Raw genomic sequence first — 53,193 nt, forward strand, 5'->3', positions numbered from 1 at the left:
CGCGCACCCGGTCGAGGAAGGCGTCGTCGTTGCGAACGTCGGGGCCCGGCAGGACCTCCGCGGGGTCGAACCGATAGAGTTCGGTGAACGCCCGGGCGGTCGCGTCCTCCGGGTCGGACCCCGACGCGTCGGTCACGAGGAACCGGCCAGTGGTCACGTCGGCGAACGCGAGGCCGTAGCGGTCGTCGGCGACCCGGACCACCGCCGCGATGTACCGCGCGTCGGCGTCGGCGGTCTCCAGCAGGGTGCCCGGCGTCACGACCCGGGTTATCTCGCGGGCGTGGCCGTCTGCGGTCTCGTGCTGGTCGGCGACCGCGACCCGGTAGCCCCGCTCGACCAGCCCCTTGAGGTGGGGGGTGAGCTTGTCGACCGGGACGCCCGCCATCGGGTAGTTCGAGCCGTGGCTCGACTTCTGGGAGACCTTCAGGTCGAGGAGGGCGGCCACTTCCTCGGCGTCGTCGCCGAAGAACTCGTAGAAGTCCCCGACCTGCATCACGAGGAAGTCGGCGTCGGTCTCTGCCTTGAGCGAGAGGAACTCGCCGACGATGCCGGTCGCCTCGGTGTCAGTCTCGGACACGGCGACCACCTCCCCGGAGGGGCGAGCGCGCGAGTAGAGTCATGGTGGAATCGAAGGAGCGAGCGCGACTAAAACGGTGCGGGTTCGGCGCGAGGGGCATTCGAGAGATTGGATTTCGGCGTCGTCGCGAACTCCGACGGTGTTACCACGAAGTCGTAGAAAGCCCCCGGGCGCTCGCGGCCGGCCCCTTTCGGTCCCACCCACGGCGGTTGGTCGGACAGTCGCTTCCCGGCGGCTGGTCGGATAGCAATCGCTCGTGGGAAAGTCCCTCCGGCGCGAAAATCGAAATCCGCCTCGCCTCAGGCCTTCGCCTGATAGCCAGCGTCCTCGACGGCGGCGACGAGGTCATCGTCGGGCGCGTCGCCCTCGACGGTCACGGAGTCGGTCTCGTTGTCGGCGTCGGCGTCCTCCACGCCGGGCACGTCGCGGAGCGCGTTCTCGACCGTTTCCTCACAGCCGCCACAGCTCATGCCTTCGACGGTGATCTGTTTTGCCATGATCGAACGTAGGCGCTCGTCCCTTTTCCGGGTTTCCCCTTTGGACGTTCGAGTTCGGAGCGCGTTCGGTTCGGAAAGTGAGGCCTCGCGGGCAGGTATCTTTGAATCCAAAGCCGTCTTCGCGGGGTCGGGAGCCGTCCCGAGTTCCGCGACGCCGGGACCGCAGGCGGTCGCCGGAATGTCGGTGCGACGGCGACGGCCCGAGCGCGCCGAACTCGGCGCGCTCGGGCGGCTTGAACCCTTAGCCTCAACGAATAAACGTCGGTCCGTCGTAGTCCTGTTCCGCGATGGCACTACAACAGCTCGACGTGAGCGACGAGATGGACGAGTGTATCGACAACTGCTTCGAGGCGACCCAGGCGTGCGAGTGGTGCGCCGACGAATGCATCGACGAGGACGAGGACATGGCCCGGTGCATCCGACTCTGCCGGGACGTGGCCGACATCGCCAGCATGCACGCCCGGTTCATGGTCCGAAGCTCCGAGTTCCACGAGGACCTCGCGGCGACCTGCGCCGACGCCTGCGAGGAGTGCGCCGACGAGTGCGAGCAACACGACCACGAACACTGTCAGGTCTGTGCCGACGTGCTCAGGGAGTGCGCCGAGTCCTGCCGCCAGATGGCGTCCTAGAGCCGCGAGCCGATTTCTTCGGCCAGTTTCCGGGCCGCCGCGACGTGGTCGTCGGCCTCTTCGTTGCCGGTCTTCTCGACGTTAGACAGGAGCATCTCGACCTGTCCGACGCGCTTCTCGACGACGGCTTCCGGCACGTCCGGCCCGACAGCGTCCTCGCAGACCGCCTCGGCCTCGCCGAGCCACCTGCTCGCCGACGCCTCGACGGGCAGGCTGGCGGTCGCTTCGAGGTGGGCGTGCAGGTCGGCGACGAGTTCGGGGAGGTCGTCGTTTTCGGAATCAGTCAAAGTTCTACGAGTGAGGCGGAACGTTTGCCCCGATACCGAACGAGGGGCTACCGTGTCAGTCTCGGTCGTCCTTCGGGCCACCGCTCTTGCTCAGTCGTTCGCGGGTCGGTCGAACTTCACCATCTTCGACGTAGTACGCGTCTCCGAGTAGGTCGCGGATTCGTTCTTCAGAGGGCGCGAGCGTACCGTCACCCCCTGTCGTCAGTTGGTCGGCCATGACGCTACTCCTCGCCCCCGGATTCTTCTTCCGTAGTTAAATACGCTTCGTCGCGTATATAAAGGCAAAGCGTGCCGACGAACACCGACCCGAAAAATAGCGTCAGTAGTTCGACGGAATCGGGCAACCGAATCAGATAGTAGCCGACGGAGAACATCAGCGAAAAGAGCGCACCGACGAGCGCAGCGAGTGCGTATCGAAATCGCCGCGCGTTCCGGGCGATGATGGGTTTGTTCTCCCGAATCGAATCTGCGTACGCTCGGAGGACCACGGTTCGATACGTCCGTCGCTGAACGTGGTCTTCCTTCGCTAACGCGTCTGCGATGTCAGCACTCAGTCCGTAGTCGAACTGCGTGCTCAGGTACGTTATCGTCGCGTAGACGAGGGAGACGAGCAGACCGACCACACCGACCAGAAGTGCGAACGCCCCGGAAAAAGAGCCGTCGTCGATGAAATCACCGTTATTCGTAACCGACGGGACGATGCGAGCGACAGTCGCGATTACGCCGAGGAGAACCCCGACGAAACTGAGGAGTCGAGCCGATTTGGTATCGATTCCGTCTAACGTCGAAACCTGAATATCGAGCATTCGCTCGAATCGGTCGATAGCGTCTCGCCGTGGGTCACTATCTTCGAGCGACGAATCCGACGAATCGGTCGAACCCCGGTGTGTACGTTCGTATCTGCGTCTCTTTCCTCCTCGTCTCCTCACCATGCCCTACGTTCGGTGCATTCCGGTATTTACACGTTAGCACGAATATCGAGTTTCCCGTCGCTACCACACATACTCAGTCAAAACAGTAATGCGGTCGAAGTCCGGGCGTGAGGACATGAACGATCAGGGCGAAGACCGGAACGAGGACACCGAGGAGGCCGGGAACGACCGCGACGAGACCGGAGACGCCGACGACCACGCCCTCCCGCCCGAGGACCTCCGGTACCCCGAGTACGTCTTCGAGAAGGGCGACATCGCCGACGACGGGAGCTTCGACCTCTCGGCCGACCTCGACCGCGGGCAACTCCGCGAGTGGGTCGAGGACCTCGCCGGAGGGCTGGCGAGCCACGACGTTGCGGTCGAGTCGCCCGACGGCTACGTCACGCTCGGGGTGGCTCCCGAGGGCGTCTCGCTGTCGTTCGACCCCGAGGAAGGCGGCGTCGGCGACTTCGAGTTCACGGTCGAGATGCGCGCGAAGGCGATGTTCGTCGCAGACGACCCCGACGGCGAGAAGGTCGGCGCGCGGGGCGGGAAGGGGTTCGTCCCGATAGAGATGCTGACCGGCGAGGCCGAAGCCGACGAGTTCCGGTGTTACAACTGGGTCGACGACCCGACAGAGCCCTGACCGACGATGACGCGCTCGCGGCCCTCCGTCGACCGGATGCTCTCGGCGTCGGTTCACGGAACCGTACTCGTGGTCGCTGGCGGTGCGGTTGTGGCGGTCGGACTCCTGTACGGTCTCGCGGTCGGCGCGACCGTCGCGACGCTCGGTGCGCAGTTGGTCGGCTACGCTCGGTAGGCCGATGGATACCGGGCCGCCGACTCGTTACGAGACCGCGTCCAACAGCGCCAGCACGCGCTCGGCCAACTCCTCCGCGTCCCCCGCGACCACCTTCGTCATCGCCTCCTTGCCGACCTCGCCCCGGTCGACCACCGCGACGGGCGTCCCCGCGACCGACTCGAACGCCCGCCGCGCACCCCACTGCATCGTGGACCCCTCCTGCGCTTTCACCGCGTCGGGTTCCGCACCCCTGTCGTACTCCGCGACCGGCCAGTCGAGCGACTCCAGCGCGGACTCCACGTCCGAATCGAACCGGCAGTTCGCGGCGAACCGCAACGCGGGGTCGAACTCCCGGCAGGCGAGCAGGAAGCGCGCGACGTGGCTCGACGCGCCGAACCGCACGCCCCGGTTGGGCTTCACGCCCGCGAACGTCCGGGTGATGCGACCTTCCACGGCCGCGGTCTCGTCGGGGTCCTCGGCGTAGGGGGTCGCGCCGACGACGTTCATCCCTACTTCGGGAACCAGCGTGGAGGCGTCGGCGTCCGCGAGGTCGGCGACGACCTCGCGGACCGCCTCCGCGGTGGAATCGCGGGCGGCGCGGTTCCGGAGTCCGACCGCGTGGTGGACCGCGCCCGCCCCCTCGCCCGCGTCGAGGGGGTAGCGGACCGCGCGGGCGAGGAAGTCGGTGGCCGCGTCGACCGCGTCGGCGAGGTCGTCGCCGTGGGCGAGTCGCGCCGCGATTGCGGCCGAGAGCGCACAGCCAGAGCCGTGGGTCGCGTCGGTCGCGACGCGGGGGTGTTCGAACGTCCGGGTTCGCTCGGGTGTGACCAGCACGTCCCGGACCGTCTCGCCGGGGACGTGCCCGCCCTTCACCAACGCGGCCGCCGCGCCCATCTCCAGCAGTCGCGCCCCGGCCTCCTCGGCCGACGCGGAACCGACGACATCCACGCCGGTCAGCGCCTCAGCCTCGTCGGCGTTCGGGGTCACGAGGGCGGCCTCCGCGACGAGGCCCTCGTAGGCGGTCTCGGCCTCGGGGTCGAGCAGGCGGTCGCCCGACGCCGCGACCATCACGGGGTCGACGACGAGCGGGAACGCGGCGTCGGCCGCGCGGTCGGCGACCGTCCGGACGACCTCGGCGGTGGCGAGCATCCCGGTCTTCCCCGCCCGCACGTCGAAGTCCCCGCGAACGGCGTCGATCTGGGCCGCGACCTCCTCTGCGGGCAGGACGTGCGTCGACTCGACCCCGCGGGTGTGCTGGGCGGTGACCGCGGTGACCGCGTTCGTCCCGAAGGCGTCGTGGGCCTCGATGGTCTTGAGGTCGGCCTGTATCCCCGCGCCGCCGCCGGAGTCGCTCCCCGCGACGGTGAGAACCGTCGGCTTCGAGACCGGTGCCGGTCGTCGAGTGACTCGGGTGGATTCGCCGTTCATTATCCGGTGGTATGACCAAGTAGTACTTAGTGGTTGATGGTCGGCGGTGGCGGCGAAGCTGAAAAGAGAACGACGGCGTCACCCGACGACGCGTCAACTCGGCAGTCGTCCCGCGCGTTCGAGGACCGCGAGGACGACGATGGAGGCTCCCAGACAGAGGGCGGCGGTGGCGAACACCGAGTCGTAGGTGTAGCCGAGCTCTACGACCTCCCCGAGCGCCGACGACCCGAGCGCCTGACCCAGCATCCAGACCGAACTGAACGCGGCGTAGGCGCTCCCTCGCGTCGAGTCCGGCAACGTATCGAGCATGTAGGTATCCACGGCCGGGAACAGCGAGTGGATGACGAAGCCGACGACGGCGGTGAGCCCGACCAGCGCAGGCAGGCTCTCGGCCCTCGTCAGCAGGAACAGGCTGGCGGCGAACGTCCCGACGATGCCGAGCAGGTACGGAACGTACGGGAGCCGGTCGGCGAGGTCGCCGCCGAAGTAGAACGCCGGGATGCCCGCGGCGAAGATTATCGTGAGCATCGTCCCTGCCATCCCGTCGGAGAGCCCCTTCGACCGCATGTACAGCTCGTAGAAGTTGAACAAGCCCTGCCAGACGAACACCGCCGCGCCGACGATAGCGAGCGCCGTCACGATGATGCGCCACTCCGAGAGCGCCGCCGCGAGGAAGTCGCGGTCGTCGGCACCCGCGTCCGGGAGGTCGGCCCGCGCCGCGGCGACCCACGTATAGGCCGTTATCGCCGCCGCGCCGACCGCGATGGCCCACAGCGAGAGCCGCCAGTCGACCAAGAGCGTGAGCGCGACGAACGGCGCGGCGACCACGGCGGCGACCTGACTCGCGCCCCCGTGGATACCCATGACGCGACCCACGCGAGTCGGGTAGAGTTCGCTCAACAGCGGGTGGGCCGACACGAAGTAAACGCCCGAAGCGAGGCCCATCAGGAAGGCCCCGACCATGAGGTGTCGGACCGTGGTCGCGGTCGCGGCGAGCCCGGACGAGACCGCGAGAATCGCCCCGGAGGCGACCACGACCCGGTGTCTCGGGACCTTGGTGAGGACCCACCCGGTCGGGAGCCGGAGCGAGGCGCTACCGACCCATGTGAGCGTCACGATGAGTCCGGCCGTCGCCTCGCCGATTCCGAACTCGGAGATGAACACGTCCAGCAGGGGCGCAAAGACGATTCTGGCGAGATTGACGAGGAAGACGAGTCCGCAGAGGGAAGCGAAGAGTCGAGCGCGGGCCATGGACGGTATTCCGAGCAGGCGGCCTCAAGGGTTGCGAAACCGGAAGAGATGGCGGTTTCGGGCGACCGCCCGGAATCGGGTGCGGTCGGCGGCTCGAACTCGGGCGCGGTCGGCGGCTCGAACTCGGGCGCGGTCGGCGACCCGAAACCGGGCGCGGTCGGCGCGGCGCGCCGACCGCGCCGGTATGGACGCGCTTTTAAGCCCGCGAGAGCTACGTACGTCCATGATTTTCGAATCCCTGCCGACGACGCCCACGTCGGAGGAACTCATCGACAAGGCGTTCTCGCGGGCGTCGCGGGCCGGGCGGGCCAAGAGCGGCACACAGGCCCAGCAGTCGATGCTCCAGACGGCATCGAACATCCTGAGCGACAATCTGGGCAACGTCGCGACCGAGTGGCCCGACTTCCGCGAGGTCGACCCCTTCTACTACGAACTCGCCGACGCCATCGTGGACGTTGACGAACTCCGACAGAGCCTCTCGGAAATCCAGTGGGCCAGCAGGAAGACCCACGAGATCGGCCGCGAGTACCAGGGGAAGCTGACGGGCGACATCGACGTGGACAGGAAAATACGCAAGCAGGGGTTCGCCCGGCTCGCCGACGTGGTCGAGGAGGTCGCCGAGGACCTCGAACGGGTGGGCGCGGCCCGCAACGACCTCCGGACGCTCCCGGACATCGACCCCGACGAGCCGACCATCGTGGTCGCGGGCTACCCCAACGTCGGCAAGTCGTCGTTCGTCAACGCGGTCACCAACGCGCGCAACGAGATCGCGGAGTACCCCTTCACGACCAAGGGCGTCAGGGTCGGCCACTTCGAGCGCGACCGCATCCGCTACCAGATCGTCGACACGCCGGGACTGCTCGACCGCCCGGCCGACGAGCGAAACGACATCGAGAACCAGGCCGTCTCGGCGCTGACCCACCTCGCCGACGCCATCCTCTTCGTCGTCGACGCCAGCGGCTACTGCGGCTACCCCCTCGACGCCCAGCTCGACCTCCGGGACGCGCTTGCCGAGCGGTTCGGAGACGTTCCGGTCCTCACGGTCTGCAACAAGGCCGACCTCTCGACCGACGTGGACGCCGACGCCTACATGAGCGTCGAACGGGGCGACAGCGTGGAGGAGGTCCTCGACGCCGCGGTCGACGCGACCGGCTACGAACCCGAACTCCCCTTCGACGACGAGTAGCCTGCTGGCCGACCGGCCACCCCGCCGCCCGGTCCCGACTCGACCGGCGGCGGGTCCGACAGTTGGCCCGCGGCCTGTACGTCGGTGAACTGGACCTGTACCGCGGGCCGGTGGGCCGTCCGGTTCGCTATCTCCCGGCGGAGCGTCGCCGCGAGGTCGGGATACTCCGCGCCGGAGGGGCGGAACACGGTCACCACGACCGTCGGTCGAGCGTCGAACAGCGCGGCTCCGGGACCGTAATCGGTCCGGACGGTCGAGACGTTGAGGGCGTCGTACGCCGACCGGGACAGCACGTCGTCGACCGCTCGGTTGGTCCCGTACTCGTACTCGAAGTGCTGGTAGGTCCCGTACACGACGGCGACGCTCCCGACGACGAGGAGCAGGGCGACGACCGAAATCGCGGCTATCCTCGCGGGGGCCTCGAACGACGGAACGAGCGACCGTGGCGAGGAGTCGTACCCGAGCAGTTCGAGCGTGGCGAACACCGCGACGTTGATGCCGATGACCGTCACCGCCAGCACCGTCGACGCGCCGAGCGCGACGAGGTACTCGCCCCAGACGAGTGCGATTCCCGTCGCGGAAGCGCCGGGAATCAGCGCGGCGGCGATCATCACGCCGATGAGCGAGGTCGGTCCCTTGGTCGTCAGTCCGAACGCCGCGGCGGCCCCGGCGATGACGCCGACGGCGACCGTCAGGAACGTCGGCGCGGCCCGGTCGGCGATGACCACTATCGAGGTGATGTCGAGCACCGGCGGTACGAACGACAGCGTCTGGGCGACGAACGCGAAGAGCCCGGCACCGACGATTCCCGCGAGGAGTCCCACGACCTGCAACCGGACGCTGTCGGCGAACATGGCCCGGTCGCCCGCGATGGCGCCGACGCTGGCGGTGAGCATCGGACCGACCAGCGGCGCGATGACCATCGCGCCGACGATGATGGCGGGCGAGCCCACCAGCAGTCCCCCCGCGGCTATCATGGCGCTCAACACCACGAGCCCCACGAACGAGAGGGGGTCGCGGCTGAGGTCCTGGGACTTCGACTTGAGTTCCGGGACCGAGAGCGGGTCGTAGCGCGCGGCGTACCGGGTCATCAGCTCGTCGATAGTCCCGGTCGTCGCGGTCTCGCCGGTCGAGACCACCCGGTAGGCGTCGTCGGGAACGCCCGCCTCGTGGAGCGCGCCGAACACCTCGCCGGTCGCGTCGGTCGGAATCGGGAATTCGAGGAGGACCGACTCGTCGTCGTCCTCCAGCACGACGTACTCCACCCGTCGCTCGTCGAGTGCCTCCATCGCGGATTCGCGGTGTTCGTCGGGAACGAGAACGTGGACGACGCGCACGACGGTACCACGCGATACCGAGCGAAAAGCGTTCAGGCCGGAGGACGCCCGGGCGACAGCGAGTTCGGCTTCGACGTCAGTTGCGCTCGGAAAGTCGGATGTCGCCGCGCTCTCGGGCGCTCGACTCGCGGTGCGAGTCGAGCGCCGCTTCGACGCCGAGGATGTCGTCGAGACGGCGCTCGAACTCGGACTCGGAGACCTCGCCCGCGGCGTATCGCCGCTTGAGGACCGACACGGCGTCGTCGGCGTCGAGGGTCCGGGCGGGCGGCCGGACGACACCGCCCTCGGGGTACTCGCTCGCCGACTCGACGTTGCCGATGAGCGAGAGGTACACCGGCCAGAGGACGACCAGCGCGAGGCCGACGCCAGCGAGACCGACGCTCAGCGAGAGGAGCGCGAGTATCGGCCAGAAGGCGAAGGCCTCGACGACGGTCGTGATGGCGAACAACAGTCCCGTGGTGCCGACCGACCCGGCCACGGTCGCGAGCAGGAACCGGCCGAGCGGGCCGTCGGGCGTGTAGTGCTCGATTCGTGCGTGCCACGGGCGGAGGTCTGATGTCGAGGCTCGGGGACCGCGCATACGGCGACCTTCCGGACCCCGCGTAAAATCAGTTCCGTTGAATGTGTTCCTCGCTGACAGTCGGGGCGGGTCACCCGGTCGCGTTGTACGTCACCTGCACCTGCGCGGTCACCGTCACCGGGCCCGACTCGATGTCGGTCGAACTCCCCCCGGCGTCCTCGGCTTCGAGCGCCTGCGCGCGGAACGGTTCGAAGGTCACGTCGCCGGTCGAGACGCTGTGGACGCCCGTGATTTCGAGGTCGGCGCTCTCGGCGAGTACGTCGGCGTTCCCGCGGGCGTTGTCCATCGCGTCCCGGAGCGCCGCGGCGCGGACCGCCCGCCTGCGTTCCTCCGAGAGCGCGAGTTCGACGCTATCGACCCGGTCGGCCCCGTTCGAGACCGCGGCGTCGATGACCGGCCCGGCGCGGGTGACGTTCGAGACGGTCACCTCGAAGGCGTGAAAGCCCTCGAACCTCCGCTCGCGGTCGGCGGTCGTCTCGGTGTCGCGTCGCTGGTCGATGCTGTACGCGACCGTCCGGATGCGGTCGTCCGGAATCCCAACCTCGGCCAGCGCGGCCCGCATCCGGGAGGCGTTCTCCGCGAGGTCGGCCCGGACCGCGTCGCCGTCGTCGCCGCTGGCGACGACGGCGACGCGGACGATGGCCTGGTCGGGTTCGCCCTGAGCCTGCCCGGACGCCGCGACGCTGATTGTCTGGCCGCCGTCGGTCCGGTTCGTGTCCTGTGCCGAATTCGCGCTCACGTTCGCGGCGGCCGGGCCGACGACCCCGGCGACGCCCGCCGCCACGAGAAGCAGTGTCATCCCCACGACTGCGAGTGTTCCCCTGAACATCCCACCGCGGGTACGACGTACCCCCTCAAAAAGCTCCGGACGGGAACGGTCAGGCGCGTCGCAGGGCCGCGAGGACCAGCGCGACCACCGCGACCAGACCGGCGACCGGTCCGAACCCCGGGACTCGCTCGACGCCCGGCGACGCCGAAGTCGAGGTCGCGTCTGGCGACGCCGAGGTGGCGGTCTCGTCCGGCGAGTGCGAGGTCGAGGTCGCGTCCGGCGACACCGAGGTCGTGGTCGCCGTCGGGTCGGGGGTCGCCGACACCGTCGGCGTCGGGGTCCGGACCTCGCGGTCGCCGAACTCGACGGTCGCCTCGGACTCGGGACCGTCGTAGTACTCCGCACTGGCGTGTTCCTCGCGCGCGGCCCGAACCCGGAGTTCCCCGGTCGCCTCGCCACGGAGTCGGACGGTGAGGTCGGTCTTGGTGTCGGGGTCGACGGGAGCGCTCCCGAGTTCCGTCCCCTCCTCGTCGAGCACTCGCACCGCTCCGCCGTGGGAGAGTTCGGCGGTCGCGTTCACGGCGGTGTACCCCTCGACCTCGGTCACCTCGGCGTCGCGGACGGTCGCGTCCGGTTCGCGGACGGTCCCGTTGTAGCGGTCGACCACCTCGCCGTCGTGGACGAGTTCGAGCGCGTACCCCGTCCCGGGTTCGACCCCGCGGAGGTCGAGCGAGACGCCCGGCCACCCCGACCAGTCGACCGGTCCGGCCGCGTCGGTGAGCGTCCGACCGCCGTCGAGGGTCATCCGCGCGACGACGGCGTCCTCGGGGTCGACGTTGACCTTCACGCTCCGGTTCACCACCTCGGGCGCGAGCGGGTCGTAGGAATCGAACTGGCTGAACTCGGCTTCGGTCGTGTAGAGGTCGAACTCCGGTCCCGCGATTTCGTGGTCGTCGAGGTCGTACCCGAACGTCACCGCGAACCGGTCGCCGTCGCGGAGGTCGGCCGGGTCGTTCTCGCCGGGCCGGTAGCGCCGGTACTCGACCGCCTCGGTATCGACGAGGACGTACGTCGTCGTACCGTTTCGGTAGGCGGTCGCGTTCTCGCGGCCGAGCCTGACGACCTTCCGGGTCCGTTGCGGGCCCGGGTTCGTCTGGTCGATTCGGAGGTCGGCGTCGCCAGCCACCGCGTCGAGGAACCGGTCGGTCGTCGTTCCGTTTCGCGAATCGAGGTCGGACGCGAGTCGCTCGGAGTCGATGGCGACGACGAGGGTCTCGCCCGCGACCACTTCGTCGGCGGGGTCGGCGGTCCCGTTCGCTATCGCCGATTCGACCGCGTCGGCGTCGTCGAGGCCGACCGTCGTGGCGTACAGCGCGACGTCCTCGGCGTTGGCGGTGGGGGTCGCTCCCGCGGCCCCGAGACCGAGACCGAGGACGGTGACGAACAGGAGGGCGCTCGCGAGGGGGAGGGCAGGGCGCATCGTCCCCGAATTGCAGCAGAGTCATGTTATATCTTTGGAAGGTGGGGCGGGCCGACTCCGCGCTCGCGGTGCCCGGGGACGGACGGGACCGCTCAGGCCGGAACCGTCTCGGTGTCGACGAACCGGACCTGGACCGCGACCCGGTTGTCGGCGTGAGCGTTTATCCGCCTGCTCAACCGCTCGGCGAGGTCGGGGTACTCCTCGCCGGAGGGGCGGCCGACCGTGACCACGACCCTGCTCGACCGGGAGAACGTGGGGTCGTCGGTGGTCTGGAACTCGACGCCCAGGAGTTGCGCGCCGGGCGTGTCCACGACGACCTGCTTGACCTCGTCGCGCGCGTCCTCCTGAAAGCTCGCCGACTGCATGCTCGTGAAGGTGACCCCGCCGAGGAACACCGAGAGTATCGCGAGGGCCGCGAGCAGGACGCCCGCGCGCTTGAGGAGGTTGGCCCGCGTCTCGTCGAGCTGGAACCACTCGTTCGGTCGGTAGCCGAGGTACCAGAGGACGACAAGCCCCGAGAGGTTGATCGAGAGGAGGTTGACGAGGACGAGGACGCCCGAGCTGATGGCCGCCATCGGGTGGCCCCACGCGATGGAGATGCCGACCGCCGCGGCGGGCGGGACGAGCGCCGCGGCGATCATCACGCCCACCAGCGCCACCGAGACGCCCGACGCGACGCTGAGGACGCCCGCCGCGCCCGCGCCCAGCGCGACCACCAGCGAGAGGAAGTCGGGCGTCAGTCTGCCGCTTATCTGGGGGATGGTCGTCACGTCGGTTCCCGGCGGGACGAGGAAGCCGAACCGGACCGCGACCGCGAACACCGTCGCGCTCGCGATGGTCAGGGTCCCGCCGAGCACCTGAAACCGCAGGCCATCGCGGAACAGTTCGCGGTCGCCCAGCACCGTTCCGACGCTCGCCCCCACCGCGGGACCGATGAGCGGCGCGATGACCATCGACCCCACCACGACCGCCGGGGAGTCGAGCAGGAGGCCCGCGGTCGCGACCACCGCGCTGATTATCGTCATCGCGACGAACGTGGGGAACTCGGGCGACAGTGCGCTGGCGGTCGAGCGAATCTCCTGTCGGGAGATGCGGTCGGGGTCGCCGTTCCCCTCGGCGTACTTCCGTTCGAGCTTCTCGAATCGACGCGAGGTGTCGGTCTTGGCGTCGATGATGACGGCGTGGACCTCGTCGCCGAGTCCCGCGTCCTGTAGCCTGTCGAGGATGGGCTGGACCGCGTTGTTCGGTAGCGGGAAGTAGGCGATGTCGGTGTACTCCCGGCCGCTGGTCTCGTCGGTCAGCATGTAGTCGATGCCCTCCTCGTCGAGGACCCCGATGACCGTGTCTCGCTTTCCGGCCGGAATCGAGACCTGTACGAGCCGCATACTCGCAGATGACGCGGGGGCGGTAAATACCCCGGGGCCGCGGAAGCGGCGCGGTCGTCGCGCCAGCGACCGCGGCGAGGCCCTCGCGCCAGCGAGCGAGGGAGGCGTCACGCCGACCGGTCCCGGGAGCGTTCCCGGAGGAACACGTAGACGAACAGGCCGGGGAGCGCGAGCAGGCCGACCCCGACGCCCCACGCCAGCGGGCGGTCCTTCCCGCGTCGTCTGGCGTCCCGATGGACGTAGACCCCGACCGGGACGGCGAAGACGACTTCCGTGAGAGCGAGTCGGACGAGGGCGGGCGGGAGGTCCATGTCGGTCGCACAGAGGCGAGGGTGAAACGTCTTTCCCGAAACGGCTCCTCTCGACCGAGCGACCGCGGTCGCGGTCGCTCGGTCGCTCGGTCGCCCGGTCGCTCGGTCGCGGTCGCTCGGTCGCAGTCGCGGTCGCTCGGTCGAACCGCGGCCATTTTACCCCGACGCCCCGAAGGGCGGGTATGTTCGAGAGTCGCCCGGACCGCGGCGCGGAGGTCGTCTTCGTCGGCCGGTCGAACGTCGGGAAATCCACCCTGATGCGCGAGCTCACGGGCCACCACTTCGACACCGGGGGCAAGCCCGGCGTGACCCGCTCGCCCAACCACTACGACTGGACCAGCGAGGACTTCGTGCTGACCGACCTGCCCGGATTCGGGTTCATGTCGGGCGTCTCCGAGGAGCGCCGCGAGCAGATAAAGACCGACATCGTCCGGTACATCGAGGACCACGCCGACCAGATTCTGGTCGGCGTGCTGGTGGTCGACGGCAAGAGCGTCGTCGACATCATCGACCGCCACTCCGGCGAGGACGAGGTGCCCTACGACGTGGAGATGTTCTACTTCCTCCGGGACGTGGGCATCCCGGTCGTGGTCGCGGTCAACAAGATGGACAAGGTCGACGACGAGGACGAGCGACTGAACGAACTCTGCGACCGACTGGGCCTGCATCCGCCGTGGAAGCAGTGGCGCGACACCGTCGCGCCCATCTCAGCGAAGCGCGGGAACATCGACGCGCTGAACGAGGCGGTGAAGGAGAAGCTTCACGAGCAGAAGCGCGACGACCTCCTGAAGTTCTTCTCCTAGGTCGAGTTGCGGTTAGAGACTCTCTCCGAACTGATATCGACGAGGTGAACGCTAGGTCATCCTCCTCCCCCGCCCGCTCGCTACGAACCCTCTGCGAACACTCGACGACGAACACCCAGAAAGCCCCCGCCCGCTCGCGGTCGCTCTGACGGATATCTGCGCTCTCAGCACCGCCCGCGCAGATAGGGCCGTCAGAGACGACCACGTAAACGCGAGCGGGCGGCCCCTTTCAGTCCCGCCCCCGGTGGATTGGTTCTCCCGCCGATTCCCGGCGGATGGTTCACCCGCGCGTCTCCGGTGGAAGGGTCACCGAGCGCAGGAGTGCGAGCGCGGCGATTCTCGACGGGCGATGCAAACCGTTACCCGACGCGAGAGCGAATCGTCGGGCATGACCGACACCGAGGCCGCGGAGGACGAGTTCGACCCCGAGGCGTGGCGCGAGCAGTTGGAGAGCCACCGCGAGGAGAAAGACGAGTTCTTCGCGGAACACCCCCAGTCGCCGATTCCGCCCGAGGACCGCGAGGGGTTCTCGGGGCTGGAGTACTTCGACCCCGACCCCGACTACCGCGTGGTCGCGAGCGTCGAGGTCCACGAGAATCCGGGGCCCGTGGAGATGGACGTGACCGCGGGCGCGCCACAGCGGTACCTCCGGGTGGCGACCCTGCACTTCAAACTGGGCGAGGAGTACGAGCTGGCGGCCTACAGCCGGGAAGACCACGAGGGGCTGTTCGTCCCCTTCCGCGACAAGACCACGGGCCAGCAGACCGACGAGCACGGTCGGTACATGGAGTTCGAGGTGGAGGGAGAGTTAGCCGACACCGACGAGATGGTCGTGGACTTCAACCTCGCGTACTCGCCGTTCTGCGCCTACAGCGAAACGTTCGCGTGTCCCCTCCCGCCCGAGGAGAACTGGCTCGACACCGAGATTCTGGCGGGCGAGCGGACGCGGTGACGGCCAAGAGAGTATAAGGCACATACTAGGGGATTAACTGTCCCTAAGATGTATTGGGGTTGCGTTTATACATCTGCGCGGCCAGCGACGAGACGATGAGCGCAACCACTTGGAGCGACCCGAACGACTGTCCGTTCTGCGGGGCAGAGCTACCGAATCCCGGCGCGGGATTCGTCGACCACATCGGCGCGAACCCGGACTGCGAAGCGGGGTTCGAGGCGTGGCGCGAGCACATCGCCGGGGACGTGCCCGGCGGCTGGGGCGGGTAGGAACCGACCGCGCTCGGCCCGCGGCCGAGCGCGGCCGCTACGCCTCGACGTCGGGCGTCTCGTCTTCGTCCATCGTGACGAGTTCGCCGACGCCCTGTAGCCAGTCGACGCCCCACTTCATCGTCACCGGAACGAGCGCGGTGGTCAGCATCGCGAGGAACACGAGGATGGAGAACAGCTGCTGGTCGATGATGCCCGCGTTCAGGCCGATGGAGGCGATGATTATCTCGACGGTCCCGCGGCCGTTCATCCCGAGGCCGATGACGAACCCCTCCCGAGAGGTGAGGTCGGTCGGCAACGAGAAGGCCCACGACCCGACGATTTTCCCGACGAACGCGACACCGGTCAGCAGGGCGAGCAGGCCAACGTCGGAGGCGAACACGTCCAGCGTCAGGTCGAACGCCACGGTGACGAAGAAGATGGGCGCGAAGAAGCCGATGGCGAGGTCGTAGATGACGCCGTACACCTGCTCGTAGAGGTCGGGCTGGAGGTCGGCCTGCCGGAGAAAGAGCCCGGCGACGAACCCGCCGATGATCATGTGGAGGCCAGCGAGGTCGGCGAGGTACGCGAACACGAGCGCGACCACCATCGCCACGGTGAACGCCGAGGTCCGGTCGACGAACCCGTACCGCTCGCGGAGTTGCTCGAAGCGGGTCCACAGCGGCGGGAGGAACTTGTCGCCGATGATCAGCGCGACCGCGAAGAACGCCAGCGCCTTGCCCGCGATGGTCGCGATGGTCGTCGCCTCGACCGAACCCGCCTCGATGAAGCCGATGACGCCCGCGAACACGACCAGCACGCCCACGTCGGAGACCAGTGCGCCGCCGAGCAGGACCCCGGCGATGCGCGTATCGAGCAGGTCGAGGTCCACGAGGATGCGCGATTTGGTCGCCAGCGACGTCGCCGCCATGGCGATGCCGATGAACAGCGACGGCCCGGTCGCGAGTCCGATGAGTACCCCGGCGAGGTAGCCGAGGCCGAACGGGACGACGAATCCGCCGACCGCGACCAGCAACGACTTGCTCCCGAGTTCGAACAGGTCGTGGATGTCGACCTCCATGCCGACGTAGACCATCAGCAGGAACACGCCGAGTTCGGCGAGGATGTCGAGCTCCTCGGCTGGCTGGAGCAGTCCGAGCAGAGGCGGCCCGAAGACGACGCCAGCGAGGAGTTCGCCCATCAGCGCGGGGTAGCCGAGTCGCTCCGAGAGCGACCCGAACACCCACGCCAGCGCCAACACGAGCAGGAGATTGAGGATGTCGAAGCCGACGGCTTCTACCATCGGGTCGCCACCTCGGCGGGAATCGACCGTCGGTCGGAGAGCGAGTCACCCGCGGCTACGTGTCGTTTCGTGTGCATTGTCGGGGATGTCAGTCGAGTCGGATCGCGGTCGGCTCACTATCGGTGTTCATGCGAGGTACTTGCGTCGCGAGTAAGTTCATGCTGTCGGCGACGCCGACGGAGACGCCGATTCGGGTCGGTGTATCGTCGGTTCGGACCGGCGCGTCTGCGGGCCGAATCGGTGGGTCTGCAGAGCGCTACGTCCGGACGAATCCGGTCCGTCGTAGAGTCCCCGAAGCATCGGTGGCTCGCCCTACACACCGAACCGAGATAAATACTGGCATGTGATTACCGAATCGGTAATTATCGTTCCGTACGTTCCCGATTCGTTTTCGCCTGTCGCGTCGGCTCGACTCACTCCTCGCGCGAGTCGAACCGCTGGAACGACTGATAGTGTTCGCTCCGGATGAGGTCCTCCTCGACGACTTCGAGTCCGAGTTCGTTGAGGTCCTGACCGATTCGACTCAGGTCGTCGTGGTCGGTGCCGACCACGGTGGCGTGGATGTTCTCCTCGCCGGTCATGATCTCCCGGACCGCGACGACGCCCGGCACGTCGAGGGCCTCCTTGGCGAGTTCCTCGCGCTCGGGCATCGGCGCGGTGCAGACGATGAGGGTGTGGAGGGGGTAGCCCGCGAGTTCGTAGTCCACGTCGAGGGGGTAGCCCTTGATGACGTCGCAGTCTTCGAGTTTCCGGATGCGGTTTCGGACCGTGCTCGGAGCCACGTCCACCGACTCGGCGATGGTGCTGGCCGAGACGTGGCGGGCGTCGCGCTGGAGTTCGTGGAGGATGAACTCGTCGAGGTCGTCGAGGTCTTCGGTGTGCATACTCCCACCTCAGAACCCAGCCAAAGAGAAGTTTCGGTCACGGGATCGCCCCGGTGAGAGTTTCGGAAGCCCGGGTTTCAGGGCGCGACGCCGACGGTCAGCAGGGTGCCGAACTCCCGGTAGCGCTCGACCATCGCCTCGCGGGTCTCCCAGCTATCGGTCGGGAACGCGCTCTCGTCGGGAATCTCGGTCTCGCGGTCCGGGACGTTGTCCTGCTCGGCGACGTGAAGGCCCGCCTCGCGGAACGCCTCGCGGTACTCGGCGGCCGACCACCGGGTCATCTCCACGTCGATGTTCTCCTGCCACGAGTGCGAATGGACGTTCTCCTCGTAGTAGTTCACGGCGCAGAAGAAGGTGCCGCCCGGTCGCAGGACGCGGGCGACCTCCCGGAGGGTCTGGCGGGGGTCGTTGGCGTAGTAGAACGCCTCCATCGTGAAGGCGTGGTCGACGCTGTCGTCGGCGAACGGGAGGTGGTCGAAGTCACCGACAAGAAAGCCCACGTCGGGGTCGTCGGTGTACCCGCGGGCGTTTCGAGCCATCTCGGGCGACCCGTCGAGGCCGTAGGCCCGGCCCGCGCGCTTGGTGTCCCGGAGCGCGCGGGCGGCGTACCCGCTCCCGGTGCCGAGGTCGAGGACGACCTCGCCCTCCTCGACCGGCATCCGGGCCAGCACGTACTTGGCGGTGTGCCAGTGGCGGTCTTCCATCCCCTTGTCGCGGCCGTCTGCGGCCCAGTCGTCGAACTCCTCGCGAACGCTCATGGGTGAAAAATGACGGCTCACGACTAAAACGGGTTCGGTACCGAACGGTTGAGGCCTCTCTGCAATGGAACTCCGCTGAGTAAAATTATAGATCTATATAATAAACATTATATAATATTCTAGTAGAAAAATATAACTTTATTACTATCCAATAACTATTTGATGTCGGACTATACGACATTGACGAACAAAGGCGAACCTGAGATCGGGGAAGAAACCCTCAGTGTCTACCTGTATCCGAACGAAACAGGCGACAGAGAAGAGGCGAAAAACGAAGTCTACGATGCGGTGAAAAGCGCTTGTGACGAGATTTACGACAAGACAGCAGTGCAATACTACGAGATAGCACTCTACGACTACGAATCAAACGTGGACGAAGTCGAAGATGAAGACGACGGTGACACGTACTTCACCAACTTCAAAGACTGGCTCGGCGACCAGGGGTACTATGACTACAACGGCGTTCACCTAGGCGTCACTGATTCGACGAACTTCGCAAACGCCGAATACGTTGGAAAAGGCGAAACGTGCTGGGTAAACGGTACAGCGGCCTTCGTCGGAACCGCAGGCGGTTACGACGTGACGAATAATGACACGGCCCGATGGAAGAATCTCGCGGTCCAAGAGCCGATTCACAATATGGTCTCGATGGAGTACACCTACGTCGACGACCTGACGGAGGGTGACGAACACGACCTCGGTATAATCGACTCGGATGGCGATTCCACGCCGATGCTGACGTTCTACGAGCGCGACGATACCCACCCGACGCGGAAACACGACCGCTCCGGGAAGGGTGACTGCGCTCCCGATAACACCTGGGACAACACCCATAGGCTCGACCTGACGAGCTGTAGCATCGATGCCATCGACTACACTTCGTACCAAGAAACCATCAATTACTCATGAAAGAAATAAATCGACGGACGTTCACGAAAGCTGCGAGCGCATCGATACTTGGGACGACGGCGATGGGCGTCTCTGCCGGGGCCACACCCGTCAACGAGGATGTCTCTCTGCTCGAAGCCGGTCTTACCTTCGATATCGGTGAGACGGAGAACCTCGACCTCGATCGCCGTAACCGACCCGTTAAGTACGCACTCGACGCGAACAGTCAACAGCTACAGATTCTGACTGCCAGCGAAGAGGAGGTATCGGTCTTCGAGAACAGTAGCCGAATCGTCGACTTCCAAGGTGCGAAAGGCGACGTGACGAAAATCGGCGGGAATACAGTACAGAGCCTGAGCATCCAAAACCCAGAGATTGCCGAATCTGGTATTTACGCCCGCTCAGAACGCGGATACCGAGTCCCGGAATTCGAAGTCAACTGGGACGCAACGACGCCCGGTGAACTGCTTCAGTCGCCAGCAGTCAAAGAGATATCGTCTAACGACGGACTCTTTGAACTCCGGTTACCGACGACGAACATCGACATCCGAACGAAGGTCGTCCACGACGACCGCGTGGACCGGGACGACATACTGGAGTGGCGGAAGGGCAAAAAGACCGAATTCTCGACCGAGACACGAGCAGTCGACCCGTATCTCACTGTCGCGTACCACCGTGGAATCGACGTAAGCTCGGAGTAACCACTACAGTTCTTTTTTACGTCGATAGCAGATAAGTGTCGCTCGACCCTTCATACATAGCGAAGACTCACTTCGTCCACGCCACTATCTTGTCGCCGAATCGGTCGTCTTTGATACGACTCGATTCGTACGCGATACTGGGCTCGGTCAGTTCGGTCGTATCCGGAAGGTGGAAGACAGCAGTACCTGTTAGTTGCTCGTCCGGTGCTATCGCTCCACCCTGTGCAGTCCACCGTTGCGTAGTTGTTATTGCTTCGATTTCCCGGATGCGAATAGACGGGTCGAATTCAGGATGCTCCACGCTGTGTGTCTCGAGGATCTCTATCGTCCCGTCGAGGAGCGTAAAAAGTGGTCCATCAATCGGGAGTGTTTCCTCCGAAAGCATGTTGGAGAACGTGATCGGCACGATTGCGAGTGCCTCTCCGTCGGGCATCTCGTATGTTTCCCCATCGTAATCGAACGTCGCTTCGAGGGTCGGTGTCTCGACGGTAATTTCGAGTCCCGTATCGACATACGTCTCCCCAAACTGTCGTGTTACGTCGGGTTTCGAGAGGCTAGATTCCTCCTCGCTCGTAGTATCGGTTCGCGTTCCAGTGTTTCGTCTCTCGTGTTGGTCACTGGGCGTCCGCATGCCACAGCCCGAGAGGAACGTAGCGCCAATTAGAATGAGGGACCGGCGTGTGGAAGGCATCAATTTATAGTAAATTTCCTAACTACTTATTCTTTAGGATATTTCAACGAACGAAACAATTGGCACGGGATCCGAGTGTACTACATTTAAATTTATGGGTAGTCTCGTTTCCCTATGGGCGACCGGAGAAGGCGATTCGCGCTGTCGGACTCCGCCCAGCAGATGGTCGGGGGGTTCCTGCTGGCGGGGCCGTTCGTGGTCACCGAGGAGGTGTGGGTACTGGCGACCGACATGACCGTCCTCGAGGCGCTGTCGACGGTGCTCATCGTCTTCACCATCGGGTACGCCGCGCTCTACAAGGCCGACGACGAACGCGACCCCGACCGCGAGGCCGAGGTCGCGGGGGTCCCCTCGCGGTTCATCTCGCTCATGGTGGTGTCCTACGGGTCGGTGGTCATCCTCACGCTGGCGTTCGGCGTGCCCGGCACCTTCCTTCCGGAGACCTACGACGCGGGCGAGCCGACGATGGCGACGGTCACGACCACGCTGAAGGCCATCAGCGTCGGCGCGGTGTTCAGCGTGGTCGGCGCGGCGACCGCCGACAGCGTGTTCTGACCGACCGCCGACCGCCAACCCCTCGCCCGATTTCAGCCGCCGACCCGCACCCTTAAGTCGCCTCCCCGTATTATCCGTCGATATGGACTATCAGCTCGCCATCGAGAACGCCCCCGAATCGATACCCGGTGGCACGGGAATTCTCCTCCTGCATCCGAGCACCGGCGAGACCGACCGCATCGACACTGACTTTCTGAAGACCGACACCGACCGTTTCCTCGTCATCTCGACCCGAACCACCGCGCGCGAAGTGAAGCAGAAACTCGACCACTACGACGTAGACGAGAGCAGTGCCGAGATTCTGGACACCCTCAGCATCGAACGCGGTTACTCCCGGCGAAGCACCGACAACGTCCACTACGTCTCCTCGCCCGACGATCTGGAGGGAATTCTGGAGATCACCCGCCGGTTCCTCGAATCGACGGACGGAAAACGGCGCATCAGCCTCGACTCCATCACCGAGATGGCCTACTACGCCGACGAGGCCCGCGTCCGTGACCTCATCCGCGAGATGCTCGACCTCCTCGACGAACACGACGCCGTCGCGCTGTTCCACCTCTCGAAGGGCGTCCACGACGAGACCCACGTCGAGAAGTTCATGGGACTGTTCGACGCGATAGTCGATCTGGACCGCGATGGCGAGGTCGCGAGCGACTTCGAGGGTATCTGATATCCGGAACCGTTTGTAACCGAGTTCGAGGGGATTCGTGAGGGCAATCGGCGAGCGCACGAACCGTGCGCTCGCCGATTGCTCGTCGCGAAAAGCGGGCCGGGAGGGATTGTGAACTACGTCGAGACGTTCCGGGCGTGCGGCCTTCGCTCGCGGTTTCACCGCTCGCAGTCGTGTGAGCGACGCGACGCGTCGCTCGCGGAATTGCTCGCGGAAGGAATACGGGCTGGAAGGGATTTGAACCCCTGACCGTCTGGTTAAAAGCCAGACGCTCTGCCTAACTGAGCTACCAGCCCTCGCCATCCGCTTGTAGGTGGTGAGAGTTAAACGTTTACTATCGCTCGGAAGTTTTACCACGACCACCTCGGTTGACTCTCTCATGGACGAGTTCGCGAACGAGCGCGACGCCGACCTCCGGGAGTTCGTCACCGAGTTCCTGCGATTCGACACGACCGACGGGAACGAAGCGCCCGCACAGGAGTGGTTCCGCGACCGACTCGACGAGATGGGCTTCGAGACCTACGAGTGGACCGCCGACGCCGAGCAGTTGGCCGCCCACCCCTCGTTCCCGGACGACCCCGCCGAGATTCCGGTGGCCGACCGGCCGAGCGTCGGGGGCGTGCTGGAGTTCGGAAATCCGGAGGCGGGGGCGACGCTGGTGCTGAACGGCCACGTCGACGTGGTCCCCGCCGCCAGCGAGTCGTGGGCGAGCGACCCCTTCGAACCCGAGTGGGACGAAGGGCACGAAGGGGACGAAGGGGACGAAGCGGGAGAGGGCAACGAGACGGACCGCCAGACGACGCTCACCGCCCGCGGCGCGGCCGACATGAAGACGGGGCTGGCGACCTGCGTGTTCGCCGCGAAGCACCTCCACGAGTCGGACCCGGACCTCGACGGCCGCCTCGTCGTCGAGAGCGTGGTCGGCGAGGAGGAAGGCGGCGTCGGCGCGGCCGCAGCCGCGCTCTCGAACCCCTACCCCTTCGAGCGCGACGCCGCAATCATCGCCGAACCCACCGAACTCCGGCCCATCGTCGCCTCCGAGGGGTCGGTGATGAAGCGGTTGCGACTCACCGGCCGGTCGGCCCACGCCGCCTCCCGGTGGCAGGGCGTCGACGTGCTCCCGAAGTTCGCGGCGATTCGGAACGCCTTGATGGCCCTCGAAGCCGAGCGCGGCGAGACGGTGACCCACCCCCTCTACGAGGAGTTCCCGGTGAAGTGGCCGGTCGTGTTCGGCCGGGTCGAGGCGGGCGACTGGGCCTCCTCGGTCCCGTCGGACCTCACCGCCGAGATTCGCATCGGGGTCGCGCCCGGCGAGACCGTCGAGGAGGTCGAAGCCCAGTTCGAGGAGCGACTCGCCGAGGTCGTCGCCGACGACGAGTGGCTCGCCGAGCATCCCCCGGCGTTCGAGCGCTTCTCGGTCCAGTTCGAACCGTCCGAGATATCGCCCGACGAACCCGTCGTCGGTGCGGTCCAGCGCGCGATGGCGACCCGCGGCCTCTCCGACACTCAGGCGCGGGGCGCGACCTACGGTGCCGACGCTCGCCACTACATCGACGCCGGAATCCCGACGGTCATGTTCGGGCCGGGGAGCATCGAGCAGGCCCACTTCCCCGACGAGACCATCGAGTGGTCGGAGGTGCTGACCGCGGGCGACGTGCTGGCGGAGTCGGCGCGGGAGTACTTAGGATAGCCACTCATCCAACGCCTCGGCGACCACGGCGTCGGGGCTCTTGCCCTCCAGCGCGGCCGCCCGTCGGAGTTCCCGGTAGGTGTCCTCGGGGAGCGTAATCGAGAGTTCGCCCGGCGAGACGCCCTGTTCGGCGAGCGCGTCGGCGACGCGCTCGCCGCGGTTGACCGCGCTGGCGACCGACCGGACCTCCCGGACCGTGAGGTCGCCGTCGAGGACGGCCCACGCGAGCGAGAAGCGGTCCTCGCCGTCCACGCGGGCGATGTGCTTCGCGGCGGTCGGCGCGATGTGGCCCATGGCGACGTACCGCCGGATGGACTGGGGCAGGTCGTGGACGCGCGCCCACTTGCGGACGAACGCCACGGTCACCTCGCCGCCCGCGCGCTCGGCGGCCTCCTTGTACGACCCCACCCCGCGGACGAGCGCGGCGCAGGCGGCCGCCCCGCGGAGCATGTAGACGTTGTCGGTGCCTCCTGCGGTGTTCTCGGCGAACTGGTGGGCGGTCTCGGCGGCCTCCGCGAGGCTGTCGGCGTCCTCGGGGTCGAACGCCTTCGCCTGCTCGGCCGACTGGCCCGTGACCGCCTCGTCGCCCCGGACCACCGGCTCGCCGACCGGGGACTCGCGGTCGGTCGGCGGCCCCCCGTCTCCTCGGTCGCTCATCACTCGAACCGTGGCGCGCCCACCTCAAAAACCCGGGGGTACGCGGGATTTTCGCCGTCACTCCCCGGTGGCGTTTCCGTCCCACGCGGCCGCGCTCGTCCCGTTCGCACTCTCGTCGCCGGTCCCGAGGCGCTCGGCGTCGTAGCCGCCCTCGACCTCGACGCGCCAGACGACGCTCCCGTTCGGCGCGACTTCGAGCACGCGACCCCCGTCGGTGTCGGTCACGAGCGTGTGGTCGTTGGGCAGGCGGTCGGCGTCGCGGGGCCAGTCGAGTCGGTCGTCGCTCCACGACCAGACTTCGGTCCACTCGCCGCCCTCGCTCTCGTTCTCGTTCTCGCGCCAGAACTCGACCACCCGGTCGTTCTCGCTGTCGGCCAGCAGGACGGCGGGACCCCCGCGCTCGCCGGGGATGTAGTCGGGGTTGTGCTGTTCGTAGATGGTGTCATGGTCGCCGTCGCTCCCGAGCGTCCAGTCGTCGACGACGCCGGTCTCGGGGTCGAGGAAGACGACCTGGTCCTGATTGCGGAGGCTGACCATCACCCGGCCGTCGTCGAGCATCTCCACGTCGTTGAGGTGAGTCCAGTCGCGGGAGAAGGGACCGCCGCTCGCGAAGTCGAAGTCGCTCTGGGCCTGCCACTCCCACTCGATTATCCCGGTGGTCGTGTTCACGACGAAGACCCGGTCGCGGGCGATGTCGCCGACGAGCAGGCGGTCGTCGGCGACCCGGTCCATGTCGTGTAGCTGGCCGCGCTCGACCGAGGTCAGGTAGGTGTACTCGCGGGTGACCTCCCCCGTGGACATGTTGACGCGCTCGTAGACGTTCCGCCAGCAGGCGACCTCTGCGTCGCACTCCTCGGGGGAGAGGCGGTCGGCCGCGACGTACTCGACCGTCGCGGCCTCGCCGGGAACGGGGTCGACGTCGTTGTACACACGCCACGAGTCGTTGCGGTACAGCACCGACCCGTCGGGCGCGTAGGCCGCGACGAAGTTGGCTCGCGACCCGCCCTCGGTCCGCTCGCTGGTCGTCACCACCGTGGCGTTCTCGTAGGCGTCGGGGGAGTCGGGACCCGCCGCCTGCTCGACTGTCGGCCCGGAGGCGGCCGCCTCCGGGCCGACGGTCGCCGAACCGCCCGCCAACGGCGCGGTCCCCGCGGTGTATCCGAAGACGAGTCCTCCGGCGACGGCGAGCGCGGCCAGCGCGAACAGCGACGCGAGGACGCGTCTCGTCGGCGAAGCGGCGGTCGAGGTACCCGGTCGGACCATCGCCGGAGCGTCGACCGAGCGACGGGTAAATCGGCCCCATCGTTCAGCACCGTTCCGGGGACGGACGCGGCGATTGAAGTCGGCTGGCCGACGTTAGTCGCGCCTTACCTCCGGGCTCCCGGGGGAATCGCGTGACGCGGGAACGGCAGTAATCGCTTTCCGTCTCGCGGTCCCACTCCACGACGGGAGAGATGAGGATTTTCAGCCGACTCAGGAGACGGATTCGCGGAGAGACGAGCGGCGCGTACGTCTGTACCCTCTGTGGCGCGACGTTCGAGAAGCGGGGTCCCGTTCTCTGCCCGGCGTGCCGGGGGTTGGTGGTCGCCCGGGACGATTAACGGTCCCGCCAGGCGTCCCCGTCGGCGCGCTCGCGCCACTCGGCCTGCTGCGCTCGTTCCGAGACGTGATCGATGCCGTCGGCCAGTTCCTCGCGCACGGAGGCCTCGAAATCGGTGAGTTCCGAGAGGAACCCCTCCTCGAACGCCGAGACCACCTCGTAGGTCCACATGTCGCCGACGACGCCCGCGGGGAGGTGGCGGTCCCGGAGCTCGTCGGCCAGTTCGTCGCGGCCCGCCTCCCGGAGCTGCTCGCGGGCCGACTCGAAGCGGTCGCCCGCCCGCCCGACCTCGTGGTGGAAATCGAGCAGGTCGCCGTACCCGCGCCGGACGTGTTCGATGCCGACCTGCATCTCGTGGAGCGCGCGCCTCTCGGCGTCGGAGAGCTCCGGGTCGGGTTCCTCGGACATGCACGAGCGTTCGACGTGCCGAGTCAAATGCTTTCTCGCGGGTCGGCACCCGCGGGTCCGCCCACGAGTCCGCGCGAGGGTTTATGTGCCATCGGGCGACTACTCCCTCATAGCGCATGGAAGTGACCGACTTCGACCCGGTCGAGTGCCCCGTGGCCGACTGCGAGTACAGCGACCGCATCCGCTCGGTCGCCGGGCACGTCAGCGAGTCCGACGACGGCCGCCACTCGTGGTCCCGCCTCGGCTACGACGGCGCGCGCGACTTCGTGATGACCGAAAAGCGCCGCCAGCGAGGCGACGGGGAGTCGTCCGGCGCGTCCGAAACGTCGGCGGGCTCCGCAACACCGTCCCGCGACTCCGCGACACCGTCCCGCGACTCCGCGAGGGCGTCCGGCGCGGCCCGCGACTCGACCGACGACGACCGCGAGCCGTTCGACCTCGGCATCGAGCGCGACGCGCTCGTCCTGCTCTCGCTCGCCGACGAGTACGACTTCGAGACGCTCGACGACCTCGACACCTCCCAGCTCGTCGACCTCTACAGCCTGCTGTCGGACCTCAAGAGTTCGGCCGAGGACGCCCGAAAGGAGGTCCGGGACGCGCTCATCGACGCGACCGGCGAGGAGGGCCAGCTCACCGCCGACCTCGGTTCGGTCAGTCGCTACTCCTACGAGCGCCGGAGTCTCAAGGACGACGCGGCGGTCCGAACCGCGGTCCGGGACGCGGGCGTCGACCCCGTCTCGGTCCGGAGCTTCGACTCGAAGAAGCTGCGGGAGGCCGCCGAAGACGGCCTCCTCGACGAGGAGGCCGTCTTCGACTTCGAGGAACGGACCCAGATCCGCAAAGGGAAGACGAACGAGAACGGTCGCTGGGAGCGCTTCCAGCGACTCCCCGAGGAACTCCGGTCGTTCGCGGAGGACGACTGACTCCGGTCGTTCGCGGAGGACGACTGGCTCGCCGGGGCCGGAGAGCGACCAGCGAGACGGTCGAAAAACGCCGACCGCCAGTGAAGGCGTCGAAAAAACGCCAGCGGTAGCTTATTTACGCCCGAAAGCGTCGAACGTGACATGAACGCCGTCGTCGTCGGAGGTGGCATCGTCGGGCTGTCGTCTGCGTACTATCTGGCGCGGGCGGGCGTCGACGTGACCCTCGTCGAGAAGGGGTCGCTCGGGACGGGGAGCACCGCCCGGTCGGCGGGCGGCATCAGGAGCCAGTTCTCGACGGCGGTCAACGTCCGGCTGTCGGTCGCGAGCCGGGAGGTGTGGGACGCCTTCGAGGCGGAGTTCGGCGTCGACATGGCGTATCGCAAGTCCGGCTACCTCTTCGTCGCCCGGACCGACGAGACCGCGGCGCGGTTCCGCGAGAACGTCGCGATGCAGAACGACCTCGGCGTCGACAGCGAGTATCTCGACCCCGCGGACGCTCGCGAGCGCTGTCCCGGCCTCGTCGCCGACCGGTTCGTGGCCGCGACCTACAACGCCGAGGACGGGTTCGCCGACCCGAACCTCGCGGTGCAGGGGTACGCCGAGGCCGGGCGGGAGGCGGGCGTCGAGATTCGAACCGGGACCGCCGTCACCGACGTGCTCACAGACGGCGACGCCGTGGTCGGCGTCGAGACCCACGACGGCCGACTCGACGCCGGCTTCGTGGTCAACGCGGCGGGCGCGTGGGCCGGGCAGGTGGGCGCGATGGCGGGCGTCGACCTCCCCATCTCCCCGCGCCGCCGCCAGATCGCGGTGGTCGAGCCCAGTCGGTCGCTCGCCGAGGACGTGCCCCTGACCATCGACCTCGACACGGGGTCGTACTTCCGACCCGAGCGCGACGGGGCCGCGCTCGTCGGCGGGCAGTTCGACGGCGAGGACCCCGCCGTGGACCCCGACGCCTACTCGGAATCGATGGACATCGAGTGGGCCGCGACGGCGGTCGAGCGCGCCGCCGACTACGCGAGCTACTTCGACGGCGACTCGCGAATCCGCAGGGGCTGGGCGGGGCTGTACGCAGTGACCCCCGACCACCACCCCGTCGTCGAGGAGACGGTCCCCGGACTGATCACGGCCGCGGGGTTCTCGGGCCACGGCTTCCAGCACGCGCCCGCGACGGGGCAAGTCGTCGCCGAGCTCTGCGTCGACGGGGAGGCCTCGCTCGTGGACCTGAGCCGATTGGCGAGCGACCGGTTCGACGAGGGCGAGGAGGTCGTCGAGCGCAACGTCGCCTGAAGGAGGACAACGTTGATGGGCCGCGCTTGCGTCTTCGGGGTATGACGGTCGCACGCACGGTCGAACTGGAGGGCCACATCATCGACTCGGGAATGATGCAACAGTGCTTCGGGGTCGTGATGGACCTCGGGGGGAACTTCGACGTGGAGACGTTCGAGGTCGGCCAGCACAAGGACGCCGAATCGTACTGCCGGATGACGGTGACCGCCGCCGACGAGGACGCGCTCGGCGAGATACTCCACGAACTCCACCAGCACGGCGCGCGCCTCTCGGACCCGCCGAACGCGACGCTGAAGCCCGCGCCCGAAGACGGCGTGGTGCCCCACGGCTTCTACTCGACGACGAACCACCCGACGAAGGTCAGGTACGAGGACGAGTGGCTCCCGGTCGAACACGTCGAGATGGACTGTGCGGTCGTGGTCGACCCCGACGCCGAGGGCGGCCCGCGGGCCGAGACGAAGGTCCTGAACGCCATCGAGGCGGGCGACCTCGTGGTGGCCGACGAGGCGGGCGTCCGGGTGGACCCGCCCGAGCGCCCCCGCGGGTCGGGCGGTCCGTTCGGGTTCATGCAGGGCGGGGTCTCGGCCGAGCGACCGTCGGGGTCGCTCATCCGCGAGATCGGCGAGGCCATCGCGGAGACGAAGGCCGAGGGCGGGTCGGTGCTGGCGGTGGTCGGGCCCGCGGTCGTCCACTCGGGGGCGGGCGACGCGCTGGCCCGCCTCGTCCGCGAGGGGTACGTCGACATGCTCTCTGCGGGCAACGGCTTCGCGGTCCACGACCTCGAACGCGGCCAGTACGGCACCTCGCTCGGGATGGACGTCGAGACGCTCGAAAGCCCGCGGAAGGGCCACAAGCACCACATCTACACCATCAGCGAGATCGTCCGCGCGGGCGGCATCGAGGAGGCGGTCGAGGACGGCGTGGTCGAAGAGGGCGTGATGTACGAGTGCGTCGACAACGACGTGCCCTACGTCCTCGCGGGCTCCATCCGCGACGACGGCCCGCTCCCCGACACCATCACCGACGCGGTCGAGGCCCAGAACGCCATCCGCGAGCAGGCCCGCGAGGCCGACCTCGTGTTGATGCTCTCGACCCTGCTGCACTCGGTCGCGGTCGGCAACTGCCTGCCCTCGACCACCAAGGTCGTCTGCGTCGACATCAACCCCGCCACCGTGACCCAACTGCTCGACCGCGGGAGCGCGCAGGCCATCGGGATGGTGACCGACGTGGGGACCTTCGTCCCGGCGCTCGCCGAGACGCTGGTCGAGGAGTGAGGCTCGCCGAGACCGACTCCGCGAACCATTTAGGCGTCGACCGCCTGCCATCGCGCATGGACGCCGAGGACGACCAGCGCGCAGCCGAGGACCATCGCCCGGCCGACAACCACCGCCACTGGGCCGAGCGCACCGAGGAGTTCTCGCCCGCGTACTACGCCGACATCGGACCCAACGAGGTGTCCGAGACCCTCGCCGCCGTGTTCGACCACTACGCCCCCGCCGACGCCGAGGTTCTGGAGGTCGGCTGTAGCTCCGGCCGCCACCTCGCCCACCTGCGCGAGCAGGGCTACCGGAACCTCACCGGCATCGACATCAACGACGACTCGTTCGAGGTGATGGCCGACCACTACCCACGGCTCGCCGAGACCGGGACCTTCCACGCCGGTGCGATAGAGGACCTCGTCCCCGAGATGCCCGACGACGCGTTCGACGTGGTCTACTCGGTCGAGACGCTCCAGCACGTCCACCCCGACAACGACTGGGTGTTCGAGGAACTCGCGCGGGTGAGTTCCGACCTCCTCATCACGGCCGAGAACGAGGGCAACAGCCCCCAGCGAGGCCGCGAGGGCGGCGAAGTGAGCTGCGTCCACGGCGACTTTCCGCTGTACCACCGCGACTGGAAGGCGGTCTTCTCGGACATCGGACTCGCCCAGCTCCTCTGTGAACCCGGCAAGCGCGACACGGTCCGGGTGTTCCGGGTGCTCTGAGACGACCGAATCGGACCGCAAAACGTCCGACCGACGGCGCAGAGTCAGCCGATGGTCAGCACTTTGTCGGAGTCCTCGACGATGCGGAGACAGTCGCGCATCGTCGAGCGGGGCCTGAGGTCGTCGGGGTCGATGTCGCGGGAGTCGAGGCAGGTCCCGCAGGCGAAGAGGTCCCCGCCGTTTTGGGCGTACTTGCGCAGTACTCCGTGGGGATTGAACTTCTCGTGTTCGAGATCGGGCGCTTCGACGCCGTCGCCGAGCAGGAACACCTCGACGTCGTGGTCTTCGTCCAGCGCGGTGTTCGCCAGTCGGACTCCGTTCCAGACGCGCTCTGGGTCGTTCGTTTCGAGGATGATTCCGAGCTGCATGGTCGGACTTCGGTCGGCGAGTACTTGAGTGCCGGTCTCGGTCTCGATTCTATCGACCCGAGAACCGACCGCGCCGGTCCCGTATCCGCTCGCACCGAACCGCGGTCGAACCGGGAGTGGCGACGAGACTTGCAGAACCGACGGGCGATGCGAGTCGAGTCCGACCTGTCGAGCGTCGTCCAGACGGAGAGGGGCCGGGTCCTCAGACCGCGGCGAACTCCGCCCCGAGTTCCGGCGCGCTCGCGTCGAAGCCCTCCGCGCGAAGTTCGTCGGCGAACGCAGCACACCGGTCGCCGTGGTTCACGAGGACCTGCACGTCTCGATACGAGTCGAGGAAGGCCAGCAGACCCTCGCGGTCGGCGTGTGCCGAGAAGTCGTAGGATTCGACTCGCGCGCTCACGGGCATGACCTGCCCGTCGATTTCGGCCCGGCCCGTATCGAGGAGGTCCCGACCCGGCGTCCCCTCGACCTGATAGCCCGTCATCGTGATCTTGTTCGTCGGATTTGCCCGGATGGCCGGGATGTAGGTCATCGCGGGGCCGCCAGAGAGCATCCCGCTCGTCGTCACGATTACGGTGTTCCGGTCGGCGATTCGCTTTCGCTGTCCGTCTCTGCCCGTCACGAACCGAGCGTTCGACTTCGCGCGCCGGAGCGCCTCGGGGTCGCGAACGAACTCCGGATACTGGCGTACAATCTGGGTGACTTTCTGCCCCATTCCATCGACATAACAGTCGATGTCGTGAGCCTCACAGACCATCAGCATCTCCTGCGTGCGGCCGATGGCGAACGCGGGGACCACGACCGTCCCGCCCTCCCAGAGGGTCGTCTTCACGCTCTCGGCGAAGGCGCGTTCGACCTCGTCTCGTGGGTCGTGGGCCACGTCCGAGTACGTGCTCTCGCAGACGACGACATCGGCGTCGGGCCGCGCCGTCGTCCCCGAAAGCAGGCGGGTGTCGTCGGTGTGGAAATCCCCGGTGTAGAGCAGTCGCGTCTCGCCGTCGTCGACCAGTACGTGTGCGCTCCCCGGAATGTGGCCCGCGTCGTAGAGGGTGACCTCGTGGCCCGCCGCCTCGAAGGACTCGCGGTAGCCGTGGGTCACCGAAACCTCCGAGAGGCGCTTGACCTCGGTCTCGGTGAACGGACACAGCGGGCTGTTGCCGTGGAGTTTGAGGGTGTCCTCGGCCAGCACGCGGGTCAAATCGCGGGTCGGCGGCGTCCAGTGAATCGGGGGTCGGGCGTCCCCCGAGAGCAACGAGGGGACGCCCCCGACGTGGTCGAGGTGGCCGTGGCTGAGGACGACCGCCTCGGGGTCGGGGTCGCCGACCGGGAACTGCGGCGGGTTGTCGGTCGCCATCCCGAAGTCGAGCAGGAGGGCGTCGTTGACGAGGACGGCGCTCCGACCGATCTCCCGTGCGCCGCCCAAGAATCGAATATCCATTACCCGGGGATAGTCGTTTGTGCTGTTTGACGGCGTCGATTGACCGGCGATCGAGGCGTAGATGGCGTCCCTCGTGCGGTGGCGACTCTCGCGTCGACCCCGGCTTTCAGTCGTTCGACCGTCGGCTACTCCCGACGATCTCGTCGAGGTCGAACAACTGCAAGTCGTCGCGTTCGGCGGCAGCATCGCGAACCGACTGCGTGAACCCGCTCCTGGCGAAGAGGACGTACTTCTGCTCCACGTCGCCACCGTCGGGTGTCCATCGGATCTCGCCAGCGTGGTCTTCGAGCGACGTGAGCGCGCCGTAGTCGAGCGGCGACGACGTGAACTTACACTCGCCAGTAACCATCGTTCCGTCGTCCGTCAAACCGACGACGTCGACTTCGTGCTCTTTGTACCACCACCGCCCGATGTCGACGAACGTCTCGCTGGGATACAGGTCGGGGAGTGTGTCCTGACAGAGCGTCTCGAACTCCGGGCTCACGAAGTCGGCCATCTCCGGTTCGATGACCGTCTCGTGGGCGTCGTCACCGAGTCGCTCGTACCGGTCTTCGTTCCCGTAGACGAACCGGAACCAGAACCGGAACAGCGGATCGAGAATCCGGTATCGACCCCGTCGTGACTTCGTTTTGTCCTCGGTGACCGGGACCTCGCGCTCGACGAGGCGAAGCCGTTCCAGTTTCTGCGTGTAGGTCGAAATTTGCTTCCCGTCGATGCCGACCGCTCCTGCAATCTCGTTAGCGGTCGCGTTCCCGGCAGCAATCGCCTTCAGGATCGCGAAGTACCGGTTCGGCTCGGTGAGTTCGGTACGGAGGACGTACTCGGGTTCGTTGTGCAGGAACCCCTGCCGTGAGAGGAGCGAGCGCTGGACGACTGCCCCGAGGTCGTGGTCCAACTCGATACCGTCGAGGTAGTACGGCGTGCCGCCGAACACGCCCCACGCGAACACCTGTTCCTCGGGCGTATAGGACTCGGGGAAGAACTCGCGGGCGGCGTCGAAGTCGAGCTGTCGAAGGTCAATCTTTTCGGTGAATCGGCCGTACAGCGGACTGTTCCCGAGAAGCGTCGCTTCTTCCATCATGCTGATCGACGATCCGATCAGCACGAGTGTCGCCGCCGTATTCTGTATCTCCTGGTCCCACAGCCGCTGGATAACCGACGGCAGACTCTCGTCTGCATCGATGAGGTACGGGAACTCGTCCAGCACGACGACCGCGTCCTGCTCCGCGAGATAGCCGATGAGTGACTCCCAGTCCTGTTTGATGCGGTCGACGCCGGGGAACGACTCCGACGCGACGTCGACGAACTCGTCGAGTTGCACCTGCGACGTCGTCTCGGTCGCCTGGTAGAAAACGGCATCCTCGAAATCGGTCAGCGACTGCCGAACGAGCTCCGTCTTGCCGAGGCGTCGCCGGCCGAAGATGACGACCATATCGCCCTCGTCGCCCTCGTAGCAACCCCGAAGTCGCGAGAGTTCGGTCTGCCGGTCGACGAATCGGTCCATACTGTCCGATAGTCGGACACTGGCATAAACGCACCGGTTAACCAATTTCAAAATAGGCTAATTCAGAATTGGTTATTTTGCGTTAGAGAATTGGGGACGCCCCCGACGTGGTCGAGATGGCCGTGACTGACCACGACCGCCTCGGGGTCGGGGTCGCCGACCGGGAACTGCGGCGGGGTGTCGGTCGCCATCGCGAAGTCGAGCAGGAGGGCGTCGTTGACGAGGACGGCGCTCCGACCGATCTCGCGCGCGCCGCCGAGGAACTCGATGTCCATTGGCGGTCGGTACACGTCCCGGACCTTTTCGTCCGTCGGTTCGGGTTACCGGGTAGCCCCGCTCGGGCGGCGACCGGGGTTGGCACATACCTTGATAGTCGTTCCGCCACAACGCTAGAACATGAGCGAACAGCAAGAGCGGACCGAGACCATCTGCCCCTACTGCGGGGTCGGCTGTGGCCTCGCGCTCACCGAGGGGGACGAGGAGGGCGACGTGCGGTTGGCCCGCTGGAACGATGCGCCGGTCAACGGGGGCGCGCTCTGTATCAAGGGCGGGGCCGCGACGCAGGTGGTGAACCACGAGGACCGGCTGACCGAGCCGCTGATTCGGGAGGACGGGGAGCTCCGGGAGGCGACGTGGGACGAGGCGCTGTCGGTGGTGGCCGACGAGCTCGGGCGCATCCGCGAGGACCACGGCCCGGACGCGACGGGCTTTTTCGCCTCCTCGCAGGTGACCAACGAGGAGAGCTACCTCGTCCAGAAGCTCGCGCGCCAGTACGGGACCAACAACGTCGACAACTGCACTCGGCTCTGTCACGCCTCGACCGTCGCGGCGCTCGGCGAGAGCCTCGGCATGGGCGCGATGACCAACAGCATGCAGGACCTCCGCGAGTCGGCCGACGTCTACTGGATTCAGGGCGCGAACCCCGCGGAGAACCACGTCATCGCCCACAGCAACTACTTCCGGAAGGCCGCGGAGGACGGCACCTTCGTCGTTCAGGTCGACCCCCACGAGAACGAGACCACCGACGACGCCGACCTCCACCTCCGGCTGAAGCCCGGGACCGACATCCCCCTGCTGAACGCGGTCCTCGCGACGATTCTGGAGGAGGGGTGGCACGACGAGGAGTTCGTCGCCGAGCGGACCGAACACTTCGAGTCGCTGCGAGCCCGCCTGGAAGGCTTCGACAGGGAGCGGGCGGCCGAGATCGCGGGCGTGTCGCTGGCCGACATCGAGCGCGCCGCCGAGGCGTACGCCACCGCCGACGGCGCCGCCATCTTCACCGGGATGGGGATGAGCCAGCACACCTGCGGGACCGACAACGTCCAGAACCTCATCAACCTCGCGCTGGCGACCGGCAACCTCGGGCGACCCGGGACCGGCGTGAACCCCCTCCGCGGGCAGAACAACGTCCAGGGCACCTGCGACGTGGGTGCCCTGCCGAACGTCCTGCCCGGCTATCTGTCGGTCGACGACGAGGAGGCCCGCGAGCGCGTCGAGGACGTGTGGGGATTCGAGGTCCCCGACGAACCCGGACTCACCAACGTCGAGATCACCCACGGCGCGGGCGAGGAGATTCGGGGGCTGTACGTGGTCGGCGAGAACCCGGTGATGAGCGAGCCCAACAGCTCGAAGACCGAGGAGTGTCTCGGAGAACTGGATTTCCTCGCGGTTCAGGACGTCTTCCTGACCGAGACCGCGGAACTCGCCGACGTCGTCCTCCCGGCGACCTCGTGGGCCGAGCGCGGGGGCACCGTCACCAACACCGACAGGCGCGTCCAGCGGATGCGCGCGGCCACCCGCGTGCCGGGCAACACGAGACACGACTTCGAGATTCTGACCGAAGTCGGCCGTCGCCTCTTCGAATCCGGCTGGGAGTTCGACGACCCGGAGGACGTGTTCGAGGAGTTGCGCGAGGTGTGTCCCATCTACCGGGGCATCAGCTACGACCGCCTCGGCACGGAGGGCCTCCAGTGGCCCTGCTACGACGAGGACGACGAGGGCGAACCCTACCTCTACGCCGAGTCGTTCGAGACCGAGAACGGACTCGGGAAGTTCCGCGCGGTCTCCCACCAGCCGCCCGCGGAGGTCGAGGACGAGGAGTACCCGTTCGTGCTCTCGACCGGGCGGATCGAACAGCACTACAACTCCGGGGCGATGAGCACGCGCTCGGAGACCCTGATGCGGGTCGTCCCGGAGAACTTCGTGGAGATACACCCGGAGGACGCCGAACCGCTGGGCATCGAGGACGGCCAGCGCGTGGTCGTCTCCTCGCGGCGCGGCGAGGTCGAACTGACCGCCGACGTGACCGACGGCGTCAAGCCGGGGGTCATCTGGTCGACGCCCCACTTCCCCGACGCCCCCATCAACAAGCTGACGAACGACGCGCTCGACCCCGAGGCGAAGATTCCGGAGTACAAGGCCGCGGCGGGCAGGATGGAGGTGGCCCTGCGTCCCGCGGAGGGGAGTGCGGGAAGCGCAGATTAGGAGCGTGTAGGCAGAGAAGAGAGAGCGCCAAAGAAGGACCGACCCTCGGCCCCGTTCGCGGCTCAGAACAGCCCCGAGACGTTCCCGTCGGCGTCGACGTCCATGTCGGCCGCGGCGGGGCGCTCGGGCAGGCCGGGCAGGGTCAGCACGTCGCCGGTCAGCGCGACGACGAACCCGGCACCCGCCGAGGGGTAGAGTTCGCGCACGTCGAGCGTCCAGCCCTCCGGAGCGCCCTTCAGGCTCGGGTCGTCGCTGAGCGAGTGGAACGTCTTGGACATGACGACCGGCATCTCGTCCATGCCCAGTTCCTCCAGTCGCTCGATGTCCTCGCGCGCGCCGTCGGTGAAGTTCACGCCGTCGGCACCGTAGATTTCGGTGGCGATGGTCTCGACCTTCTCGGCGAGGGGGTCGGTCACGTCGTAGAGGAACCGGAAGTCGCGCTCGTCGGTCTCGACGGCCTCCGCGACGTTCTCGACGAGGTCGACGCCGCCCGCGCCGCCCTCGGCGTGGACCGTCGTCTCGGCCGCCCGGACGCCGATGTCGTCGCAGTGGTCGAGGACGGCCCGGACCTCCTCGTCGGTGTCCTGGGGGAAGCGGTTGACCGCGACCACGACCGGGACGCCGAACTGCCGGAGGTTCCGGACGTGCCTGTCGAGGTTCTCGAACCCGGCCCGCACGGCCGACACGTCGGGCGCTTCGAGCGCGTCCATGTCGGCGGGCCACATCTCCTTGCCGTGGTACTTGAGCGCCCGGACCGAGGCGACGAGGACCGTCGCGGAGGGCTCGAAGTCGGCGAACCGACACACCACGTTCATGAACTTCTCCGCGCCGAGGTCCGACCCGAACCCCGCCTCGGTGACGACCCAGTCGGCCGCGCCGAGCGCCACCTCGTCGGCGATGAGCGAGTTGGTGCCGTGGGCGATGTTGGCGAACGGGCCGCCGTGGACGAGCGCGGGCGTCCCCTCGATGGTCTGGACGACGTTGGGCCGCAGGGCGTCCCGGAGCAGGACGGCCACCGCGCCGGTCGCTTCGAGGTCGTCGACGGTGACGGGGTCGCCGTCCACGTCGGAGGCCACGACGATTCGGCCGACCCGCTCTCGGAGGTCGGCGAGGTCGTCGGCGAGCGAGAGGACCGCCATCAGTTCCGAGGCCGCGGTCAGCACGAACCCGTCCTCCCGCGGAACGCCGCCCGCGCCGCCCAGACCGACCACGGTCTCCCGGAGCGCGCGGTCGTTCATGTCGATGGCGCGCGTCCACTCGACGGCGTTGACGTCCACGTCGAGGTCGTTGCCGCTCGCGAGGTGGTTGTCGAGCATCGCGGCGATCAGATTGTGGGCCGCCGTCAGCGCGTGGATGTCGCCGGTGAAGTGGAGGTTGATGTCCTCCATCGGCAGGACCTGCGAGTAGCCCCCGCCCGCCGCGCCGCCCTTGATGCCGAAGACGGGGCCGAGCGACGGTTCGCGGATGGCGACCATCGCCGTCCGGCCGGTTCGGTCGAACGCCTGCCCGAGTCCGACCGAGACGACCGTCTTGCCCTCGCCCATCGGCGTCGGCGTCATCCCGGTGACCACCACGAGGTCGGCGTCGTCCGAGCGCGACCCGCGGAGTCGCTCGACCGCGTCCGTCGTGAGCTTTGCCTTGTGTTCGCCGTACGGTTCGAGGTCGTCCCCCGAGAGGCCGTACGGTTCGACGACCTCCTCGATGGGTCGGAGGTCGACCGACGCCGCTATCTCCCGGTCGTCGGGTATCGACGCCCCGGACTCGCCTGCTGGGCTCATAACGTCCGGGAGTTTGACCCCCGGGCTAATGAACGCTCGTGGCCGTTCTCGCGGGCCGAGAATCGGCTCGGATGGGACGAGCCGAACGCGATGGCCGAGCAGACGGGCCGAATGTGGCGGGCCAGCGAGTCCGGGACGGCGCGAGCAACGCGGGCGCACTCGGCTCGCGTCTGAAGCCCCGCGACGTCGACTCACGATTAGGCCCATTTATCCGGTTCCGACACGAAACAACGAACGTCATGTCCGAATCCTCGTTCACCATCAGCGACGACTGGAACGCGCTCTACATCGACGGCGAGTGGGTCGAACCCGGCGACCGCGACGAACTCGGGGTCGAGAACCCCGCGACCCGCGAGCGGGTGACGACCGTCCCGGCCGGAACCGAGGACGACGTGGACCGCGCCTACGACGCCGCGGTCGCGGCCCAGTCGGCGTGGGCCGACCGCCCGGCCGACGAGCGCGCAGAGGTCATCGAGCGCGCGGGCGAACTGCTCGACGACCACCGCGACGACATCCTCGAAGCGCTCGCGGTCGAGTCCGGAAGCGCGAACACGAAGGCGTTCGCCGAGTGGCAGACCGCCCGCGGAATGGTCGACCACGCCGTCGGGTTCGCCGACGACCTGACCACCGAGACCAGCGACTCGATGATTCCGGGCAAGACCAACGAGGTCCAGCGGATTCCGAAGGGCGTCGTGACCGTCATCTCGCCGTGGAACTTCCCGTTCAATCTCTCGATGCGGGCGGTCGCGCCCGCGCTCGCGGCTGGCAACGCGGTCGTCCTCAAGCCCGCGTCGCCGACGCCCGTGACCGGCGGCCTCCTGCTCGCGCGAATCTTCGAGGAGGCTGGCCTGCCCGACGGCGTGCTCAACGTCGTCACCGGCAGGGGGTCGGACATCGGCGACGCCATCGCGGGCCACCCCGACGCCGACGTGATGGCGTTCACCGGGTCGACCGAGGTCGGAAAGCGCGTCGCGTCGAAGGCGGCCGAGAACCTCGCGCTCCCGGCGATGGAACTCGGCGGCAACAACCCCTTCGTCGTGACCGAGGACGCAGACCTCGACGCCGCCGTCGATTCAGCGGTGTTCGGGTCGTTCCTCCATCAGGGCCAGATCTGCATCTCCATCAACCGCCACCTCGTCCACGAGTCGCTGTACGACGAGTACGTCGAGCGCCTCGCCGAGCGCGCCGAGGCGTTGCCCGTCGGCGACCCCCGCGACCGCGAGAACGTGGTCGGGCCCGTCATCGACGAGTCCCAGCGCGACCAGATGCTGGCGTACGTCGAGGAGACGGTCGAGGCCGGGGCGACCCTCGAAACCGGCGGCGGCCACGAGGACCTCTACGTCGAGCCGACCGTCCTCTCGGACGCGACCAACGACATGGCCGCCGCGTGCAACGAGCACTTCGGCCCCATCGCGCCCGTCATCCCGTTCTCGGACGAGGAGGAGGCGGTCGAACTCGCCAACGACACCGAGTACGGACTCGCGGCGGCGGTCCACTCGGGCGACCTCGACCGCGCGCGGGACATCGCCGACCGCATCGAGGCCGGGATGGTCCACGTCAACGACCAGCCCATCAACGAGGAACCCCACGTCCCGTTCGGCGGCCTGAAGGATTCGGGAATCGGCCGGTACGACGGCCGCGAAATCTTCGAGGAAGTGACGACCACCAAGTGGGTGTCGGTCCAAGAGGAGACGCGCGAGTACCCGTTCTGAGCCACCCGCCCCTCGGAAATCCGGACCGAAGGGGATGCTCGCGCGGCGAAATCGCGGAGCGCGATTTCGCCGCGCGAGCATCGAGTTCTCGGTAGTGGGGGCGCTCGGGGAGACTTCGACGGACGACCAACCGACAGTCTCACCGCTCGGTCTCGGGCCACACCGCGAACACGGCGACCGCGAGCGCGGCGACCAGCCACGCGCCGAGGCCGACGACGCTGGCGACGGGCGAGGCGGCCGGAACCCCCGTCTCGACCCCGCCGACGACGGTCTCCAGTACGAGACCGCGGAACGCGCTGTTGGGGCTCAGCGCGAGCAACGACGGGAGGGCGGCGTCGGGGACGACGCCGCCCGCGAGCCCGGCGACGAGTCCGGCGTCGAAGCCGAGGACGAGCGCCAGGCCGAACGCCGTGGCGAGCGCGAGCCCCGCGCGGGCGGTCCCGGCCGTCGCCGAGATGGCGATGGCCACCGCCGCGACGACCAGCGCGAACGCCGCGGTGAGGACGACGAACCGGACGTAGCGTATCGGCGAGTCCATGCCCGCGTGGGTCGCGAGAAAACTGCTCTCGGTGCCGCCCGAGAGCGGAACGACCGCCGCCACCGCGAGCAGCGGGACGAGGACCGCGACCAGCAACGCCGACGCGCGACCGAGGTAGGTGCCGAGGACGAACGTCGCCCGCGAGACCGGATAGGTCCGGACGACGTCGAGTTCGCCCCGTCGGTCGTCGCCGAGGACGGCGCGGTAGCCGAACGCCAGCGCGAGCGCCGGGACCAGCACCTCGACGGGCGCGAGCAGGTCGAGCACGAGCGGGACGTACCCGCCCGCGCTCGCGGTCCACGCGAGCGCTCCGACGACCGCCGCGAACCCCGCGGTCAGCGCGAGGAACGCCCGCGTCCGGGCGACGGTGGTGAGTTCGCGGCCGACGACCGCGAGGAGTCGGTCGAACGCCGGGCGACTCACGACTCCTCACCTCCTCGCGTCCGGACGCGGATGGAGGGGTCGCCGTCCTCGCCGTCTTCCCGCGCCGTGAGCGCCAGAAACGCCTCCCGGAGCGACGCCGCGTCGACCGACGCCGCGAGCTCCGCGGGCGGCCCCGACCCGACGATGCGCCCGCGGTCGAGGACGGCGACGGCGTCGGCCTCGGCCGCGCCCGTGAGGTTGTGCGTGGCCAACAGCACGGTCGTCCCGTCGTCGGCGAGGTCGGCGGCCACCTCGAAGATGTACTCGGTCATCCGCGGGTCGAGGTCGCCGGTCGGCTCGTCGAGGACGACCAGCGGCGGGTCACCGAGGATGGCCTGCCCGACGCCGAGCAGTCGGGTCATCCCGCCCGAGAGCGCGTCCACCCGGCGGTCCCGGACCGCCGACAGCCCCACGCGGTCGAGCGTCGCGTCCACGTCGGCCTCGCCGTCGAGCAGGTCGGCGTAGAACCCGAGGGTCTCCGCGACCGTGAACGCGGGCCTGAACGACGGCGACTGGGGGAGGTAGCCGATTCGACGCCCGCTCGGGGCCGGTGGCGGGAGCCTCACGCTCCCGGCGTCCGGGTCGAGTAGCCCGAGTATCGCCCGGAGCAACGTCGTCTTTCCCGAACCGTTCGGCCCCACGAGCGCCGCGACGGTTCCCTCCTCGACGCCGAACGACGCGTCCGACAACACGTCGACGGCCCCGAACGAGTGGGTCAGTCCCTCGACTTCGAGCGCGCGAGTCGCGGACGACTCGGCGCTCGGTCGTTCGCGTCCGTGCTGGCTGGTGTCGGTCATGGTCTCTCGCTGGGTGTGGCGTTCGCGGGTTCGTCGGTCCGGTTCGTTTCGGCGAGCGCGTCCGGGCGGACGGGCTCGGCGAGCGGTGCCTCGTCGACCACGCCGGTCGGTCGGAGCCCGGGGACGAGCCCCTGAAGCGTCCGGATCGCCGCCTGTGCGGGCGACTGGGCGAGCGTGCTCGCGCCCGGGACGTCGCCCACCCGGCCGTCGACCGGTCCGGACGGGTGGAACGACCGGTCTATCGTCCCGTCCCCGTCGGCGTCGACGCCGGGCGCGTCGTCCCAGTAGTTGCCCCGGCCCTCGGCGGTCCAGACCCGGAGCGGCCCGAGGTACGCCGAGACGTCCTCGTCGTTGTCGACGAAGTCGTTCGAGACGACGCGGTTGGTCGGGATGATCGACGCCGCGCGGACCCCGATCTCGTTGCGGGCGACGACGTTCCGCTCGTAGAGGGAGACCTTCGACGGCGCTTTGAGCCCGTATCGGTTGTCGGCGACCACGTTGTCGGCGACGTACGACGCCTCGCCGCCGACGTTGACGCCGACGCCGTTGTCCCGGGCGTCGTTTCCGACGATGAGGTTCCCGGTCGGCCGGGTCATCACCACGACGCCCGTGTCGGCTCCCCGGACGGTGTTGTTCGCCACGAGCGCGTCGGAGGTGTACATCTCGTGGACGCCGAACCGCAAGCCGTCGCGCCCGAGCATCTCGTTGTCCCGGACGACGAGGCCGTCGGCGAGGTGGGTGTAGACGCCGTCCCGACCGTCGACGAACGTCGAGTTCTGGACGACGACCCGCGAGCGCATCACCATCACGCCCATGAAGCCCTCCTGCCACTCGTCACTGCCCTCGACGCTCACGTTGTCGACGACCGCGCGCTGGCTCCACCGGGCGACGACGCCGTTCGCGGGCGTCTCGACGGAGACGTTGCGCACCAGCGAGCCGTTGGCACCCGCGAGTTCGACCCCGGCGTCCCCGTAGCCGTACCCGAGCTGGACGCGGTAGTCCCAGTCGTCGCCGCGGTCGGTCGAGACGTTCTCGTCCACCAGCGTGTCGCCGACCCCCGAGATTCGGAGGTCGGTTATCGCGACCCGGGGCGCGGTCGCCGACACGACGCTCCCGTTCGCGTCGCCCCGGAGGTGGGTCGCCGACCCGGCCCCGCGGAGCGTCAGGGGCTTGTCGACCGTGAGGTTCGCGTCGTAGGTCCCCGGCGGGACCACCACCGTCGTGTTCGGGGGCGCGGCCGCCACGGCTTCCTCGACCGTGTCTGCATCCTCGCCGACCACGACAGAGACCGGCCGGTCGGCCAGGCGGTCTGCGTCGGCGACCCGACCGTCGGCCCAGTCGTGTTGCCGGTCGACCTCGGTCCGGAACGACTCGCGGGTCGACGCGCTGGTGTCGAACGAGCGCGCACGGACCCCGTCCCAGCCGACGACTTCGCCGCCGTGCTCGGCGGCGAAGTCATCGGCGGCGTCCCGCGAGGAGAAAGGCACGACGGTCTCGCCCGCAGGCGTCCGGGCGCGGCTGTCGACCACGAAGTGGGCCTCCTCGGCGGGCACCCACGAGACGAACGAACCGGGGTCGTCGGGCACGCGGAGGTACCCCTCGTCGGTGAGTCGCAGGTCGGCGCGGGCGTAGTCGCTGACGTACGTCGCGAGCGGCGGGCCGAACTGGCGGTCGTGACCGTCGCGACCGAGTTCGTCCACCAGCGCGGTGACGCCGTAGTAGCCGACGACGTAGCGGTACTGCGTGTAGAACACCTCCGCCCGGGGTATCTCGACGTCGCGGTCGTCGGCTTCGACCGTCGCGGCCGCCGTCAGCCCCATGGTGACGGTGTCGTCGAACGGAACCGGGTCGGGGCGGCGCTCGCCCGCGTCCACCACGAACGCGGCGCTACTCACCAGCAGGAAGGCGAACAGGGCGGCGAGGACGGGTCTCGGGTTCATCTGGTCGGTCTCGGTGGTGGCGAGCGTTTCGTCGGTGTCGCTACGGACGGCGTCCTTTTACGACTTCGCCCCGATTCTCGGGGTTCGAGAACGCGCGATATTCGTATGCCTCTCGAACCCCTAGGGTCGAGTGATGTGCTTCGAGGACCCCGACGAGGACGTTCGTCGTCGCCGCAGACACGACCGGCGAGCCGCCGACCCGACCGAGGAGTCGCTCGGACCGGCCCGCACGAACCGCCGCGCCGTACTCGGTGCGGTCGGACTGGCGACGACGGCGTCGCTGGCCGGTTGCATCGGCGACCTGACCGGCGGAAGCGAGGAGACGCCCGAGGCCGTCTCGCTCGCGGACGGACTCGACTGCGACAACTGCGGGATGGTCATCGAGCAACACCCCGGCCCGAACGGCCAGCTCTTCTTCGAAGACCGGTCGCCGGAGGGCCACGACAACCCCGCGCGCTTCGACGCGCTCAAGCAGTGTTTCTTCCCGTACAAGCTCGAACGCGAACAGGAGGGGTGGAACGCAGTCGTCGGCTACGTCACCGACTACTCGTCGGTCGAGTACGACGTCTCGACTCAGGGCGGAACGACCACCATCTCCTCGCACACCGACCCCGAGTCGTTCGCCGAGGCCGAGACCCTCCAGTACGTCGTCGAGAGCGAGGTCGAGGGCGCGATGGGCCCGGACTTCGTCCCGTTCTCCGAGTCCGGGGACGCCGAGTCGTTCGCCGAGGAGTACGGCGGCGAGGTGGTCGCCTACGACGACATCGGCGAGGGATTACTCGGCAACTGACCCTCGGTCAGACCGGCTCTCAGCGTCCGTTTCGACGCCCAGCGCGTCCGGGTCCACCCCGACGCCGACCTCGTTGCGACGCATGAACGGCGGCGTCCACGGGTCGTCGTACTGGAACAGCACGGGCCGTCCCCGGGGTTCGACCCCGCGCTCTGCGAGCGCATCGAGCAGAGCGCGCCGGTGTCGCTCGACCCGGTCGTCGGTGGCGTACCACGAGAACCGCCTGACAGCGAGGGTTCGAGGTGGCTCGACCACGAGTCGAACCGCGGGGTTCGTCGGCACCGGCGCGGTCTCCGGGGCGTAGTCGGCCGGGAGGTAGAACGCCATCGTGACGCCGGTCTCGTCGGATTCCGTGCGGACCGGCGCGGTCATGGGGAGCGCCTCGCTCCCGGTCCGGACCGGACCGCCGGGCTCCGTCGTCGGCTCCCCGCCGGTCGCCACGGGCGCGGTCATCGCCACCTCCTCGCCGCCCTCGTTCTCGCCGGAGATGTACCGGAAGAGGCGGCCGAAGGCCTCGCGGTCGTCGGCGGCGGTCGTCTCGGCGAGGACGGTCCGGGGGTAGCGCCGGACCTCGACGCCGTCGAACCTCCCGCGGACCTCGTAGGAGACGCGTTCGGTCGCGCGGTCGACGTAGAGCCCCCAGCCGACCCACGCCGCCAGCAGGCCGCCAGCGGTCGCGAGCAGTGCCTTGGTTCGGGTGCGCATGGGGAGAGACACGCGACCGACGGCCAAAAGTCCACGCGCCGATTCGGGTCGCCGCCCCGCCCGCCCCGCCGCGACACTTCGACGTATTTTTACGCCCAATCCACCTTCTGTTCCGTATGGCAGACTTCCAGGTCGTCGTCGCGGACCCCGACTCCGGGACGACCTACCAGCGCGACGTGGACGGACAGGACGCGAACCGCTTCCTCGGCAAGGCCATCGGCGAGGAGGTCGACGGCGGCGCGGTCGGCCTCGACGGCTACACCGTCGAGATTACCGGCGGGTCGGACTTCGCCGGTCGCCCGATGCGCGGCGACGTGGCCGGGCCCGACCTGAAGGAGGTCCTGCTCGACGGCGGCACGGGCTACAAGCCCTCCCGCGACGGCGAGCGAAAGCGCGTCACGGTCCGCGGCGGCGAGGTCAGCGACGCGGTCGCACAGCTCAACGTCAAGGTCGCAGAGCGCGGCGACGCCGACGTCGAGGACCTGCTCGGCGAGGGCGGCGACGAGGACGCCGACGAGGAAGCCGACGAGTAAGCGACCACAGCCGTTTTCTCTCTCAAGTTCCTACGCCGACACAGCGACCGCCATGGCAGACCGCATCTCCAGCGACCACTCCTCGCTCACGACAGTCCGTGCGACGCTCGTCAAGAGCGGCGGACTCGACCGCCCGAAGATCGAGATTCCCGACGACGAGGCAGACCGCTTTCCGGACGACGAACTCGTCCGCGTGGTCGCCGACGACACCGAGTACCGCGCCCGAATCGAGACGCCCCTGACCGACGACGGCCGCGAGATTCGAGGACTGTACGAGACCCCTCGGCTCGCGCGCAACCCCGGGGAGGGCGAGAACCGCCTCGGCTCGTGGGTCGCAGACACCGGCGTCGAGTTCGGCCAGTCGGTCCTCGTCGACGTGGTCGAGGAGGGGTTCAAGTACGGCCTGCGCGAACCCGGCGAGCGCGTCTTCTACGAGGCGACCGAGTCGCCCGACGAGGGACTGGCCGACATCGCGAAGCAGTTGGACGAGTGAACTCGCGGCAGGTGAAGTAGTTCTCGTGGTGACGCCCTGCGCAGGATTCACCACGGGTGGGACTGAAAGGGGCCGGGCGCTCGCGTTCATGTAGTCGCCTCAGCGACCCCTATTCGGCGCGGGTTGTGCGGAGAGCGCCGAATATGTCGCTGAGCGACCGCGAGCGCCCGGGGGCTTTCGAGGACGATACGGTTCGGGCATAGACGAACTCTCCCTGTTCGCCGACCCAACTCCCTCCCGAATCGAGAGCGCGGCCCTTTTCCCGCCATCCCACCTACCCCGGCACATGACCAAACGAGACGAGTTCCTCGCGGGCGAGCGCCCCGAGGACGTGGCGCTGTACCTCGCCGACTCGTTCGTGGACGGCGACGGCGAGGGACTCGCCAAGCACGGCGAGGCGGTCGAGAACGGCACCGTCCTCGTCGTCGAGGGCGAACAGGGCCGGAGCGTCTTCAACACGGCGACCGGGATGGACGCGATGGGATTCGCCAAGCAGGCGATGGGCACCGAGGGGACCATCGACCGCGGCCTCGCGGGCGGCGAGTGCCCCGACTGCGACGGCGAGGTGCGGTTCGTCTTCGCGTTCGCCGAGGAGCAGAACGAGGACGTGGGCGGCCTCTACGCCGAGGGGAGCGTGATTCACGCCTACGCGCATTGTGAATGCGGGACCTCCTTCGCCGAGAAGTGGGTCGCCGACGATGCGGAGTGACTTTTCGGACTGCGACTACTGGAGAGACCAGAAGCAGGAGGACGGTTTAGAAAGCCCCCGGACGCTGAACCCGCCGGGACTCGTTGCGCGCCGCGTTCCGGGCATGCGGCGCTCCGCGCCGTTCCGGGCTTTCGCGGTGCTTACTTCGTCCGGGCGGGATTCAGCGCCCGGCCCCTTTCAGTCCCTCCCGACGGTGGTCGGTGTCCCCTTAGATTCCGTCGGTTGATGCCACGGCCCAAGCCGTTTTGCCGCGGGGCGTCCCACGCCCGCCATGGGCGAGGCCGACTACGAGCGCGTCCCGCTCGACGACTGGGCGTCGGTCCGGACCCACCTCCGGGACTTTGCGGAGGGCGGGGCCGTCACCGAGAGCGACGAGGGCATCGCGGTCACTGTCGGGAGCGCCCGGTTCTCGGTCACGCGCGACGGCCGCGTCGAGGCCGGAATGCCCCTCCACGACTTCGAGGACGGCGGCGTCGAGGCGCTCTACTTCGACCGCGCTCACGACCGAATCCGCGTCGAGGGCGGGGAGGTCTCCTACGAGTTCCGCAGACCCTCGTAAGGGGTTTGGTCCCCGGGTGCCTCGGTCACGACGATGACCGACGACGAGGCGGGCAGACCACCCGAGGTCGCGGCGGTCGGGAGCGCGGTCGTGGACCGCATCTACGCGCTGACGAACCTCCCGGAACCCGACGGCGGGGCGTTCGTCTGCGAGGAATCGACCGCGGTCGGCGGGGTCGCCGCGAACGTCGCGGCCGGACTCGCCCGCCTCGGGCGCGAGGCGGGCGTCGTCTCCCGGGTCGGCGACGACGAGGCGGGTCGACGGGTCTTCGCCGACCTGCGCGAGCGCGGCATCGACGTCGAGAGGGTTCAGTGGGGCGACGAGCGGACCTCCTACTCGCTGATTCTCCGGGACCCCGACGGCGAACGCATGATAATCGCGGGCGGCGAGGCCGTGCCGAACCTCCGGCTCACCGACTCGGACCGCGAGTACCTCCGGCGGGCAGACGTTATTTTCACCAGCGCGTACGCGCCCGACCCCGTGGTCGCCGACCTCGCCGACCTCGCGGGGGGCGACTCCGGCGACGGCTCCGACGACCCCGACGACCCCGACGACCGTCCCGCCCTCGCGTTCGACCTCTCCGGACCGCTCTCGGAACTCCAAGACCGCGCCGCGCGTCGGGAGACCATCGACGACCTCCTGACCGTCTGCGACCTGTTCGTCGCCAACGAGGTGTCGGCCCGGTCGTACCTCGGTGTCGGACCGCGCGAGGCGATAGCGGAACTCCGCGAGCGCGGCGTCCGGCGGGCCGCGGTCACCCGCGGGGCCGACGGCGCGCTCCTGCTCGACGGCGGGGAGGTCCTCGAAGTTCCGGCGTTCGAGGTCGAGGTCGCCGACGCGACCGGCGCGGGCGACGCGTTCACCGCGGGGCTCGTCCACGCGTGGCTCCTCGGCGGTCGTTCTTCGGTGGAGGCCGGTCGGTTCGCGGCCGCGGCGGCCGCGCTCAACTGCACCGCCGAGGGCGCGCGCGGCGGCCTGCCGACCGAAGATGAGGCGAACGAACTCCTCGATTAGCGCGCCTTCTCGGTCCCCGTCAGCGCGCGTCGTCGGCGGCCGCGACCAGTTCCGCGACCCGCGCCTCGTCGACGGGGTTCGTGGTCTCGCCCCCCTCCTTCAGGGCGGTCCCGACGACGACGCCGTCGGCGGTGGCGAGCAGGTCGGCGACGTTCTCGCGGGTGGTGCCGCTCCCGACGAGGACCGGCGCGTCGAGTCCGGCCTCGTCGCGCGCTCTGGCGACCGCTTCGAGGTGGTCGCCAGCGACCTCGTGGCCCGTGCCCGCGCCGCTGACGAGTACGCCCTCGGCGAGGCCGCGCTGGACCGGTTCGGCCACGGCCTCGGCGTCGACGGGTCGCTCGGCGAGCGGCGCGGAGTGTTTCACGTCGAGGTCGGCGAGGACGGCGGCGTCCGAGTCGAGGCGGTCGCGCAGGCGCATCGTCTCGTGGGCCTCCCCCTCGACGATTCCCTGGTCCGTCACGCGCGCGCCGACGTGGACGTTCACCCGGACGAACGCCGCGCCGACCGCGGCCGCGACCGAGAGCGCGGCCGCGGCGTCGTTGCGGAGGACGTTGATTCCCAGCGGGAGCGAGACGGCGTCGCGAATCTCGGTCGCGACGCGGGTCATCGACGCGACCACATGCTTGGGCACGTCGTCGGGGTAGAAGGGCGCGTCGCCGAAGTTCTCGACCAGCAGGGCGTCGACGCCCCCGGCTTCGAGGCGGCGGGCGTCCCGCAGGGCCGACTCGTGGACCGCGTCGAAGTCGCCGTCGTACTTCGGCGCGCCCGGGAGAGGCGGGAGGTGGACCATGCCGACGACCGGTTTCTCGGCGTCGATGGCGTCGAGGTTCATGTTCTCCCGGTGGGGGAGACCGGTGTTAAGGGGTTCGTTCGTGCGGAGATTCAAAAGCGATGGCGAGGAAACCAACGGCGACGGATGTCGCGTAGCACGAACGTATCGGAGGCGCTTCCGGAGACGGTTTCGGCGACCGAGGCCCTCGAAAACGCGGTCGAGGAGTCCCGACGCGAGTACGACAAGAAGGTCGAGACGATGGAGGAGATCGACGACAAGGCGATGCGCAGCGTCAGGACCGCGGTGATCTTGCTGGGATTGGTCGTGTCGGCGATCAGCGTGAAGGGTCCGAATGCCGTCGGGGAGCGGGCTCTGTTGCCGATTCTCGTCGGTGGAATCGGTGTCAGCGCACTCGCTCTCTCGATAAGCTACGGTATCGGGACGTACTCCGCGACGCAGTATCCGACCGGAATCGGAACCGAACACCGAACGGAGGTAACGATTGGTGACTACAGCCGCGACGAGTGGTTCGTCAATATGTTGGACGAGTACGATAATTGGTCGGACGAAATCGCCGAGGAAGTGGCAAAGAACGTCCAGTACTTAGAGACCGTCCAGTTCTGTCTCTCGTTCGGCGTGATTTCTCTCCTCAGTTCATCAAGCGTGATCGTCCTGCACGTCGCCTACGGAATCCCACCGCTCGGGAGTTTCGTGGCCATCGTGGTGCTTATTTCGCTCGGAGTGAGCCAAACGAATTTATACGAAGGCGACGAACACCTATCATAGCTATGGGCAAATCTCGAAAGACGGGGCGCGAACTCGAACCCGCCCGAATCCAGAAAGGAACGCCGCTCGCCCGGAAGTTCTTCGCCAAGCTCGGCATCACGTCGGCGAGGTACGACCGCCAGCAGAGCGAAGACGAGGACGACTGAGCGACCTACTCCTCGGCTTCCGTTTCGTCGCCTGCTTCTGCCCCTTCCTCTGATTCTTCTTCCTCCTCCGCCGCCTCCTCGCGCGCCAGATTCCAGAACGCCTCCAGAATCACCTGTTTCGCCACCGCACCCCGGGTCGTCCAGTGGTGGGCGTAATCGAGCATGTCGTCGTAGATTCGGGGCTTGCACCCCGCGGCCTTGGGGTGGCCGCCGCCGTTGACCTGCCGGGCGACCTCGTGGGCGCGCTCGAAGTCATCGGTGCCCCGGATGGAGGCGCTCCCGGACGGCTTGACCACGACCGCGGCGTCGGTGCCCTGCTGGCGGAGCGCCTCGGCGACCTCGTTCTGGGAGCACCGGCCGTAGGTGACCCCGACGGTCCACGGGCCGACCTCCTCGACGTCGGCGCGGGCGACCGCCTTCTCGATGAGCGCGTCCTTCTCGACGCGCATCTCCGCGAGGAACTCCTCGATTTCGGGGGAGAGGTCGGCGCCGTGTTCGGCGACCGCCTCGATGTACTCCTCGGGGTCGGCCCAGTAGGAGAAGTCGGCCAGATCGTCGCTCCGGGGGTCGTCGCGAATCCAGAGGTCGTGGTCGCGGGTGACCGCCGCGAGTTCCACGAGGTAGTCGGGGAAGTCGTAGTCGAGGGCGCGGACCGCCACGTCGGCGGTGCACTCCTCGTCGCTGTCGCCGACCACGAGGTCGACGCCCGCCTCTCGGACCGACTCCGAGACGGAGTCGGTCCACTGGTGGTGGTCGAACCACCGGACCTCGCCCGCCTGCTCGACCAGCACTTCGAGCGCCTCGCCCACCTCGTCGTAGGTGTCGGGACAGAGGTCGCAGACGAACACGCGCGCGCCGGGTTCGCTGTAGTCGGCGACGCGTTCGAGCGCGTCTTCGAGGTCGTGGGGTCCGGCGTCGATGAGCGCCGCATCTCCGTACACCTCCCGGACGAGCGCGGTGCAAGCGAGGCCGTCGGCGTCGGGGTCGGCCACGACCGCCACCTCCGCGCCGGTCAGCGCCGTCTCGGCCTCGGCCTCCTCCTTGGCCTCCTCGACGGAGTCGGGGACGAAGAATCCCTCGCCCGGGAGGATGGACTTGCGCTCGATGGAGAGATTGTCGTCGTCGATGACCCAGTCTTTCATACGGTCCGTTCCGGGACCGACACGAAAGAATCACCCGGTTGCGCGACGCCCCCGGCCGCCGGGTCAGTCGCCGGGTCAGTCGCCGCCGTCACCGTCGGCCTCGCCGTCGAGTTGGCGCACCGTCAGCACGGGCACCGGACACGACCGGACGACGCGCTCGGCGACGCTGCCGATGAGGAACCGGTTCTCGCCGTGACGGCCTCGCGTCCCGGTAGCGACCACGTCTGCGTCCTGCTCGCGGGCGTACTCGGTGATCTCGGGCGCGGGGTGGCCCTCTCGGACCGCGGTGACGACCTCGCGGTCGGCGTGGTCGCGGACCGAATCGAGCGCCTCGCTCGACTGACTCTCCAGCGCTGCCCGGAGTTCCTCGCGGAGCGCCTCGGGCGAGGACTCCACTTCGCCGGTGTCGACGACGTACAGCGCGTGGACCGCGGCGTCGAACCGCTCTGCGAGGTCGAGGGCGACTTCGACGGCCCGAGTCACGCTCTCGGAGCCGTCGGTGGCGATGACGACGGTGTCTATCATGCCCGCCCCTACTGTCGGACGCCTCTTAAATTTCGGTGGGGCGAGTCGGCGGGTGAGTCGAGGTGGCGTGCGACGGGGCGGGTCGGGCGTGCCACGAATGGGAGGGGAACGGGCGCGCGAGGACCCGCACGGGTCCTCGCGCGCCCGGCCGAGTCGCGAAGAATCGACGAACGACCGAGCATCGACGAACGACCCAGAGCCGGGCACGCGCGAAGCGAGGATTTTTGCCGGGCGACCGCACACGTATCCACATGACCGAGCCGCCGCTGACAGTCGACACCGTCCTCGTCCCGGTCGACGGGAGCGACGAGTCGGCAGACGCCGTCGAGTACGCAGCCGCAGTCGCCGAGAAGTACGGGGCCAGCGTCCACGCGATGTACGTCCTCGGCGAGGAACTCGTCCGGGGCATCGAGACCGGGACGGTCGACGAGGACGAGGTGCTCTCGGAGACCGAGGCGTTCATGGACCGGGTCCGAGACATCGCCGCTGTCCGGGACGTGGCGCTCTCGACCTCGAACGCCTACGGCTTTTCGACCACGCGAAAGACCCAGCACCCGGGGAGCGCCATCCTCGACACCGCCGAGGACATCGACGCCGACTTCCTCGTGATTCCGCGCGAACCCCTCAGCGGCGAACCCGGAGAGGTGCTGGAGAAGGCCGCCGAGTACGTGTTACTGTACGCGAGCCAGCCCGTGCTGTCGGTGTAGTCGCTAGTCGTCGGACTGTTCGTCGTCCTCGTATCTGCGTCGTCGGATGAGCCACTTCGTGAGCCACGCCGGTTTGTTATACATTCGAGCGCCTTTCTCGGCGGGCGTCCGTGGCTTGTCGGTCATCTGTCGGCTGTTAGTCGCTATCGACTATAAAAGTACGGACAGACCGACGAACGCGATTCCGCACAGTAGCGAGGTTTGGGACGCGAAAAGCAGTCGGCTACAGACGTGTATCTCTCGTTCGTTGTCCGCTATCCAGTTCCCGAAACTATAGAGCAAATCGTTCCGCCATCCGGTTTCGTCGAAGTCCCCGTCTGCGAGTTGCTTGATGTACTTCTCGTTGGGTCCGAGATAGAGGTCCGATTCGTTGTACGTGAACAGTCCGGTGGCAACCGAGACCACGAGTGCAAGTCCAGCAATCGCTACGGCGACGGAATCGAACAACTGCGAATCGATTCGCCACACCGAAACGAGTGCTCCGATGAGTACAACCGTAATTCGTACCGTTCGGACCGCCTTCGTGTCTACGGCCGACAGGGTCTCCCGTTGGGCTTCCAGTACGGCGCGGGCCTCCCGGTACGTCACCTCGTGGCGGTCGAGTCCGTCGTCCGACATCCGGGCCGAGTTTGGCTCGTCATCCCGTTTATAGTTTGAGAGACATCTCTATCTCGAAGCTCTCGGTGCCGTACGTCTCGAAGCCGACCGACTCGTAGAGGCCGACCGCCGCGCGGTTCCACCGCTCGACGGTCAGCCACACCTTCTCGACGCCGTTCGCGCGGCCGTGGCCCAGAAGCGCGCGGATGAGCTTCGACCCGATTCCCGCGCGCTGGTAGTCCTGATGCACGAAGATGGCGAGTTCGTAGGCGTCGTCGCCGCCGGGCACCAGTGTGGC

61 protein-coding genes, 1 tRNA gene and 1 pseudogene (2 of these 63 only partly in view) are annotated in these 53,193 nt (G+C 68.0%); 27 read left to right on the plus strand and 36 right to left on the minus strand.

The features are described from left to right. Together mutS and NGM10_RS06840 are read right to left on the minus strand one after the other, a co-directional pair. A protein-coding gene (mutS, locus tag NGM10_RS06835) for a DNA mismatch repair protein MutS (protein ID WP_253483243.1) crosses the window boundary here: on the minus strand, positions 1–577 show its 5' portion. 2,165 nt of this gene lie to the left of the window's left edge; the window shows 577 of its 2,742 coding nt (coding positions 1–577); its start codon is at positions 575–577; its stop codon lies off the left edge, out of view. Between the two features lie 299 nt (positions 578–876). Then, positions 877–1,074 carry a heavy-metal-associated domain-containing protein gene (locus tag NGM10_RS06840; RefSeq protein WP_253483246.1) on the minus strand — a complete coding sequence of 66 codons (198 nt, stop codon included), beginning with the start codon at positions 1,072–1,074 and terminating at the stop codon, positions 877–879. Between the two features lie 287 nt (positions 1,075–1,361). Here NGM10_RS06840 and NGM10_RS06845 point away from each other — a divergent pair, with 287 nt between their 5' ends. Beyond that, entirely contained in the window at positions 1,362–1,703 is a 342-nt protein-coding gene (locus tag NGM10_RS06845) for a four-helix bundle copper-binding protein (protein WP_253483249.1), read from the plus strand. On the opposite strand, the gene NGM10_RS06850 is transcribed toward NGM10_RS06845, so the two are convergent. The 3 genes from NGM10_RS06850 to NGM10_RS18410 are packed head-to-tail and all read right to left on the minus strand — an operon-like array spanning position 1,700 to position 2,922. Next, a complete protein-coding gene (locus tag NGM10_RS06850) occupies positions 1,700–1,990 on the minus strand; it encodes a DUF8152 family protein (protein ID WP_253483252.1) in 291 nt (96 codons plus the stop codon). The two genes, NGM10_RS06845 and NGM10_RS06850, sit on opposite strands and share 4 nt — an antisense overlap. A gap of 55 nt (positions 1,991–2,045) precedes the next feature. Then, positions 2,046–2,207 (minus strand): hypothetical protein, encoded by a 162-nt coding sequence (locus tag NGM10_RS06855; RefSeq protein WP_253483255.1) that lies wholly within the window; start codon positions 2,205–2,207, stop codon positions 2,046–2,048. 4 nt (positions 2,208–2,211) lie between these two features. Continuing rightward, positions 2,212–2,922 carry a Pycsar system effector family protein gene (locus NGM10_RS18410; protein WP_497007319.1) on the minus strand — a complete coding sequence of 237 codons (711 nt, stop codon included), beginning with the start codon at positions 2,920–2,922 and terminating at the stop codon, positions 2,212–2,214. Positions 2,923–3,037: 115 nt separating this feature from the next. Between NGM10_RS18410 and NGM10_RS06865 the strand changes: the two genes are divergently transcribed. Next, entirely contained in the window at positions 3,038–3,547 is a 510-nt protein-coding gene (locus NGM10_RS06865; protein WP_253483260.1) for a hypothetical protein, read from the plus strand. 6 nt (positions 3,548–3,553) lie between these two features. Next, on the plus strand, positions 3,554–3,721 hold the full coding sequence (locus tag NGM10_RS06870; protein WP_253483263.1) for a hypothetical protein: 168 nt from the start codon (positions 3,554–3,556) through the stop codon (positions 3,719–3,721). Between the two features lie 27 nt (positions 3,722–3,748). Here NGM10_RS06870 and thiD read toward each other — a convergent pair whose 3' ends face one another. Further along, positions 3,749–5,131, minus strand: a complete 1,383-nt coding sequence (gene thiD / locus NGM10_RS06875; RefSeq protein ID WP_253483265.1) for a bifunctional hydroxymethylpyrimidine kinase/phosphomethylpyrimidine kinase — start codon at positions 5,129–5,131, stop codon at positions 3,749–3,751. A gap of 93 nt (positions 5,132–5,224) precedes the next feature. Beyond that, on the minus strand, positions 5,225–6,382 hold the full coding sequence (locus NGM10_RS06880; protein ID WP_253483268.1) for an MFS transporter: 1,158 nt from the start codon (positions 6,380–6,382) through the stop codon (positions 5,225–5,227). A 223-nt stretch (positions 6,383–6,605) separates the two neighbouring features. On the opposite strand from NGM10_RS06880, the gene NGM10_RS06885 reads away from it, so the two are divergent. Next, positions 6,606–7,568, plus strand: a complete 963-nt coding sequence (locus NGM10_RS06885; RefSeq protein WP_253483271.1) for an NOG1 family protein — start codon at positions 6,606–6,608, stop codon at positions 7,566–7,568. Here the strand turns inward: NGM10_RS06885 and NGM10_RS06890 are convergent. The 6 genes from NGM10_RS06890 to NGM10_RS06915 all read right to left on the minus strand — a co-directional run bounded on the left by NGM10_RS06890 (position 7,535) and on the right by NGM10_RS06915 (position 13,430). Then, positions 7,535–8,905, minus strand: coding sequence for a DUF389 domain-containing protein (locus NGM10_RS06890; protein ID WP_253483274.1), 1,371 nt, complete (start codon positions 8,903–8,905; stop codon positions 7,535–7,537). The genes NGM10_RS06885 and NGM10_RS06890 overlap by 34 nt on opposite strands. Positions 8,906–8,981: 76 nt before the next feature. Next, positions 8,982–9,485, minus strand: coding sequence for an SHOCT domain-containing protein (locus NGM10_RS06895; protein ID WP_253483277.1), 504 nt, complete (start codon positions 9,483–9,485; stop codon positions 8,982–8,984). Between the two features lie 70 nt (positions 9,486–9,555). Next, positions 9,556–10,314 carry an SIMPL domain-containing protein gene (locus NGM10_RS06900; protein WP_253483280.1) on the minus strand — a complete coding sequence of 253 codons (759 nt, stop codon included), beginning with the start codon at positions 10,312–10,314 and terminating at the stop codon, positions 9,556–9,558. A 49-nt stretch (positions 10,315–10,363) separates the two neighbouring features. Further along, positions 10,364–11,734 (minus strand): hypothetical protein, encoded by a 1,371-nt coding sequence (locus NGM10_RS06905; protein WP_253483283.1) that lies wholly within the window; start codon positions 11,732–11,734, stop codon positions 10,364–10,366. A gap of 92 nt (positions 11,735–11,826) precedes the next feature. Next, the gene (locus tag NGM10_RS06910; RefSeq protein WP_253483286.1) at positions 11,827–13,119 is read right to left on the minus strand and encodes a TIGR00341 family protein; all 1,293 of its coding nucleotides are present in this window, start codon (positions 13,117–13,119) and stop codon (positions 11,827–11,829) included. 107 nt (positions 13,120–13,226) lie between these two features. After that, entirely contained in the window at positions 13,227–13,430 is a 204-nt protein-coding gene (locus NGM10_RS06915; protein ID WP_253483290.1) for a hypothetical protein, read from the minus strand. A gap of 182 nt (positions 13,431–13,612) precedes the next feature. Here NGM10_RS06915 and engB point away from each other — a divergent pair, with 182 nt between their 5' ends. From engB to NGM10_RS06930, 3 genes are all read left to right on the plus strand, one after another. Then, positions 13,613–14,233, plus strand: coding sequence for a GTP-binding protein EngB (gene engB / locus NGM10_RS06920; RefSeq protein WP_253483293.1), 621 nt, complete (start codon positions 13,613–13,615; stop codon positions 14,231–14,233). 388 nt (positions 14,234–14,621) lie between these two features. After that, entirely contained in the window at positions 14,622–15,185 is a 564-nt protein-coding gene (locus NGM10_RS06925) for a DUF1684 domain-containing protein (protein ID WP_253483296.1), read from the plus strand. A 95-nt stretch (positions 15,186–15,280) separates the two neighbouring features. Beyond that, complete coding sequence (locus NGM10_RS06930; RefSeq protein ID WP_253483298.1) at positions 15,281–15,454, plus strand: DUF7501 family protein; 174 nt, start codon at positions 15,281–15,283, stop codon at positions 15,452–15,454. 37 nt (positions 15,455–15,491) lie between these two features. On the opposite strand, the gene NGM10_RS06935 is transcribed toward NGM10_RS06930, so the two are convergent. From NGM10_RS06935 to NGM10_RS06945, 3 genes are all read right to left on the minus strand, one after another. Continuing rightward, positions 15,492–16,736: a cation:proton antiporter gene (locus NGM10_RS06935; RefSeq protein WP_253483300.1), complete on the minus strand. Its 1,245-nt coding sequence runs from the start codon at positions 16,734–16,736 to the stop codon at positions 15,492–15,494. Positions 16,737–17,149: 413 nt separating this feature from the next. Continuing rightward, the gene (locus NGM10_RS06940) at positions 17,150–17,620 is read right to left on the minus strand and encodes an Lrp/AsnC family transcriptional regulator (protein ID WP_253483303.1); all 471 of its coding nucleotides are present in this window, start codon (positions 17,618–17,620) and stop codon (positions 17,150–17,152) included. 77 nt (positions 17,621–17,697) lie between these two features. Next, on the minus strand, positions 17,698–18,378 hold the full coding sequence (locus tag NGM10_RS06945) for a class I SAM-dependent methyltransferase (protein WP_253483305.1): 681 nt from the start codon (positions 18,376–18,378) through the stop codon (positions 17,698–17,700). 162 nt (positions 18,379–18,540) lie between these two features. Between NGM10_RS06945 and NGM10_RS06950 the strand changes: the two genes are divergently transcribed. Both NGM10_RS06950 and NGM10_RS06955 read left to right on the plus strand, forming a co-directional pair. After that, positions 18,541–19,287, plus strand: a complete 747-nt coding sequence (locus NGM10_RS06950) for a hypothetical protein (RefSeq protein WP_253483308.1) — start codon at positions 18,541–18,543, stop codon at positions 19,285–19,287. A 62-nt stretch (positions 19,288–19,349) separates the two neighbouring features. Continuing rightward, entirely contained in the window at positions 19,350–19,967 is a 618-nt protein-coding gene (locus tag NGM10_RS06955) for a hypothetical protein (RefSeq protein WP_253483311.1), read from the plus strand. 67 nt (positions 19,968–20,034) lie between these two features. On the opposite strand, the gene NGM10_RS06960 is transcribed toward NGM10_RS06955, so the two are convergent. Continuing rightward, on the minus strand, positions 20,035–20,658 hold the full coding sequence (locus NGM10_RS06960) for a hypothetical protein (protein ID WP_253483314.1): 624 nt from the start codon (positions 20,656–20,658) through the stop codon (positions 20,035–20,037). A gap of 114 nt (positions 20,659–20,772) precedes the next feature. On the opposite strand from NGM10_RS06960, the gene NGM10_RS06965 reads away from it, so the two are divergent. Next, positions 20,773–21,213: a DUF2391 family protein gene (locus tag NGM10_RS06965; protein WP_253483317.1), complete on the plus strand. Its 441-nt coding sequence runs from the start codon at positions 20,773–20,775 to the stop codon at positions 21,211–21,213. A gap of 82 nt (positions 21,214–21,295) precedes the next feature. Beyond that, positions 21,296–21,883 (plus strand): DUF7090 family protein, encoded by a 588-nt coding sequence (locus NGM10_RS06970; RefSeq protein ID WP_253483319.1) that lies wholly within the window; start codon positions 21,296–21,298, stop codon positions 21,881–21,883. Between the two features lie 222 nt (positions 21,884–22,105). Here NGM10_RS06970 and NGM10_RS06975 read toward each other — a convergent pair. After that, a tRNA-Lys gene (locus NGM10_RS06975) sits at positions 22,106–22,179 on the minus strand. 83 nt (positions 22,180–22,262) lie between these two features. Between NGM10_RS06975 and NGM10_RS06980 the strand changes: the two genes are divergently transcribed. Beyond that, positions 22,263–23,573: a M20/M25/M40 family metallo-hydrolase gene (locus tag NGM10_RS06980; protein ID WP_253483322.1), complete on the plus strand. Its 1,311-nt coding sequence runs from the start codon at positions 22,263–22,265 to the stop codon at positions 23,571–23,573. Here NGM10_RS06980 and NGM10_RS06985 read toward each other — a convergent pair. The 3 genes from NGM10_RS06985 to NGM10_RS06995 form a co-directional block, all read right to left on the minus strand. Further along, complete coding sequence (locus tag NGM10_RS06985) at positions 23,565–24,230, minus strand: DUF7119 family protein (RefSeq protein WP_253483324.1); 666 nt, start codon at positions 24,228–24,230, stop codon at positions 23,565–23,567. The two genes, NGM10_RS06980 and NGM10_RS06985, sit on opposite strands and share 9 nt — an antisense overlap. Before the next feature lie 57 nt (positions 24,231–24,287). Next, positions 24,288–25,493, minus strand: a complete 1,206-nt coding sequence (locus tag NGM10_RS06990) for an arylsulfotransferase family protein (RefSeq protein ID WP_253483327.1) — start codon at positions 25,491–25,493, stop codon at positions 24,288–24,290. A gap of 334 nt (positions 25,494–25,827) precedes the next feature. Next, a complete protein-coding gene (locus NGM10_RS06995; RefSeq protein ID WP_253483330.1) occupies positions 25,828–26,238 on the minus strand; it encodes a hypothetical protein in 411 nt (136 codons plus the stop codon). Positions 26,239–26,354: 116 nt separating this feature from the next. On the opposite strand from NGM10_RS06995, the gene NGM10_RS07000 reads away from it, so the two are divergent. From NGM10_RS07000 to NGM10_RS07015, 4 genes are all read left to right on the plus strand, one after another. After that, the gene (locus tag NGM10_RS07000) at positions 26,355–27,161 is read left to right on the plus strand and encodes a DUF7983 family protein (RefSeq protein ID WP_253483332.1); all 807 of its coding nucleotides are present in this window, start codon (positions 26,355–26,357) and stop codon (positions 27,159–27,161) included. A 141-nt stretch (positions 27,162–27,302) separates the two neighbouring features. Further along, positions 27,303–28,451, plus strand: a complete 1,149-nt coding sequence (locus NGM10_RS07005) for an NAD(P)/FAD-dependent oxidoreductase (RefSeq protein ID WP_253483335.1) — start codon at positions 27,303–27,305, stop codon at positions 28,449–28,451. 41 nt (positions 28,452–28,492) lie between these two features. Continuing rightward, a complete protein-coding gene (locus NGM10_RS07010; RefSeq protein WP_253483337.1) occupies positions 28,493–29,725 on the plus strand; it encodes an ornithine cyclodeaminase, nickel-pincer nucleotide-dependent in 1,233 nt (410 codons plus the stop codon). A 56-nt stretch (positions 29,726–29,781) separates the two neighbouring features. Further along, positions 29,782–30,435 carry a class I SAM-dependent methyltransferase gene (locus NGM10_RS07015; protein WP_253483340.1) on the plus strand — a complete coding sequence of 218 codons (654 nt, stop codon included), beginning with the start codon at positions 29,782–29,784 and terminating at the stop codon, positions 30,433–30,435. 44 nt (positions 30,436–30,479) lie between these two features. Here the strand turns inward: NGM10_RS07015 and NGM10_RS07020 are convergent, their stop codons facing one another. The 4 genes and pseudogenes from NGM10_RS07020 to NGM10_RS07035 form a co-directional block, all read right to left on the minus strand. Beyond that, complete coding sequence (locus NGM10_RS07020) at positions 30,480–30,803, minus strand: DsrE family protein (protein WP_253483343.1); 324 nt, start codon at positions 30,801–30,803, stop codon at positions 30,480–30,482. Between the two features lie 202 nt (positions 30,804–31,005). Further along, positions 31,006–32,241: an MBL fold metallo-hydrolase gene (locus NGM10_RS07025; RefSeq protein ID WP_253483345.1), complete on the minus strand. Its 1,236-nt coding sequence runs from the start codon at positions 32,239–32,241 to the stop codon at positions 31,006–31,008. 106 nt (positions 32,242–32,347) lie between these two features. Then, entirely contained in the window at positions 32,348–33,745 is a 1,398-nt protein-coding gene (locus tag NGM10_RS07030; protein WP_253483347.1) for an ATP-binding protein, read from the minus strand. A gap of 80 nt (positions 33,746–33,825) precedes the next feature. Next, a pseudogene (locus tag NGM10_RS07035) lies at positions 33,826–34,020 on the minus strand (MBL fold metallo-hydrolase); the annotation flags it as partial. Between the two features lie 121 nt (positions 34,021–34,141). Here NGM10_RS07035 and fdhF point away from each other — a divergent pair. After that, positions 34,142–36,229, plus strand: coding sequence for a formate dehydrogenase subunit alpha (fdhF, locus tag NGM10_RS07040; protein ID WP_253483349.1), 2,088 nt, complete (start codon positions 34,142–34,144; stop codon positions 36,227–36,229). Positions 36,230–36,291: 62 nt separating this feature from the next. Here the strand turns inward: fdhF and NGM10_RS07045 are convergent, their stop codons facing one another. Continuing rightward, positions 36,292–38,007, minus strand: coding sequence for a formate--tetrahydrofolate ligase (locus NGM10_RS07045; RefSeq protein WP_253483351.1), 1,716 nt, complete (start codon positions 38,005–38,007; stop codon positions 36,292–36,294). 239 nt (positions 38,008–38,246) lie between these two features. On the opposite strand from NGM10_RS07045, the gene NGM10_RS07050 reads away from it, so the two are divergent. Then, the gene (locus NGM10_RS07050) at positions 38,247–39,719 is read left to right on the plus strand and encodes an aldehyde dehydrogenase family protein (RefSeq protein WP_253483353.1); all 1,473 of its coding nucleotides are present in this window, start codon (positions 38,247–38,249) and stop codon (positions 39,717–39,719) included. A 139-nt stretch (positions 39,720–39,858) separates the two neighbouring features. Here NGM10_RS07050 and NGM10_RS07055 read toward each other — a convergent pair whose 3' ends face one another. From NGM10_RS07055 to NGM10_RS07065, 3 genes are read right to left on the minus strand one after another with little or no spacing between them, the layout of a single operon-like run. Continuing rightward, complete coding sequence (locus tag NGM10_RS07055; RefSeq protein WP_253483355.1) at positions 39,859–40,680, minus strand: ABC transporter permease; 822 nt, start codon at positions 40,678–40,680, stop codon at positions 39,859–39,861. After that, positions 40,677–41,477 carry an ABC transporter ATP-binding protein gene (locus NGM10_RS07060; protein ID WP_253483358.1) on the minus strand — a complete coding sequence of 267 codons (801 nt, stop codon included), beginning with the start codon at positions 41,475–41,477 and terminating at the stop codon, positions 40,677–40,679. Before NGM10_RS07060 ends, NGM10_RS07055 begins: the two co-directional genes overlap by 4 nt. Next, positions 41,474–43,417, minus strand: coding sequence for a NosD domain-containing protein (locus tag NGM10_RS07065; RefSeq protein WP_253483361.1), 1,944 nt, complete (start codon positions 43,415–43,417; stop codon positions 41,474–41,476). The genes NGM10_RS07060 and NGM10_RS07065 overlap by 4 nt, the downstream gene beginning before the upstream one ends. Before the next feature lie 133 nt (positions 43,418–43,550). Between NGM10_RS07065 and NGM10_RS07070 the strand changes: the two genes are divergently transcribed. Beyond that, entirely contained in the window at positions 43,551–44,207 is a 657-nt protein-coding gene (locus NGM10_RS07070) for a nitrous oxide reductase accessory protein NosL (RefSeq protein ID WP_253483364.1), read from the plus strand. Here NGM10_RS07070 and NGM10_RS07075 read toward each other — a convergent pair. Continuing rightward, positions 44,193–44,912 (minus strand): SOUL family heme-binding protein, encoded by a 720-nt coding sequence (locus NGM10_RS07075; protein ID WP_253483366.1) that lies wholly within the window; start codon positions 44,910–44,912, stop codon positions 44,193–44,195. The genes NGM10_RS07070 and NGM10_RS07075 overlap by 15 nt on opposite strands. Positions 44,913–45,028: 116 nt before the next feature. Between NGM10_RS07075 and NGM10_RS07080 the strand changes: the two genes are divergently transcribed. The 5 genes from NGM10_RS07080 (at position 45,029) to NGM10_RS07100 (ending at position 48,220) form a co-directional block, all read left to right on the plus strand. Continuing rightward, on the plus strand, positions 45,029–45,445 hold the full coding sequence (locus NGM10_RS07080; protein WP_253483368.1) for a 30S ribosomal protein S6e: 417 nt from the start codon (positions 45,029–45,031) through the stop codon (positions 45,443–45,445). Positions 45,446–45,497: 52 nt separating this feature from the next. Further along, complete coding sequence (locus NGM10_RS07085; RefSeq protein WP_253483371.1) at positions 45,498–45,938, plus strand: DUF7112 family protein; 441 nt, start codon at positions 45,498–45,500, stop codon at positions 45,936–45,938. A gap of 286 nt (positions 45,939–46,224) precedes the next feature. After that, positions 46,225–46,647: a DUF5807 family protein gene (locus NGM10_RS07090; protein WP_253483374.1), complete on the plus strand. Its 423-nt coding sequence runs from the start codon at positions 46,225–46,227 to the stop codon at positions 46,645–46,647. A gap of 271 nt (positions 46,648–46,918) precedes the next feature. Then, on the plus strand, positions 46,919–47,206 hold the full coding sequence (locus tag NGM10_RS07095) for a hypothetical protein (protein WP_253483377.1): 288 nt from the start codon (positions 46,919–46,921) through the stop codon (positions 47,204–47,206). Between the two features lie 33 nt (positions 47,207–47,239). After that, positions 47,240–48,220 carry a carbohydrate kinase family protein gene (locus NGM10_RS07100; protein WP_253483380.1) on the plus strand — a complete coding sequence of 327 codons (981 nt, stop codon included), beginning with the start codon at positions 47,240–47,242 and terminating at the stop codon, positions 48,218–48,220. Between the two features lie 19 nt (positions 48,221–48,239). On the opposite strand, the gene NGM10_RS07105 is transcribed toward NGM10_RS07100, so the two are convergent. Then, on the minus strand, positions 48,240–49,052 hold the full coding sequence (locus NGM10_RS07105) for a BtpA/SgcQ family protein (protein WP_253483383.1): 813 nt from the start codon (positions 49,050–49,052) through the stop codon (positions 48,240–48,242). Between the two features lie 84 nt (positions 49,053–49,136). Here NGM10_RS07105 and NGM10_RS07110 point away from each other — a divergent pair, with 84 nt between their 5' ends. Further along, positions 49,137–49,778, plus strand: coding sequence for a hypothetical protein (locus NGM10_RS07110; RefSeq protein WP_253483385.1), 642 nt, complete (start codon positions 49,137–49,139; stop codon positions 49,776–49,778). A 2-nt stretch (positions 49,779–49,780) separates the two neighbouring features. Next, positions 49,781–49,924, plus strand: coding sequence for a hypothetical protein (locus tag NGM10_RS07115; RefSeq protein ID WP_253483388.1), 144 nt, complete (start codon positions 49,781–49,783; stop codon positions 49,922–49,924). A gap of 5 nt (positions 49,925–49,929) precedes the next feature. Here NGM10_RS07115 and NGM10_RS07120 read toward each other — a convergent pair whose 3' ends face one another. Beyond that, positions 49,930–51,066 carry a DHH family phosphoesterase gene (locus NGM10_RS07120; protein WP_253483391.1) on the minus strand — a complete coding sequence of 379 codons (1,137 nt, stop codon included), beginning with the start codon at positions 51,064–51,066 and terminating at the stop codon, positions 49,930–49,932. Between the two features lie 75 nt (positions 51,067–51,141). After that, positions 51,142–51,591: a universal stress protein gene (locus NGM10_RS07125; RefSeq protein WP_253483393.1), complete on the minus strand. Its 450-nt coding sequence runs from the start codon at positions 51,589–51,591 to the stop codon at positions 51,142–51,144. A 251-nt stretch (positions 51,592–51,842) separates the two neighbouring features. Here NGM10_RS07125 and NGM10_RS07130 point away from each other — a divergent pair, with 251 nt between their 5' ends. Continuing rightward, a complete protein-coding gene (locus NGM10_RS07130; protein ID WP_253483396.1) occupies positions 51,843–52,298 on the plus strand; it encodes a universal stress protein in 456 nt (151 codons plus the stop codon). A 3-nt stretch (positions 52,299–52,301) separates the two neighbouring features. On the opposite strand, the gene NGM10_RS18175 is transcribed toward NGM10_RS07130, so the two are convergent. The 3 genes in view from NGM10_RS18175 to NGM10_RS07140 are tightly spaced (at most 28 nt apart) and all read right to left on the minus strand, a layout consistent with a single transcriptional unit that may run on beyond the window. After that, a complete protein-coding gene (locus NGM10_RS18175) occupies positions 52,302–52,424 on the minus strand; it encodes a hypothetical protein (RefSeq protein WP_256504380.1) in 123 nt (40 codons plus the stop codon). A gap of 24 nt (positions 52,425–52,448) precedes the next feature. After that, positions 52,449–52,916, minus strand: coding sequence for a hypothetical protein (locus tag NGM10_RS07135; protein ID WP_253483399.1), 468 nt, complete (start codon positions 52,914–52,916; stop codon positions 52,449–52,451). A gap of 28 nt (positions 52,917–52,944) precedes the next feature. Beyond that, positions 52,945–53,193, minus strand: the 3' portion of a protein-coding gene (locus tag NGM10_RS07140) for a GNAT family N-acetyltransferase (RefSeq protein WP_253483401.1). Its footprint extends 276 nt past the window's final position; only the last 249 of its 525 coding nucleotides appear in the window; its start codon lies beyond the right edge, outside the window; it ends in the stop codon at positions 52,945–52,947.

The sequence above is a fragment of the Halorussus salilacus genome, assembly GCF_024138125.1.
Classification (GTDB): Archaea; Halobacteriota; Halobacteria; order Halobacteriales; family Haladaptataceae; genus Halorussus; species Halorussus salilacus.

Excerpts from the sequence above, each read along its gene's own strand:
- NGM10_RS07130 (WP_253483396.1), top strand. The coding sequence starts at position 51,843 with ATGACCGAGCCGCCGCTGACAGTCGACACCGTCCTCGTCCCGGTCGAC.
- NGM10_RS07030 (WP_253483347.1), bottom strand. The coding sequence starts at position 33,745 with ATGGACCGATTCGTCGACCGGCAGACCGAACTCTCGCGACTTCGGGGT.
- NGM10_RS07000 (WP_253483332.1), top strand. The coding sequence starts at position 26,355 with ATGGAAGTGACCGACTTCGACCCGGTCGAGTGCCCCGTGGCCGACTGC.
- NGM10_RS06985 (WP_253483324.1), bottom strand. The coding sequence starts at position 24,230 with ATGAGCGACCGAGGAGACGGGGGGCCGCCGACCGACCGCGAGTCCCCG.
- NGM10_RS06925 (WP_253483296.1), top strand. The coding sequence starts at position 14,622 with ATGACCGACACCGAGGCCGCGGAGGACGAGTTCGACCCCGAGGCGTGG.
- NGM10_RS06905 (WP_253483283.1), bottom strand. The coding sequence starts at position 11,734 with ATGCGCCCTGCCCTCCCCCTCGCGAGCGCCCTCCTGTTCGTCACCGTC.
- NGM10_RS06910 (WP_253483286.1), bottom strand. The coding sequence starts at position 13,119 with ATGCGGCTCGTACAGGTCTCGATTCCGGCCGGAAAGCGAGACACGGTC.
- NGM10_RS07020 (WP_253483343.1), bottom strand. The coding sequence starts at position 30,803 with ATGCAGCTCGGAATCATCCTCGAAACGAACGACCCAGAGCGCGTCTGG.
- NGM10_RS07090 (WP_253483374.1), top strand. The coding sequence starts at position 46,225 with ATGACCAAACGAGACGAGTTCCTCGCGGGCGAGCGCCCCGAGGACGTG.
- NGM10_RS07085 (WP_253483371.1), top strand. The coding sequence starts at position 45,498 with ATGGCAGACCGCATCTCCAGCGACCACTCCTCGCTCACGACAGTCCGT.
- NGM10_RS06900 (WP_253483280.1), bottom strand. The coding sequence starts at position 10,314 with ATGTTCAGGGGAACACTCGCAGTCGTGGGGATGACACTGCTTCTCGTG.
- NGM10_RS07080 (WP_253483368.1), top strand. The coding sequence starts at position 45,029 with ATGGCAGACTTCCAGGTCGTCGTCGCGGACCCCGACTCCGGGACGACC.
- NGM10_RS07135 (WP_253483399.1), bottom strand. The coding sequence starts at position 52,916 with ATGTCGGACGACGGACTCGACCGCCACGAGGTGACGTACCGGGAGGCC.
- NGM10_RS07075 (WP_253483366.1), bottom strand. The coding sequence starts at position 44,912 with ATGCGCACCCGAACCAAGGCACTGCTCGCGACCGCTGGCGGCCTGCTG.
- NGM10_RS07065 (WP_253483361.1), bottom strand. The coding sequence starts at position 43,417 with ATGAACCCGAGACCCGTCCTCGCCGCCCTGTTCGCCTTCCTGCTGGTG.
- NGM10_RS18175 (WP_256504380.1), bottom strand. The coding sequence starts at position 52,424 with ATGACCGACAAGCCACGGACGCCCGCCGAGAAAGGCGCTCGAATGTAT.
- NGM10_RS07070 (WP_253483364.1), top strand. The coding sequence starts at position 43,551 with ATGTGCTTCGAGGACCCCGACGAGGACGTTCGTCGTCGCCGCAGACAC.
- NGM10_RS07095 (WP_253483377.1), top strand. The coding sequence starts at position 46,919 with ATGGGCGAGGCCGACTACGAGCGCGTCCCGCTCGACGACTGGGCGTCG.
- NGM10_RS07115 (WP_253483388.1), top strand. The coding sequence starts at position 49,781 with ATGGGCAAATCTCGAAAGACGGGGCGCGAACTCGAACCCGCCCGAATC.
- NGM10_RS06845 (WP_253483249.1), top strand. The coding sequence starts at position 1,362 with ATGGCACTACAACAGCTCGACGTGAGCGACGAGATGGACGAGTGTATC.
- NGM10_RS06950 (WP_253483308.1), top strand. The coding sequence starts at position 18,541 with ATGTCGGACTATACGACATTGACGAACAAAGGCGAACCTGAGATCGGG.
- NGM10_RS06965 (WP_253483317.1), top strand. The coding sequence starts at position 20,773 with ATGGGCGACCGGAGAAGGCGATTCGCGCTGTCGGACTCCGCCCAGCAG.
- NGM10_RS06955 (WP_253483311.1), top strand. The coding sequence starts at position 19,350 with ATGGGCGTCTCTGCCGGGGCCACACCCGTCAACGAGGATGTCTCTCTG.
- NGM10_RS06895 (WP_253483277.1), bottom strand. The coding sequence starts at position 9,485 with ATGCGCGGTCCCCGAGCCTCGACATCAGACCTCCGCCCGTGGCACGCA.
- NGM10_RS06940 (WP_253483303.1), bottom strand. The coding sequence starts at position 17,620 with ATGCACACCGAAGACCTCGACGACCTCGACGAGTTCATCCTCCACGAA.
- engB (WP_253483293.1), top strand. The coding sequence starts at position 13,613 with ATGTTCGAGAGTCGCCCGGACCGCGGCGCGGAGGTCGTCTTCGTCGGC.
- NGM10_RS07025 (WP_253483345.1), bottom strand. The coding sequence starts at position 32,241 with ATGGATATTCGATTCTTGGGCGGCGCACGGGAGATCGGTCGGAGCGCC.
- NGM10_RS07060 (WP_253483358.1), bottom strand. The coding sequence starts at position 41,477 with ATGACCGACACCAGCCAGCACGGACGCGAACGACCGAGCGCCGAGTCG.
- NGM10_RS07110 (WP_253483385.1), top strand. The coding sequence starts at position 49,137 with ATGTCGCGTAGCACGAACGTATCGGAGGCGCTTCCGGAGACGGTTTCG.
- NGM10_RS07125 (WP_253483393.1), bottom strand. The coding sequence starts at position 51,591 with ATGATAGACACCGTCGTCATCGCCACCGACGGCTCCGAGAGCGTGACT.
- NGM10_RS07100 (WP_253483380.1), top strand. The coding sequence starts at position 47,240 with ATGACCGACGACGAGGCGGGCAGACCACCCGAGGTCGCGGCGGTCGGG.
- NGM10_RS06935 (WP_253483300.1), bottom strand. The coding sequence starts at position 16,736 with ATGGTAGAAGCCGTCGGCTTCGACATCCTCAATCTCCTGCTCGTGTTG.
- NGM10_RS06915 (WP_253483290.1), bottom strand. The coding sequence starts at position 13,430 with ATGGACCTCCCGCCCGCCCTCGTCCGACTCGCTCTCACGGAAGTCGTC.
- fdhF (WP_253483349.1), top strand. The coding sequence starts at position 34,142 with ATGAGCGAACAGCAAGAGCGGACCGAGACCATCTGCCCCTACTGCGGG.
- NGM10_RS06840 (WP_253483246.1), bottom strand. The coding sequence starts at position 1,074 with ATGGCAAAACAGATCACCGTCGAAGGCATGAGCTGTGGCGGCTGTGAG.
- NGM10_RS07045 (WP_253483351.1), bottom strand. The coding sequence starts at position 38,007 with ATGAGCCCAGCAGGCGAGTCCGGGGCGTCGATACCCGACGACCGGGAG.
- NGM10_RS06960 (WP_253483314.1), bottom strand. The coding sequence starts at position 20,658 with ATGCCTTCCACACGCCGGTCCCTCATTCTAATTGGCGCTACGTTCCTC.
- NGM10_RS06945 (WP_253483305.1), bottom strand. The coding sequence starts at position 18,378 with ATGAGCGTTCGCGAGGAGTTCGACGACTGGGCCGCAGACGGCCGCGAC.
- NGM10_RS07050 (WP_253483353.1), top strand. The coding sequence starts at position 38,247 with ATGTCCGAATCCTCGTTCACCATCAGCGACGACTGGAACGCGCTCTAC.
- NGM10_RS06885 (WP_253483271.1), top strand. The coding sequence starts at position 6,606 with ATGATTTTCGAATCCCTGCCGACGACGCCCACGTCGGAGGAACTCATC.
- NGM10_RS06990 (WP_253483327.1), bottom strand. The coding sequence starts at position 25,493 with ATGGTCCGACCGGGTACCTCGACCGCCGCTTCGCCGACGAGACGCGTC.
- thiD (WP_253483265.1), bottom strand. The coding sequence starts at position 5,131 with ATGAACGGCGAATCCACCCGAGTCACTCGACGACCGGCACCGGTCTCG.
- NGM10_RS07105 (WP_253483383.1), bottom strand. The coding sequence starts at position 49,052 with ATGAACCTCGACGCCATCGACGCCGAGAAACCGGTCGTCGGCATGGTC.
- NGM10_RS18410 (WP_497007319.1), bottom strand. The coding sequence starts at position 2,922 with ATGGTGAGGAGACGAGGAGGAAAGAGACGCAGATACGAACGTACACAC.
- NGM10_RS07005 (WP_253483335.1), top strand. The coding sequence starts at position 27,303 with ATGAACGCCGTCGTCGTCGGAGGTGGCATCGTCGGGCTGTCGTCTGCG.
- NGM10_RS07120 (WP_253483391.1), bottom strand. The coding sequence starts at position 51,066 with ATGAAAGACTGGGTCATCGACGACGACAATCTCTCCATCGAGCGCAAG.
- NGM10_RS06870 (WP_253483263.1), top strand. The coding sequence starts at position 3,554 with ATGACGCGCTCGCGGCCCTCCGTCGACCGGATGCTCTCGGCGTCGGTT.
- NGM10_RS06970 (WP_253483319.1), top strand. The coding sequence starts at position 21,296 with ATGGACTATCAGCTCGCCATCGAGAACGCCCCCGAATCGATACCCGGT.
- NGM10_RS07015 (WP_253483340.1), top strand. The coding sequence starts at position 29,782 with ATGGACGCCGAGGACGACCAGCGCGCAGCCGAGGACCATCGCCCGGCC.
- NGM10_RS06855 (WP_253483255.1), bottom strand. The coding sequence starts at position 2,207 with ATGGCCGACCAACTGACGACAGGGGGTGACGGTACGCTCGCGCCCTCT.
- NGM10_RS07010 (WP_253483337.1), top strand. The coding sequence starts at position 28,493 with ATGACGGTCGCACGCACGGTCGAACTGGAGGGCCACATCATCGACTCG.
- NGM10_RS06980 (WP_253483322.1), top strand. The coding sequence starts at position 22,263 with ATGGACGAGTTCGCGAACGAGCGCGACGCCGACCTCCGGGAGTTCGTC.
- NGM10_RS06880 (WP_253483268.1), bottom strand. The coding sequence starts at position 6,382 with ATGGCCCGCGCTCGACTCTTCGCTTCCCTCTGCGGACTCGTCTTCCTC.
- NGM10_RS06930 (WP_253483298.1), top strand. The coding sequence starts at position 15,281 with ATGAGCGCAACCACTTGGAGCGACCCGAACGACTGTCCGTTCTGCGGG.
- NGM10_RS06995 (WP_253483330.1), bottom strand. The coding sequence starts at position 26,238 with ATGTCCGAGGAACCCGACCCGGAGCTCTCCGACGCCGAGAGGCGCGCG.
- NGM10_RS06865 (WP_253483260.1), top strand. The coding sequence starts at position 3,038 with ATGAACGATCAGGGCGAAGACCGGAACGAGGACACCGAGGAGGCCGGG.